The sequence below is a fragment of the Streptosporangium sp. NPDC049644 genome, assembly GCF_040675205.1.
Taxonomy (GTDB): domain Bacteria; phylum Actinomycetota; class Actinomycetes; order Streptosporangiales; family Streptosporangiaceae; genus Streptosporangium; species Streptosporangium fukuiense.
The window spans coordinates 1-54,381 of record NZ_JBFAOJ010000068.1 but is presented as its reverse complement, the minus strand read 5'-3'; the positions used below and the strand labels follow the sequence as shown (position 1 = coordinate 54,381).

Genomic DNA, 54,381 nt, shown 5'->3' with positions numbered 1-54,381 from the left:
CGAGGACACCAGCCGGAACAACGCCGTCTCCACCGCGAACAACGCCGGCTGCGCCCACCCGGTCTGGTCCAGCGCCTCCGCCTCCGCCGTGCCCGGCTCGGCGAACAGCACCTCCCGCAACGACCCATCCAGCAACGGGTCAAACTCGCCGATCACCTCATCCAACGCCCGCGCGAACACCGGGAACCGGTCATACAACTCCCGGCCCATCCCCGCCCGCTGGCTCCCCTGACCGGTGAACAGGAACGCGACCTTGCCCCGCCGCCCGCTCTGCCCCAGCGAGACGCCCGCGTCCGGCCGCTCCTCGGCCACGGCGCGTAACCCGGCCACGGCATCCTCACGATCACCGGCCAGCACGGCCGCCCGGTGCTCGAAGGCCGAGCGGGTCGTGACGAGGGAGAAGGCCAGGTCGGCCAGATCCAGACCGGGCTCCTGGTCGATGCGCGAGGCCAGCCGCTCGGCCTGCGCCCGCAACGCCTGCGCCGTACGGCCGGAGACCAGTACCGGCGTGACACCCGCGGCCGATGGGCCCGGAGCCTCGGCCGGTGCGCTCTGCGGCGCCTGCTCCAGGATCACGTGCGCGTTGGTGCCGCTGAGCCCGAACGAGGACACCCCCGCCCGCCACGGCCGCTCCACCCCAGGCCACGCCCTAGCCTCGGTCAGCAGCTCCACCGCACCCGCCGACCAGTCCACATGCGACGACGGCGCATCCACATGCAACGTCATGGGCAGCAGCTCATGCCGCATCGCCATGACCATCTTGATCACACCCGCGACGCCGGCGGCGGCCTGGGTGTGACCGATGTTCGACTTGATCGACCCCAGCAGCAGCGGCCGATCCTCCGGCCGGTCCTGGCCATAGGTCGCCAGCAGCGCCTGCGCCTCGATCGGGTCGCCCAGCGTCGTCCCCGTACCGTGACCCTCCACCACGTCGACGTCGGCGGGGGTCAGCCCGGCGCTGCCCAGGGCCTGGCGGATCACCCGCTGCTGCGACGGGCCGTTCGGCGCGGTGAAGCCGTTCGACGCGCCGTCCTGATTCACCGCGGACCCGCGCAGAACCGCGAGGACCCGATGGCCGTTGCGCTGTGCGTCCGACAGCCGCTCCAGCACCAGCATGCCGACGCCCTCGGACCAGCCCGTGCCGTCGGCGCCGTCGGCGAACGCCTTGCACCGCCCGTCGGCGGCCAGTCCACCCTGGCGGGAGAACTCCACGAACGCGCCGGGGGTGGACATCACCGTCACCCCGCCCGCCAGCGCCAGCGAGCAGTCACCACCGCGCAGCGCCTGCGCGGCCAGATGCAACGCGACCAGCGACGAGGAGCAGGCCGTGTCGACCGTAACCGCCGGGCCCTCCAGGCCAAGGGTGTACGAAAGCCGGCCGGAGGCCGCGCCCGCGCCCACGCCGGTGCCGATGTTGCCCTGGAGGTCGGCCAGCGAGTTGACCAGCAGGTAGGAGTAGTCCTGGCCACTCAGCCCGACGAAGACCCCGGTACGGCTGCCGCGCAACTGGGCGGCGTCGATTCCGGCCCGCTCGACGGCCTCCCACGAGACTTCCAGCAGCAGCCGCTGCTGCGGATCCATCGCCAAAGCCTCACGCGGCGAGATCCCGAAGAATCCGGGGTCGAAGTCCGCGACATCGCGGAGAAAACCGCCCGCGCGAGCGTCGCTTCGGGCCCCGCCATCCGCGTCACCGCTGGACAGCATGTCGAGATCCCAGTCGCGGTCGGACGGGAAACCCGAGATGGCGTCCCCGCCTTCGGCGACGAGCCGCCACAGGTCCTCGGGTGAGGACACTCCACCGGGGAATCGGCAGCTCATCGCCACGATGGCGATCGGCTCGGTGGTGACCGCGACCAGTTTCTGGTACTGACGGCGTAGCCTTTCGGCCTCCTTCATGGAGGTTCGGAGCGCCTGTACGACCTGCTCACTGGGCGTATCCATCACAGCCTCCGTACATTGGGCGAGGTCGGCAGACCTACGGCCGGCGTCACTACCAGGACACCCGCCGCCGCCACGTCGATCGCGTCAGTCACCACGGCCCTCTCCACACACACCGGCACCCGTGCGCTCCCGCATTGCGGGGCGTCCCCGCAGGCCAGGAGAGGCGGTAGCAGGGGTCTCCGCATGGTGAAGAGGATGACCGTCCATCGGTGAAGTTAGGCCGATGGTCACTCGGCAAACGCCTAGTCTTTGCACGGCCCGGCGAGCCCGGTCGCGCCCATGGGCGGGGCTCCGGGAAGACTAGTGATCCCCCTAAGGTCGCTGCGGTACCGTGCGGGCACGCCGACGTCAGGACAGACGAAGACGTCACGGCGATGACGGATCCGCACCGGAGCAGACGCCCGCGCGTCACTGCCGTTCGGCAGTCCGGCTCCCGATGGAGGTGTCTGATGGGCGAGAGCCGCAAGCTTCTACTGTTCGTGAGCAATCCGGGGGAGGGTGTCTTCAATTCTCTGCGCGTGATCGCCGCCGAACTGGCCCGGCGTGGCACGCAGGATCTGTGGTTCGCGTCGGACGAAGCCCGCAGGGCCGACATCGAGAAGATCGATGAGGGAAGCGGTGTGCGGTTCGCCTCGCTCGGTGAGACCGATCCGAATTCCTCCCCCGCCGACTGGGACGATGAGATGTACCGGCTGGCCACGCAGCGGTCCCGTTGGAAGGCGCACCACGCGGTGGTGCGACGCGGGTTCGACCCGAAGGGGGGCGGGGACAAGTATCTGGCACTCGACGCCCTGGTCGAAGAGCTCGAACCAGCCCTCATGATCTTTGACAGCGTGAACCCGGTCGCGCTCCTGGTGGCACTCAACAGGAGGATCCCGTTCGTCCTCAGCTCGCCCTTCCTGCCGAGCAATCTGTACATCGCCAAGACGCCGCGCGGGTTTCCCATGCTGCACACCGGTCTGCCGTTGAACATGTCGTTCCCGCAGCGGGTCAGCAACATCATGTTCAAGGTGCGGGCCGGGCTGATGTTCCTGCACCCGAAGATGCTGAAGCCCGCTCTTGAGGGCCTGTCGTACATGAGGCAGCTCCAGCTCCCACGGGAGTTCCTCAGTCCATCGGCGAAGATCGACCGCGCCGATCTCGTACTGTGCTACACGGTCTTCGGGCTGGAGTACCCCTTTCCCGTTCCGGACAAGTTCCACCTGCTCGGTGCGATCATCCCGCCGTTGCCGGAGGCGCCGGACGACGACGACCTGTCCCGTTGGCTCGACGCCAACCCCTCCGTGGTCTACATCGGGCTCGGCACCATCAGCCGGCTGACCGGCCATGAGGTGCACGCGGTGGTGGAGGTCGCCCGCCGGTTGGAGGGCAGGCATGCCGTGCTGTGGAAGCTGCCGTCCGGGCAGCAACACCTGCTGCCCCCCAGGGACGAGCTGCCGGCGAACCTCAGGATCGAAAGCTGGGTCCCCTCCCAGCTCGACGTGCTGGCCCATCCCAGCATCAAGGTCTTCTTCAGCCACGGCGGCGCCAACGCCTTCCACGAGGGCCTGTACTTCGGCAAGCCTCAGGTCATCCGGCCGCTCTGGGTCGACTGCTATGACCAGGCGATACGCGGCGTGGACAGCGGGGTCAGCCTCACCGTGGACGACCCGCAGACCATCGACGTCGAGGACGTGCTCGACAAGATCACCCAAGTGCTGAACACCCCCTCCTTCCGGGAACGCGCCGAACATTTCGCCCGTGTGCAGCGAGAGGCGGGGGGCGTCCGGGCGGCCGCCGATCTGATCCTGGCCAACCTGGCGCTGAAATGATCTGTCAGGACTGCTGAAGGACGAGGCGACCGTATGCCGATCAACGATCCGATCTCCATCCAGTTCCCGAGGCGGGGGCGCGGGCAACTCTCTCCCCCGGACGAGTACGCCACTCTCCGGGAGCGGCCGGGCCTGGTCAGGTCGGCGCTGCCCAATGGCAGCACCGTGTGGCTGGTCGCGCGGCACGAAGATGTGCGCACCGTGCTCACCGACCCTCGCATCAGCGCCAGTCCGCTGCATCCGGGGTTCCCGACGATCGGGCGCAACGGGACGGTGCCGCCGCCCGACCAGATCCCCGGGTGGTTCGTCGCCTACGACCCGCCGGAGCACACGCGGTTCCGCAAGGCCCTGATCCCGGAGTTCACCGTACGGCGGGTCGCCGAGCTGCGCCCGGCCATCCAGCGGATCGTCGACTCCTGCATCGACGCCATGCTCGCCGGCGGCACCACCGCCGACCTGGTGTCCGCGTACGCGCTGCCGGTGCCGTCGCTGGTCATCTGCGAGCTGCTGGGGGTGCCGCGTTCGGACCGGGAGCTGTTCGAGTCCAGGACGCGCGTCCTGGTGACCTTCACATCGAGCGACGACGAGCGCGAGGCCGCGACCAAGGACCTGCTCCTCTACATCGCCAAGCTGATCGCGATGAAGCAGCGCTTCCCCGGCAGGGATCTGATCAGCCGGCTGCTGAAGGCCGGGGTGCTGACCCCCAAGGAGATCTCCGGCGTCGCGCTGCTGCTGCTGATCGCCGGGCACGAGACGACGGCGAACAACATCGCGCTCGGCGCGGTCATGCTGCTGCTGAACCGGCAGTGGATCCACACGCCGGGAGTGGTCGAGGAGGTGCTGCGCTACCTGTCGGTCGCCGACCGGGTGGCCCTGCGCGTGGCCCTGGAGGACGTCGAGATCGGCGGGCAGCTCATCAGGGCAGGCGAGGGGATCGTGCCGCTCGGCGCGGCGGCGAACCATGACGAGGGTACCTTCGATCGGGCCTGCGAGTTCGATCCGAGCCGTTCGGCCCGCCACCATGTCGCGTTCGGATACGGCGTGCATCAGTGTCTCGGCCAGAACCTGGTCAGGATCGAGATGGAGACCGTCTTCGAGTGCCTGTTCCGGCGGATTCCGACCCTTGAGCTCGATACGGCGGTGGAGGACCTGCCGTTCAAGTACGACGGCGTGCTGTTCGGGCTGCACGCGCTGCCGGTCCGTTGGTGAATGAGGAATGCCATGCATGTCAATGTGAACGCCGAGAGCTGCATCGGCGCCGGTCAGTGCGTGCTCATCGCGCCGGAGGTCTTCGACCAGAGCGACGACGGTACCGTCGTGGTCCTGGTCGAATCCCTGGACGACCCGGCTCAGGCGGCGGTGCGGGAGGTCGTCCGCGCCTGCCCGTCCAGGTCGATCTCACTGACCGAAAGCCGAAGCGGCTGACCGCCGTCTGAGCCTCGCGAATCCGACCCGGCCGGGAGCACCCGGCCGGGTCGGCCGCTTATTGGGCCCCGCTCTCGAGGGCCGCGCGGACCAGCTCGTCGAGCCCCATCGAGTCGATCGCGTCGCCGGCCTCGCCATCGCCATCGCCATCGGTGGCCGCCGCCCCGTCACCGGCCAGGTGCAGCAGCGCGTCCAGCACGCCGATCTCCCGCAGCCGGGCCATGGACAGCGACGCGAACAGCGCCCTGACCCGCGCCTCCTCCTCATCGACGCCCGAGGCCCCGCCCGCCTCCGGGAGGAGTTCGGCGATCAGGTGACCGGCGAGGGCCTCCGGGGTCGGATAGTCGAACACGAGCGTGGACGGCAGCTTCAGCGCCGTCGCCGCCATGAGCCGGTTGCGCAGCTCGATCGCGCTGAGCGAGTCGAACCCGAGGTCCCGGAACGCCTGGTCGGGGCCGATCGCCTCTCGGGAGGAATGCCCGAGGACCATCGCGATCTGGTCGCGCAGCATGTCGAGCAGCGCGCCATGCCGTTCGCCGCCGGGGAGGCCGGCCAGCGTGTCCCGCAGTGCGGACACCGGCTGCGCGCCCTCGTCCATCGAGCCGTTCAGCTCGACCAGCTCCCGGTAGCCCGGCAGCTCACGCAGCAACCGGCTGGGCCGGCCCGCGGTGTAGGACCGGACGAACCTCTCGTGGTCGATGTCGGCGACTACCCCGACCGGTTCGCCGCCCGCGACGAGACCGCTCAGGGCGGAGACGGCCAGCGCGGGGTCCATCGGCCGCACGCCCATGCGCCGGGACGCCTCCTGCGCCGCGGCCACGTCCGCCATGCCGCCGCCGGCCCAGGCTCCCCACGCCACCGAGGTGGCCGCGAGCCCGCGCTCGCGCCGCCGCTCGGCCAGCGCGTCAAGCACCGCGTTGGCGGCGGCGTAGTTGCCTTGGCCCAGACTGCCAAGCGTTCCGGCGGCGGACGAGAACAGTACGAACACCGGCAGATCCAGATCCTGTGTCAGCTCGTCCAGCACGACCGCCGAGGTCACCTTGGCGCGGAACACCGTCTCGAACCGCTCGTGGGTCAGACCGTCCACCACGCCGTCGTCGAGCACGCCCGCGGCGTGCACCACCGCGGTGAGCGGGAACTCCGCCGGAATGCCGTCCAGCACGGCGGCCAGCGCGCCCCGGTCGGCCGCGTCGCATGCGGCCACGGTCACCTGAGCTCCCAGCCCTGCCAGTTCGTCCCGCAACTCGGCGGCGCCGTCGGCGTCCATCCCCCGCCGGCTGACCAGCAGCAGGTGCTCGGCACCGTTCCCGGCCAGCCAGCGGGCCAGGTGCCCGCCGAGCGCGCCGGTGCCACCGGTGATCAGTACGGTCCCACGAGGCTCCCACTCACCGGTCCGACCGGGAAGAGCCTGCACAAGCCGCCGGACGTAGGCGCCAGAGGGCCGGATGGCGACCTGATCCTCACCGGCCACCCCGGACAGCACGCTCGCCAGCCGTCGCGCCGTGTCCCGATCGACGCTGTCGGGCAGGTCGATCAGGCCGCCCCACCGCTGCGGCTGCTCCAGCGCGGCGACCCGGCCGAGGCCCCAGACGGCGGCCTGCGCCGGACTGCGCAGACCATCGTCCGGGGCGGCCGCGACCGCGCCTTGGGTGAGGCACCACAGCGGCGCGTCGACACCGGCGTCGCCCAGTGCCTGGATCAGCAGCGTGGTCAGCACGAGCCCATCGGGAACTCCGGCCTCCAAGGACTCCCATGACTCCTGGGAGTCCTGTGACTCCCGCAGGGCCAGCAGCGACACGACTCCGGCGTACGGTCGGGCTCCGGCGGGTACGCTCAGCCGCTCGGCCAGCACGGCCCGGTCCTGGGACGTGGCGGTGAGGTCGGCCACCTCCAGGCGTACGACCTCCGCGCCCAGGGCTCCGATCGCGTCGATCACCGCGCTCGTCCAGGCGTCCGCCGTCGGCTTCTCGGGAAGCGCGACCAGCCAGGGGCCGGTCGCCGCGGTCCGGCCCGGCGCCTCCGCGCCGTCGCCGGCGAGCGGATTCCACGCGATTCGGTACCGCCAGGCGTCCATGGTGGACCTGCGGCGCCGCTCCCGGCGCCATGACGACAGCGCCGGCAACACCTTGGCCAGCGCGTCGCCGTCCACATCGAGCCGCGAGGCCAGCGCCTCGGCGCCCTCTTCCTCGACGGCGGCCCAGAATTCCGCGTCCACCGGGTCCGTGGCACCGGTCACGGCCGCCTGCCCCGTCTCGGGCCAGAATCGTTCGTGCTGGAACGCGTACGTCGGCAGGTCCACCGGCCGGGCGCCGGTACCGGTGAAGATCGAGGTCCAGTCGGGGCTCATCCCGTGCACGTGCAGCCGGGCGAGCGCGGTGACGAGGGCCCGGTGCTCGTCGCGGTCCCTGCGCAGCAGGGGGACCAGCTCCACCTCGGCCTCCGCGGGGATGGTGTCACGGGCCATCGCGGTCAGGGTCCCGTCCGGGCCGATCTCGACGTAGCGGGTCACCCCCGCCTCGTGCGCCGCCCGGATCCCGTCGGCGAACCGTACGGCGCTCCGTACGTGCGCCACCCAGTGGTCCGGGGAGCACAGCTCGGACGTGACGACGTCGCCGGTCACGTTCGAGATCACCGGGATTCGCGGCGCGGAGTAGGAGACGCCTTCGGCGACCGCCCGGAAGTCCGCCAGCATCGGCTCCATCAGCGGCGAGTGGAACGCGTGCGAGACCCGCAGCCGCCTCGTCCGGCGCCCGCTCTCCGCCAGCGCGCCCGCCACGTCGAGCACCGCCCGCTCCGCCCCGGCTATCACCACGGCCTTTGGGCCGTTGACCGCGGCGACGGAGACCTGGTGCTCGTGCCCGGCCAGCGCCCGCAGCACCTCCTCCTCACCGGCCTGGACGGCGACCATCGCGCCGCCGGCCGGAAGCCGCTGCATGAGCGCGCCTCTGGCCGCCACCAGCGCGCAGGCGTCCTCCAGTGACAGCACGCCCGCGACGTGCGCCGCGGCCAGCTCGCCGACCGAGTGTCCGATCAGCAGGTCAGGGGTGAGATCCCAGGACTCCAGCAGGCGGAACAGGGCGACCTCGACCGCGAACAGCGCCGGCTGGGTCCACCCGGTCCCGTCGAGCAACTCGGCCTCGGGGGTGCCCGCCGGGGCGAACAGGATCTTCCTCAGCGGGCGGTCCAGCCTGGTGTCCAGGTGCGCCAGCACGGCGTCGAGCGCATCGGCGAAGACCGGGAACCGGTCGTAGAGCTCGCGGCCCATCTCCGCCCGCTGGCTGCCCTGGCCGGTGAACAGGAACGCCGTCTTGCCCGCTCGCCCGATCCGGCCGTCGAGCACGTGGGGAGCCGGGTTTCCGTCCGCCGCCGCGGTCAGGCCGTCCACCAGCTCCGCACGGCTGCCGGCCAGGACGACGAGCCGCTGCCGGAAGCTCGACCGGGTGGTGGCCAGGGAGTAGGCGAGATCGGCCAGGTCGAGTTCGGGGTGCTCGGCGAGGTGGTCGAGCAGGCGTAGCGCCTGTGCCCGCACCGCGGCCGGGCTCTTGGCCGACAGCGGCACCGGCAGAAGGGTCCCGTGGAGCCCGGTGGCGACCTGTGCCGGCTCGGTGTGGTCGGCGGGCGGTGCCTCCTCGATGATCACGTGTGAGTTCGTGCCGGTGGCTCCGAAGGACGAGATCCCGGCCCGGCGCGGGCGTCCGGCGTCGGGCCACGGCCTGGACTCGGTCAGCAGTTCCACCGCGCCCGCCGACCAGTCCACATGCGACGACGGCGCGTCCAGGTGCAACGTCCTCGGCGCCACCCCGTGCCGCATCGCCATGACCATCTTGATCAGTCCGGCGACTCCGGCCGCCGCCTGGGTGTGCCCGATGTTGGACTTGATCGACCCGAGCAGCACCGGTCGCTCCCGATGCTGACCGTAGGTCTCCAGCAGGGCCTGGGCCTCGATCGGGTCGCCCAGCCTGGTGCCCGTGCCGTGCGCCTCCACCACGTCCACGTCGGACGGGGTCAGCCCGGCGGCGACCAGGGCGCGGTTGATCACCTTCCGCTGGGACGGGCCGCTCGGCGCGGTGAACCCGTTGGACGCGCCGTCCTGGTTGACGGCCGAACCGCGCAGCACCGCCAGCACGCGATGGCCGTTGCGCCGGGCGTCCGACAGCCGTTCGACGACGAGCATGCCGACGCCCTCCGCCCAGCCCGTGCCGTCGGCGGCGTCGGAGAACGCCTTGCACCGGCCGTCCGGGGACAGCGCCCCCATCTCGCCGAACTCGACGAAGCCCACCGGGGTGGACATCACGGTGACCCCACCGGCGAGAGCCAGCGAGCACTCCCCGGACCGCAGCGCCTGCGCGGCCAGGTGCAACGCCACCAGGGACGAGGAGCAGGCGGTGTCCGCGGTCACCGCGGGCCCGGTCAGGCCGAAGGTGTAGGACAGCCGGCCGGAGATCACGCTGGCCGCCTGGGCCGTCTGCGCGTGGCCGTGATGATCGCGAGGTGGCCGGTAGTCACCACCGGTGGCGCCGACGTAGACGCCCACATCGCCGCCCCGCAGGCCGGCGGGGTCGATGCCCGCCCGTTCGAACGCCTCCCAGGCGGCTTCGAGCACCAGTCGCTGCTGCGGGTCCATCACCATCGCCTCACGGGGCGAGATGCCGAAGAAACCCGGGTCGAAGTCGGCGACGTCGTAGAGGAAACCGCCTCCGGCCGCCGTGCTGCGGCCACGCCCGCCGGCGTCCCCACCGGACAGCACGTCCAGGTCCCAGCCCCGGTCGGCGGGGAACACGCCGACCGCGTCCACCTCGCCGGTGACCAGCCGCCACAGGTCCTCCGGCGAGCGGACGCCGCCCGGATACCGGCAGCTCATGCCGACGATGACGACCGGGTCGTCCGAGAGCGCGGCCGATACGGGCGCCCGGCTCTCCTCGCCGAGGCTCTCCTCGCCGAGCACCCGGGCCGCCAGGTGTTCGGCGAGTTCCACCGGTGTCGGGTGGTCGAAGACGAGCGTGGCCGGCAGGGTCAGCCCGGTCGCGGCGTTGAGCTGGTTACGCAGGTCGACCGCGGTGAGGGAGTCGAACCCGAAGTCCCGGAAGGCCCGGTCGGCCTCGATCGAGGTGCCGTCCGCGTGTCCGAGGACCGAGGCGGCCCTGGCCACCACCAGTTCGAGGACGAGGCCCGGACGCTCGGCCGCCGGCAGCCCGCGAAGACGGTCCCGGAGCGCGGCCGCCGCGGTGGGCTCGCCGTCGTGGGCGCCGTCCACCGCCTCGATCGCCCGCCGGGCCTGGGGCAGCTCGTCCAGCAGCGAGGTCGGCCGCACCGCGAGGAAGGCCGGGGCGAACCGGTCCCACGCCACGTCGGCGACCGTCACCGCGCTCTCGCCGTTCGCGACGACCCGGCCCAGCGCGCCGAGCGCGAGCTCCGGCGCCAGCGCGGGCAGCCCGTTCGCCCGCAGGTGCAGGTCCATCCCCCTGTCCGCGGCCAGACCGCTGTCCGCCCATGCCGACCAGGAGACGGCGGTCCCCACCGCGCCTCGGGCGCGGCGCGCTTCGATCAGTGCGTCCCGGACCGCCTCCGCGGCGGCGGCGGCACCTCGGCCGGCGACGCCCCAGACGCCGGAAAGCGAACAGAACACGACGAACGCATCCAGCTCCCGCTCTTCCAGCAGGAAGTCCAGGTGGATCGCCCCGGCGGCGTGGGCCGCGGCGGTCTCGGCCAGGTCCGCCGGCTCGGTCTCTGCCAGCGGGGCGGCCTCGGCCGGTTCCTCGGCGTAGATGACCGCGTCCGGCGGGAACTCCGCCAGCAGGGCGGCCACGGCCTCCCGATCCGCCAGGTCGCAGTGCCTGTTCGTCACCCGGGGATCCACCTCGGCGGGCTCCGGCGCGGTGAACCACCCGGCCAGCACGACCCGGTCGGCCCCCGCGTCGGCCAGCCGGCGGGCGATGCGCTCGCCGGAGACTCCGGTGTCCCCGGCGACCAGTACCGTGCCACGAGGTCGCCACGACCGGTCGGCGTCCCCGGCCGGTGCCGGGACGAGCCGGCGGCCGAACACTCCGGAGGCGCGTACGGCGACCTCGCCCTCGCCGTCCGGGCCGCCGGCCAGCACGCCGGCGAACCGGGCGACGGCCCGCCGGTCGAGCAGTTCGGGCAGGTCGATCATGCCGCCCCAGCGCCGGGGGTGCTCCAGCGCCGCCACCCGGCCGAGGCCCCAGATCGCGGCCTGACCCGGGTTCGGTGGTGCGTCGGATCTGCCCGCGGACACCGCGCCTCGGGTGACGCACCACAGCGGCGCGTCGACACCCGCGTCGCCCAGCGCCCGCACCAGCGCGGCCGTCAACGCCACCTCGGGCAGACCGTCACCGCCCGTCCCGGCGAGCGCCAGCAGGGAGATCACCCCCGTCGGCGCCCGGCCGTCGGCGCCCGGGCCGCCGAACTGTTCGGCGAGCTGTGCGGCCAGCCTCGCGTGGTCGGTGTGCGTGACGTCGAGACGCGTCAGGGCATCGGGGCCGGCCAGGGCGGCGCCCACGGCATCGAGCACCTCCGCCCACTCCGCCTCGGGCCCACCGGCCGGGACGGCCACCAGCCATCTCCCGGACGGCGGGGCGGACGGCACGGCGGCCAGGGGCTTCCACGCCACCCGGTAGCTCCAGGAGTCCACCAGGGTGCGCTCGCGGCGCGAGCGGCGCCAGGACGACAGCGCGGGCAGCACCGTCGACAGCGAGTCCGCCTCCAGATCCAGCGTGGCCGCCACGGCCGTCAGGTCCGCACGCTCGATCGCGGCCCAGAACTCGGCGTCCACCGGGTCCCCCATCGAACCGCCCGCTGAGCCGCCCGCCGGGGCGACGGCCTCGGGCCAGTACCTCCGGCGCTGGAAGGCGTAGGTGGGCAGGTCGACGCGGCGCGCGCCGCATCCGGCGAACAGGGACCGCCAGTCCACCGGCAGCCCGTGGACGTGCAGCCGGGCCAGCGCGTCCACGGCCGACGCCTCCTCGCCGCGGTCCTTACGCAGCATCGGCACGACCAGGGCGCCCGCCTCGGTGCCGTCGGCCGCCAGGCAGTGCTGGGTCAGCGCGGACAGCACGCCGTCCGGGCCGAGCTCGACGAACGTGCTCACGCCGGAACCGCGCAGGGTGCGTACGCAGTCGGCGAAGCGGACCGCCTGCCGGGCGTGGTCGACCCAGTAGCCGGGTGAGCAGAGCCGCTCGACGGCGATCGGCTCGCCGGTCAGGCCGGAGACGAGCGGGATGGCCGGCGGGGAGAACCCGAGCCCTCGTACGGACCGGCGGAACTCCTCCAGCATGGGCTCCATCAACGGCGAGTGGAACGCGTGGCTGACGGCCAGCCGGGTGGTCTTGCGGCCCTCGGCCGCGAGGTGGGCGGCGATCTCGGTGACCGGCCCCTCCACCCCGGCGACCACCACCGCCGACGGTCCGTTGACCGCGGCGATCGACACCTCGTGCTCGCGCCCGGCGAGCAGCGGGAGAACCTCCTCCTCGGTGGCCTGCACCGAGACCATCGCGCCCCCGGCCGGTAGCGTCTGCATCAGGCGCCCCCTGGCGGCGACCAGGGTGCAGGCGTCCGCCAGCGTCAGCACACCGGCGACGTGCGCCGCGGCGATCTCGCCGATCGAGTGCCCGGCCACCAGGTCCGGGCGCAGCCCCCACGACTCCGCCAGGCGGAACAGGGCCACCTCGACCGCGAACAGCGCGGGCTGCGTCCACCGGGTCTGGTCAAGCCGCTCGGCCTCGGGCGACCCCGCCTCGGCGAACAGGATGGTCCGCAGCGGCTGGTCCAGCTCGACGTCGAACTGCGCGAGCACCGCGTCCAGTGCCTGCGCGAACACCGGGAACCTGGCGTACAGCTCCCGGCCCATGCCGGGGCGCTGGGAGCCCTGTCCGGCGAACAGCATCGCCGACCTGCCCGCGACGGTGGCGGCCTCGCCACGCGCGACCTCCGACACGCCGTCGGCGGTGGCCAGCAGCACCGCGCGGTGCCGGAACATCGACCGGCTCGCCAGCGAGTAGCCGACATCCACCGGATCGAGGCCGCGGTCGGCGGCCGGTACCTGGTCGAGCTGGGCCCGCAGCGCCTCCCGGGTCCGGCCGGAGACGACCCACGGCACGACCGCGGGAACCCTCCGCTCGCCTTGCTCGCCGGGGGGCCGCTCGTCCAGGGGCGCCTGCTCCAGGATCACGTGGGCGTTGGTGCCGCTGATCCCGAAGGCGGAGACGCCGGCCCGCAGCGGTCGTCCCTTCCCCGTCCACCGCCGGGGCTCGGTCAGCAGCTCGACGGCCCCGGACGACCAGTCCACGTGCGACGCCGGTACCTCGACGTGCAACGTCTTGGGCAGCATGCCGTGCCGCATGGCCAGCACCATCTTGATCACACCGGCGACACCCGCCGCCGCCTGCGTGTGGCCGAGATTGGACTTGATCGATCCCAGCAGGAGCGGGTGATCCCGCTCCTGGCCGTACGTCGCCAGCAGGGCCTGCGCCTCGATCGGGTCGCCCAGCGCCGTGCCGGTGCCGTGCGCCTCGGCCGCGTCGACCTCGGCCGGGGACAGCCCCGCCGCGGCCAGTGCCTGCCGGATCACCCGCTGCTGCGACGGGCCGTTCGGCGCCGTCAGCCCGTTCGACGCGCCGTCCTGGTTCACCGCCGACCCGCGCACGACGGCGAGGACCGGATGACCGTCTCGCCGCGCGTCCGACAGGCGTTTCAGTACGAGCACACCGACGCCTTCCGACCAGCCGGTGCCGTCGGCCGCGTCGGAGAACGCCTTGCACCGCCCGTCGGGGGCCAGGCCGCCCTGGGCGCTGAACTCGACGAACGAGTCCGGGCTCGACATCACCGAGACGCCGCCCACCAGCGCCAGCGAGCACTCGCCGGCCCGCAGGGCCTGCGCGGCCCAGTGCAGGGCGACCAGGGAGGACGAGCACGCGGTGTCGACGGTGATCGCGGGCCCCTCCAGCCCCAGCGTGTAGGACAGCCGCCCCGACATGACGCTCGCCGTGGTGCCGGTGGCCACGTGCCCCTGCACGTCCGCGCCGGAACCCTTGAGCAGGCCGACGTAGTCCTGGCCGTTGGTGCCCACGAAGACGCCGCCGTCGCTGCCCCGGAGGTCGAGGGGATCGATGCCGGCCCGCTCCAGCGCCTCCCAGGACGCCTCCAGCACCAAGCGCTGCTGCGGGTCCATCGCCAGCGCCTCACGCGGCGAGATGCCGAAGAACTCGGCGTCGAACTCGGTGGCGTCCCGCAGGAAGCCGCCGACGCTCGTGGCCGACATCCCCCCGGCGAGCGCGTCCAGGTCCCATCCCCGATCGTCGGGGAACGAGGAGACGCCCTCTCCCCCGTCCACCAGCAGCCGCCACAGATCCTCGGGGGAGCTCACCCCGCCGGGGAACCGGCAGCTCATACCGACGATCACGATGGGATCGTCATCGGCGGCGTGTGCCGTCACGGCCCGCGACCCGGGCCGTGACTCCTCGTGCGGCATCGAGCCGAGCAGTTCGGCCAGCAGGAAGTCCGCCAGCGCGCTCGGGGTGGGATAGTCGAACACCAGCGTCGCCGGCAGGGTCAGCCCCGTCGTCGCGACCAGCGCGTTGCGCAGCTCGACGGTGGTCAGCGAATCGAAGCCCAGCTCCTTGAACGGGCGGTCCGGTGCGATGCCGTCGGCGTCGGCATGGCCGAGCACGGCGGCCACGCGGCCGCGCAGCAGGTCCAGGACGGCCCGGCCCTGCTCGGTGGCGGGCAGATCGGCCAGCCGTCGCCGGAACGGCGGCTCGGCCGTGGCGGCCTCGTCCCCGCCGGCGCCCGCGGCCCCGGCGCCCGTCGCCGCGGCGACCTCGGGCAGGTCGCTCACCAGCGGGTTGCGCCGGATCGCGGCGAAGGCGCCGACGAATCGGGACCAGTCGACGTCGGCGACGGTCAGCGTCGTGTCGTCGTGCTCGATCGCCTGCCGCAGCGCGAGGATCGCCAGGTCCGGAGGCATCATCTCCAGACCGGCCCGGCGCATCCGGTTCTCCACGCCGGCGGCGTCCACCGCCATGCCCGACCCGGCCCACGGACCCCAGGCGATGGACGTCGCCGCGAGCCCCCGCGCACGCCGGTGCTCCGCCAGCGCGTCGAGCACGGCGTTCGCGGCCGCGTAGTTGGCCTGCCCCGGCGAGCCGAAGGTGGCGGACGTGGAGGAGAACAGCACGAACGCCGGTAGGTCCATGTGCTCGGTCAGCTCGTGCAGGTTGAGCGCGGCGACCGCCTTCGACCGCAGGACCGAGGAGAGGCGTTCCGTCGTCAATCCGTCGAGCACCCCGTCGTCGACCACGCCCGCCGCGTGGAAGACCGCGGTCAGCGGCTGCTCCTCCGGGATTCCGGCCAGCACGGCGGCCACGGCGTCGCGATCGGCGACGTCGCAGGCCACGACGCTGACCTGGGCGCCGAGGCCGGCCAGCTCGTCCCGCAGCTCGGCCGCGCCCGGGGCGTCCGGCCCGCGGCGGCCGACCAGCAGGAGGTGCGCGGCACCCGCACCGGCCACCCAGCGGGCGACCCGCGCCCCGAGCGCACCGGTGCCTCCCGTGATCAGTACGGTGCCTGCGCCGGTCGGGGTGGTGCCCGGCGGGACGAGCTCCCGCGTGACGGGATTCTCGCCGATCGGAGCGTGCGCCAGGCGGCGGCCGAAGACCCCCGGAGGGCGTACCGCGAGCTGGTCCTCATCCTTGAGGCCGGACTCCTGGATGCCGGACAGCACGTCGATCAGGCGGGAGATCGTGATGGAGTCGAGGTTCTCCGGTAGGTCGACCAGCCCACCCCACAGATGCGGCTGCTCCAGCGCCACGGACCGGCCCAGACCCCACACGGCGGCCTGCACCGGCCGGGACACCTGTTCCGAGCGCCCCACCGACACCGCGCCGCGGGTCACGCACCACAGGGGTGCCTCGGCCCCGGCGTCGCCGAGGGCCTGCGCCAGTGCGACCGTCAGCGCCAGACCGGCGGGAACCCCCGGACAGCCGGCGACGTCCCGCTCGTCCAGGGCCAGCAGCGACACGATCCCGATGGGCCGAGGTCCGGCGGAGCACAACTCCCGTATCCGCACGGCCAGCGCCGCCCGGTCGGGTTCGCCGACCTCGATCCGGTCGGCCTCCGCGCCCAGCGCGCCCGCGAGCGAGGTCGTCCACTCCTCACCCGCGTGCCCCGCCGGGATCACCACGAGCAACCGGGCTCGTACGTCCGGAGAGAGTTCCGGAGAGAGCGCGGTGAGTGGCGACCAGGGCAGCGGCTTCCAGACGGATCGGTACCGCCAGCCGTCCACGGCGGAGCGCTCCCGCCGGTCGCGGCGCCACGAGGACAGCGCCGGGAGCAGAGCCTCCAGCGCGTCGCCGCCGACCGCCAGCCCCGCTGACAGCGCCGCCACGTCACCGCGTTCCACCGCGTCCCAGAAGTCCGTGTCCGCCGCACCGGAGGACGCGGGTGCGGCGGCCGCCCCGGCGTCCGGCCAGAACCTCCGGCGCTGGAAGGTGTAGGTCGGCAGGTCGACCGTCTCGGCGCCGGTGCCGGCGAAGAACCCTCTCCAGTCCACGGCGACGCCCCGGAGATGCAGCCGGGCCACCGCGGCCGTGAGGGCCTGCTCCTCGTCTCGGTCCCGGCGCGCCACGGGGACCGTCCGGGCGCCTGGGTGGTCGGCGAGACAGTCGGCGGCGATGGCCGTGAGCACGGCGTCGGGGCCGAGTTCGAGGAACGTGACGACGCCCTGCTCCGCCAGCCGGCGCACGCCGTCGCCGAAGCGAACCGGTCGCCGGATGTGCTCCACCCAGTAGTCAGGCGAGCAGAGCTGCTCCGCGGTCGCCGGCTCGCCGGTCACGTTCGACATGACCGGGATCTCCGGAGGCGCGTACGACAGACCGCGCGCGACCCGGCCGAAGTCGTCGAGCACGGCGTCCATCAGCGGTGAGTGGAACGCGTGGGAGACCTGGAGCCGCCTGGTCCTGCGCCCCCCGGCGGCGAGCCGCGCCGCGATCTCCAGGACGGCGTCCTCCTCGCCGGCGACGACCAGCGAGGCCGGGCCGTTGACCGCCGCGATCGACACCTGGTCCTCGCGCCCGGCCAGCAGCGGGAGCACCTCCTCCTCGCGGGCCTCAAGGGCGGCCATCGCCCCACCGGCGGGCAGCGCCTGCATCAGGCGGGCGCGGGCCGCCACCAGGGTGCACGCGTCCGGCAGCGACAGCACACCGGCGACGTGCGCCGCGGCGATCTCCCCGACCGAGTGGCCCGTGAGGTGGTCGGGCCTGATGCCCCACGATTCGAGCAGCCGGAACAGGGCCACCTCGAAGGCGAACAACGCCGGCTGGGTGTAGCCGGTCTCATCCAGCAGGGCGGCCTCCGCCGTACCCGCGGGGGCGAACAGCACCTCGCGCAGCGGGCGGTCCAGGTCCGCGTCCAGGTGGGACAGCACCTCGTCGAGCGCGTCCGCGAACGCCGGGAAGCGACCGTACAGCTCGCGGCCCATTTCCGCGCGCTGGCCGCCCTGGCCGGTGAACATGAAGGCCAGCGAACCGCGGACGGCGGTGCCGCGCGTGACGCCCCCCGGAACGGCGGCGCCGTCCAGCGGCTCCTCGGCCAGCGCCCGCAACCCGTCGACGATCTCCTGGCGCTCCCGCCCGACCAGTGCCGCGCGCTGGTCGAGGTGCGACCGCGAGGTCGCCAGGGAGAAGGCGACGTCTGTGGGGTGGAGACCGGGCGACTCCTCCAGCAGGGACAGCAGCCGCCCCGCCTGGTGGCGCAGGGCCTGCTCGTTCTTGCCCGACACCAGCACGGGAACGACGACGGGCTCGGCCGTCGCCGCACGTGCGGGGACGGGCGGCGCCTCCTCCAGCACCATGTGGGCGTTGGTGCCGCTGAGGCCGAACGACGACACCGCGGCCCGGCGCGGATGCCCGGCGCGTACCCATTCCCTCGGCTCGCTGAGCAGTTCGATGGCGCCCGCGGTCCAGTCCACGTGCGACGACGGGGTGTCCGCGTACAGGGTCCTGGGCAGCAGGCCGTGCCGCATCGCCATGACCATCTTGATCACGCCGGCGACGCCGGAGGCCATCTGGGAGTGCCCGATGTTGGACTTGACCGACCCCAGCAGCAGCGGGCGGTCCGGGTCCCGGTCCTGTCCGTAGGTCGCGAGCAGCGCCTGTACCTCGATCGGGTCGCCCAGCGCCGTACCGGTCCCGTGGCCCTCCACGGCGTCGACGTCCACCGCCGAGAGCCCGGCGCTGGCCAGCGCCTGCCTGATCACCCGCTGCTGCGACGGGCCGTTCGGCGCGGTCAGCCCATTGGACGCGCCGTCCTGGTTGATCGCCGACCCGCGGATGACCGCGAGGATCGGGTGCCCGTTGCGCTCGGCGTCGGACAGCCGCTCCACCAGCAGCAGCCCGACCCCCTCGGCCAGGCTCATCCCGTCCGCCGAATCGGAGTACGCCTTGCACCGGCCGTCGGGGGCCATGGCCCGCTGCCGGCTGAACCCGATGAAGGCATCGGGGGTGGACATCACGGTCACCCCACCGGCCAGCGCCAGCGAGCTCTCACCGTCGCGCAGCGACTGACAGGCCAGGTGCAGCGCCACCAGTGACGACGAGCACGCCGTGTCCAGCGTGACGGCCGGGCCCTCCAGCCCGAACAGGTACGACACCCGGCCGGACAGCACGCTTGAGATGGTGCCGGTGATCAGATGGCCTTCCAGGCCCTCTCTCCCCCCGGCCATCGCCAAGCCGTAGTCCTGATAGCTGGACCCGATGAAGGTGCCGGTCAGGCTGCCGCGCAGCGACGAGGGGGCGATCCCGGCCCGCTCAACGGCCTCCCAGGCCGTCTCCAGCAACAGCCGCTGCTGCGGATCCATCGCCAGCGCCTCCCGGGGCGAGATCCCGAAGAAGTCGGCGTCGAACTCCGCCGCGTCGTGGAGGAAGCCGCCCCACGTGGAGTACGTCTTGCCGGACCGGCCCGGGTCGGGGTCGTAGAGCCCCTCCGCGTCCCAGCCGCGGTCGGCGGGGAACCCGGAGATCGCGTCGACCCCGTCGACCACGAGCTGCCACAGCCGCTCCGGTGAGCGGACCCCGCCCGGGTAGCGGCAGGCCATCCCGATGATCGCGATCGGCTCGTCCGAGGCGGCCCGCGCCGGGCCTGCCACGGCCGCCGGCCCGGCCTGCGTTCCGGCGATCTCGGCGCGCAGGAACTCCGCCAGCGCCTCCAGGTTCGGGTGGTCGAACACCAGCGTGCTGGGCAGCGCCAGGCCCGTCGCACCGGCCAGCCGGTTGCGCAGATCGACCGCGGTCACCGAGTCGAAGCCCATGTCGCGGAACGCCTGCCGCTCGGCGACGGCGTCGGCCGAGGCGTGCCCCAGCACGGTCGCCGCCTGGGTACGCACCAGCTCCAGCAGCCGGCGGTCCCGCTCGGACGCCGGCAGCCCGCGCAGCCGGGTGACGAATTCCCCGTCGCTCGCGGCGACGGCCGGCCGCTCGGCGGTTTCGGCCAGCCGGCGTACCGCGGGCACCTCGCTGAACAGCCGGCTCGGCCGCGCCGAGGTGAAGACCGGGAGGTACCGCTCCCAGTCGATGTCGGCGATGGCCAGCACGGTCTCCTCGCCGGCCAGCGCCTGCCGGAACCCTTCGAGCGCCAGGTCCGGCTCCATGAACACGAGCCCGCTGCGCCGGATCTGCTCGGGATCGACCCGCCCGAGATCGCGGTCGTCCGACCAGATGCCCCAGGAGATCGACGTGGCCGGCAGCCCCCGGGCACGCCGGTTCTCCGCCAGCGCGCCGAGGAAGGCGTTGCCCGCCACGTACGCCGCGTGCCGCCCGCTGCCCCACATCCCCGCCGTCGAGGAGAACAGCACGAAGGCGTCGAGCTCGTCCGCGTCCAGCAGCTCGTCCAGGTGCCAAGCGCCGACGACCTTGGCCCGCACCACCTCGGCGAACGCCTCCATGGTGGTGTCCTGCAGGGTGTGCAGCTCGATGGAGGCGGCGGTGTGCACCACCGTACGGACGACGTGGCCCTCCGCCCGCAGCCGCGCGAGCAGACCGGCGACGGAGTCGCGGTCGGACACGTCACACGCCACCGCCGTGGCGGTCGTACCGAGTTCGGCCAGCTCGGCCAGCAGCTCGGCCGCGCCGGGGGCGTCCATGCCACGGCGGCTGGTCAGCACCACGTGCTCGGCCCCCTCGGCCGCGAGCCGGCGGGCCAGGTGCGGGGCGAGCGTTCCGGTACCGCCGGTCACCAGGGTGGTCCCGCGCAGCGCCCAGCCGCGCGCCGGCTCCCGATCCGCCGCCGATACCGGCGCCGGCACCACCCGTCGGGCGAACAGGCCGGAGGGCCGGATCGCGAGCTGGTCCTCGCCGCCGCCGCCCGCGAGGACGCTCGCCAGCCGCCGCGCCGCGCGCTGGTCGAGCGTCCCGGGCAGGTCGACCAGGCCGCCCCACCGTCGCGGGTGCTCCAGCGCGGCCGTCCAGCCCACGCCGTGGACCTGAGCCTGGACGGGGTTGGTCACCGGATCCGACCGGCCGGTGGAGACCGCACCACGGGTGAGGCACCACAGCGGCGCGTCGATGTCCGCGTCGCCCAGGGCCTGCACGAGCGCGACGGTCAACGCCAGACCGGTGGCCAGCTCCGGGTATCGATCGGTGGGCTGTTCGGCCAGGGCCAGCAGGGACACCACGCCGGAGACGTGCTCCTCCTCGCCCGGCACGCCGGTCAGCACTCGTGCCAGCACGACGCGGTCCGTGCACGACTCGTCGAGCACGACCCTGCGGACCCGCGCGCCGTGCGCGGTCAGCGTGTCGGCGACGTCGGCGACGTCGGCGCCCGCGAGACCCTCCGTGGTGACGAGCAGCCACGTGCCCGGCAGGGCGGCGGGGGCGAGGCCGGTCACCGGCCGCCACGCGACGCGGTAGCGCCAGGAGTCCACGGTGGACCTGGCCCGTTGCCTGCGGCGCCAAGAGGACAGCGCGGGTACCACCGCGGCCAGTGTCCCCGTGCCCACGTCCAGTCCCGAGGCCAGCGAGTCGAGGTCCTCCCGCTCCACCGCCGCCCAGAACCGCTCGTCCGCCGGGTCCGCCGTGCCGGTCGTCCGCGCCTCGGCGCGCCGTATCCAGAACCGCTCCCGCTGGAAGGCGTACGTCGGCAGCTCCACCCGGCGGGCGCCCGTGCCGTCGAAGGCCGCCCGCCAGTCGACCGGCACGCCGCGCACGAACACCTCCGCCAGGGAGGTCAGGAAGCGCTCCGCGCCGCCCTGGTCGCGGCGCAGAGTCCCGGCGACCACCGTGCCCGCCGCGGTCCCGGCTGCCTCCTCGGCTGTTTCCTGAATCGCGCCGCTCAGCACCGGGTGCGGGCTGACCTCGATGAACGCCCGGTGCCCGGCGGCCAGCAGGCATCGCACAGCGGGTTCGAACCGGACGGCCCGCCGCAGGTTGCGGTACCAGTAGTCCGCGTCCAGCTCCGTGCCGTCCAGCCACTCCCCGGTCACCGTGGACAGGAACGGCACCTCGGCCCGCTCCGGCCGGATCCCCGACAGGGCCTGTGGCAGTTCCTCCCGGAGCCGCTCGACATGGACCGAGTGCGACGCGTAGTCGACCGCGACCCGCCGAGCCCGCACGCCCTCCTCGGTCAACCGCCGCGACAGCTCGTCGAGCGCGTCGGGATCGCCGCACACCACGACCGAACGCGGCCCGTTGACCGCCGCGATGGAGATCCGCTCGCCCCAGGGGCGCAGCCTCTCCTCGATGTCCGGCACCGGAAGCGAGACCGACATCATCCCTCCGGCGCCGGCCAGCCGCCGTCCGATGGCCTGGCTGCGCACCGCCACCACCCGCGTGGCGTCCTCCAGGGACAGCGCGCCCGCCACACAGGCGGCGGCGATCTCCCCCTGGGAGTGCCCGATCACCGCGTCGGGCTCCACCCCGTGAGCACGCCACATCGCCGCCAGCGAGACCATCACCGCGAACGACACCGGCTGCACGACGTCCACCCGGTCCAGCGGCGGCGCGCCCTCCACCTGGCGCAGCACGTCGATCAGCGACCAGTCGACATACCGGCTCAGGGCGAGGGCGCACTCGGCGACACGTTCGGCGAACACCGGGGACTGTTCGAGCAACCGGGCGCCCATACCGGCCCACTGCGCGCCCTGGCCGGGGAACACGAAGACCGTCTTGCCCTCGGCGTCCGCCACGCCCTGGATCACACCCGGCGCGGGCTCGCCCGCGGCCACCGCGCCCATCGCGGCGGAGAGCGACTCGCGGTCACCGCCCACCACGACCGCGCGGTGCTCGAACGCCGACCTCGACGTCACCAGCGAGAAGCCCACCGCGGCCGGATCGGGCTCGTCGAGGTCGGCCACGTGCGCGGCCAGCCGCCGCGCCTGTGCGCGCAGCGCCTCCGCCGTCCTGCCCGAGACCACCCACGGCACCGCGCCGGCACTGGAATCCGGATGGGCGCCGGGGGCGGCGGGCTCCTCCGCGTCCGGCGCCTGTTCGAGGATCGCGTGGGCGTTCGTGCCACTGATCCCGAAGGAGGACACGGCGGCCCGGCGCGGCCGTCCGGTCTCCGGCCACGGCGTGGCCTCGGTCAGCGGCTCGACCGCACCCGCCGCCCAGTCCACGTGGGTCGACGGCGTGCCCACGTGCAACGTCTTGGGCAGCACCCCGTTCCGCATCGCCATGACCATCTTGATCACGCTGGCCACGCCCGCCGCGGACTGGGTGTGGCCGATGTTCGACTTGACCGACCCGAGCAGGAGCGGCCGCTCCCTGTCCTGCCCGTACGTGGCGAGGAGCGCTTGGACCTCGATGGGGTCGCCCAGGCCGGTACCCGTGCCGTGCGCGTCGATCGCGTCGACCTCGGCCGGGGACAGCCGCGCGCCTGCCAGGGCTTTCCGGATCACCCGCTGCTGGGAGGGACCGTTGGGCGCGGTCAGCCCGTTGGACGCGCCGTCCTGGTTCACCGCCGAACCGCGCACCACCGCCAGGATCGGGTGGCCGTTGCGCCGCGCGTCGGACAGCCGCTCCACCAGGAGCAGGCCGACCCCTTCCGCCAGGCTCATCCCGTCGGCCGCGTCGGAGAACGCCTTGCACCGGCCGTCGGCGGCCAGGGCCCGCTGGCGGCTGAACGCCACGAAGGCGGCCGGGGTGGTCATCACCGTCACGCCGCCCGCCAGGGCGAGCGAGCTCTCGCCGTTGCGCAGTGACTGACAGGCCAGGTGCAGCGCCACCAGCGACGACGAGCACGCCGTGTCGACCGTGACCGCGGGCCCTTCCAGGCCGAGTACGTACGACACCCGGCCGGACAGCACGCTCGGGATGGTGCCGGTGACCTGGTGCCCCTCGGCGTCGGCGGCGTCCGAGCCGTACTCCTGGTAGCTGGAGCCGATGAACGTGCCGGTCGGGTGGCCGCGCAGCGCGAGGGGATCGATCCCGGCCCGCTCGACGGCCTCCCACGCGGTCTCCAGCAGCAGCCGCTGCTGCGGGTCCATGGTCAGCGCCTCGCGCGGTGAGATCCCGAAGAACCCGGGGTCGAAGTCGCCGGCGTCGTGCAGGAACCCCCCTTCGACCGAGTACGTCGTGCCGGAGTGGTCCGGGTCGGGGTCGTAGAGCCCTTCCGCGTCCCAGCCCCGGTCGGCGGGGAATCCGGAGATCGCGTCGCCCCCGTCGGTCACCAGTTCCCACAGCTGTTCCGGAGAGCCGACGCCGCCGGGGAACCGGCAGGCCATCCCGATGATCGCGATCGGTTCGTCGGTGTGGGCGGCGACCGGGGCTCCGGCGGCGTCGGCGTCCGCCGTGCCCGCCGGGCCCGCGATCTGTGAGCGCAGGAACTCCACCAGCGCTGCCGGGTTCGGGTGATCGAACACCAGAGTGCTCGGCAACGCCAGGCCGGTCACCGCGACCAGCCGTTTTCTCAGCTCCACCGCGGTCAGCGAGTCGAACCCCAGCTCGCGGAAGGCGCGCCGCTCGGAGACCACCTCGGCCGAGGCGTGCCGCAGCACGGCCGCCACCTCGGTGCGCACCAGATCCAGCAGCCCGCGCCGCTGCTCCTTCTCCGTCAGGTGCCGCAGCCGCGCGACGAATTCGGGGGCGCCGGAGGCGCCGGCCCCGTCCTCGGTCTCGTGCTGTGCCCTGACCTCCGCGAGCTCGCCGAACAGGTGGCTGGGCCGGGTCGAGGTGAAGATCGGATGGAACCGGTCCCAGTCGACGTCGGCGACCGTCACCACCGCGTCCCGGCCGCCGACGGCCCGGCTCAGCTCGCCGATCGCGAGGTCGGGCGGCAGCGCGGCCAGCCCGCGCCTGAGCAGGTAGTCGGTCATGCCCTCGGTCGTGGCCATGCCGGCTTCGGCCCACGCGCCCCAGGCCACCGACGTCGTGGCGAGACCCCGCGCACGCCGGTGCTCGGCCAGCGCGTCGAGATAGGCGTTGGCCGCCGCGTAGCCGCCCTGCCCCGCGCTGCCCCACACCCCGGCGATCGAGGAGAACAGTACGAAGAAGTCGAGCTCACGATCTCCGAGCAGGCCGTCCAGGTTGGCGGCGCCGGCCGCCTTCGCCGTCATCACCTCGGCGAGTCCGGCGGCATCCGCCTGCCCGAGCGGCGCGGCGACCTGACCCACCCCGGCCGCGTGGACCACCCCGGTGAGCGGGTGCTCGGCCGGGATGGTGGCCAGCACGGCGGCCAGCGCGTCGCGATCGGCCACGTCACAGGCGACCACGCTCACCTCGGCCCCCAGCGCGAGCAGTTCGTCGCGCAGCTCCGGCGCCCCGGGGGCGTCCACGCCGCGCCGGCTGGTCAGCACCAGGTGCGTGACGCCGCCGCGTACCAGCCACCGCGCGGTGGCCGCGCCCAGGGCGCCGGTCCCACCGGTGATCAGCACCGTCCCGCCGGAACCCGGCGCGGTGCCGCCGGAGGAGCCGGCCGGATCGGGCGCGGCCGGATGACGCCGCAGCCGCCGGCCGAACACGCCCGACGCCCGCACCGCCACCTGGTCCTCGCCGTCCAGGCCCGCCAGCACGCTCGCCAGCCCCTGGGCGGCACGCCCGTCGACGACCTCGGGCAGGTCGACCAGGCCGCCCCACCGTTCCGGATGCTCCAGGGCCGCGACCCGGCCCATACCCCATACCTGCGCCTGGACCGGGCAGGTCACTCGATCGCCGGGAGCCGCGGACACGGCGCCCCGGGTGACGCACCACAGCGGCGCGCCGATCTCCGCGTCGCCGAGCGCCCTCAGGAGCGCGACCGTGCGCACGAGACCGCTCGACACCGCCTCGCCGTCCGCGGCGGGCGCCTCCGCCAGCGCGAGCGTCGACAGCACCCCGGAGATCTCGCCCGTCTCCCGGAGCCGGGCCGCGAGCGACGCAGGGTCGGTGTCCGTCCCGTCCAGCACGAGCCGCTCCACTCGCGCCCCGTGACCGTCCAGCGCGGCGACCACGTCGCCGTCCGCGATCCCGCCGGCGGTCACCACCAGCCAGGTGCCCTCCAGCACGGCGAGAGGGGGCGTACGCCGGGGCTTCCACTCCACCCGGTAGCGCCAGGAGTCGAGCGTCGACGCCTCGCTCCGGCTCCGCCGCCACGACGACAGGGCCGGGAGCAGGGTGTCCAGTGAGGAGGAGTGCTCGTCGCGCAGGCCGAGGATCGCGGCCACGTCCCCGGCGTCGCCACGCCCGACCGCGTCCCAGAGCCGCGCGTCCGCCGGATCGGCGGCCGCTTCGTTCACCGCCGGCGGCGGCTCCGGCCAGAACGACTCATGCTGGAACGCGTACGTCGGCAGGTCCACCCGGCGGGCCCTGCGGAGCAGGGCCGGCCAGTCGACGCGCACGCCGTTCACATGCAGCTCGGCCAGCGCGGTCATGAGGGCGGTGCTCTCGTCGCGGTCGCCGCGCAGCACGGGCAGCAGCAGCGCGTCCGCCTCCACAGGAAGGGCGTCCTGGGCCATCGCGGTCAGCACGCCGTCCGGCCCGATCTCCAGGAACGCGGTCACGCCCGCCCGGTGCAGCTCCCGCACGCCGTCGCGGAACCGGACCGTCTCCCGCACGTGCCGCACCCAGTAGGCCGCTGAGCACAGTTCGTCCGTGGCGAACCCGCCGGTCACGTTGGAGATCACCGGGATTCGCGGGGGCGCGTACGACACCGTCTCGGCGACCGCCCGGAACTCCGCGAGCATCGGCTCCATCAGCGGAGAGTGGAACGCGTGCGACACCCGCAGCCGCTTGGTCCCGCGCTCCCTGGCGGCCCACCCGGCGGCGACCTCCAGCACCGCGGCCTCGGCCCCGGCGATCACCACCGATGCCGGGCCGTTGACCGCCGCGACGGACACCTCGCCCTCGCGCCCGGCCAGCGACTGGCGGATCTCCTCCTCGCCGGCCTGGATCGCCACCATCGCGCCGCCGGCCGGGAGCGCCTGCATCAACCGGCCCCGCGCGGCCACCAGCGCGCAGGCGTCCTCCAGCGTCAGCACCCCGGCGACGTGCGCCGCGGCGAGCTCCCCGATCGAGTGCCCCGCCAGCGCGGCCGGGCGCACGCCCCACGACTCCACCAGCCGGTACAGCGCGACCTCCAGGGCGAACAGCGCAGGCTGCGTGTACGCCGTGCGGTCGAGCAGCTCGGCGTCGAAGAACAGTGCCTCCCGCAGCGGACGGTCCAGGTAGGGAGCCATCCGGGGGGCCAGCGCCGCGAGCACGCCTTCAAGGGCCTCGGCGAACACCGGGAACCGCTCGTAGGTCTCCAGGCCCATGCCCACTCGCTGAGCACCCTGGCCGGTGAACAGGAACGCCGGCTTCTGGTCGTACTCGGCCTGGCCGCGTGCGACTCCCGGCGCGGCCCGGCCGCCGGCCAGCGCGCGCAACCCGGCCAGCGCTCCGGCATGGTCCTCGGCCAGCACGGCGGCCCGGTGCTCGAAGGGGGAACGGGTGGTCGCCAGCGAGAACGCCACGTCGGCCAGCGGCACCTCGGGACGGCCTTCCAGATGGGACAGCAGCCGCGCGGCCTGCTCCCGCACCGCCTGCTCCGTCCTGCCCGAGACCGGCAGCGGCACCGGCAGGCCCGCCATCGGCGGCTCGACGGCCGAGGGTGCCGCCCCCTCGGCCGACGGAGCCCGCTCGGCGGTGTCCTGCTCGATGATGAGATGAGCGTTGGTGCCGCTGAAGCCGAACGACGACACCGCGGCCCGGCGCGGGTGGTCCGTCTCCGGCCACTCTCGCGCCTCGGTCAGCAGCTCCACTGCGCCCGCGGTCCAGTCCACGTGCGAGGACGGCGCGTCGACGTGCAACGTCCTGGGCACGATGCCGTGCCGCATGCCCATGATCATCTTGATCACGCCCGCGACACCCGCGGCCGCCTGGGTGTGGCCGATGTTCGACTTGATCGACCCGAGGAGCAGCGGGCGGTCCCCGGGCCGGTCCTGACCGTAGGTGGCCAGCAGCGCCTGCGCCTCGATCGGATCACCCAGGGTGGTCCCGGTCCCGTGCCCCTCCACCACGTCCACGTCGGCCGGGGACAGCCGCGCTCCGGCCAGGGCCTGGCGGATCACCCTCCGCTGGGAGGGGCCGTTCGGCGCGGTCAGCCCGTTGGACGCGCCGTCCTGGTTGATCGCCGAGCCTCGCAGCACCGCCAGCACGTGGTGACCGTTGCGCCGGGCGTCCGACAGGCGCTCCAGCACCAGCACCCCGACGCCCTCGGCCCAGCTGACGCCGTCCGCGCCGTCCGCGAACGACTTGCACCGCCCGTCCGCGGACAGCCCCCGCTGCCGGGAGAACTCCACGAACGGTCCGGGGGTGGCCATCACGGTCACCCCCCCGGCCAGCGCGAGCGTGCACTCACCCGAGAGCAGCGCCTGCGCCGCCAGATGCACCGCGACCAGCGAGGACGAGCAGGCCGTGTCGACCGTCACGGCCGGGCCCTCCAGGCCCAGCGTGTAGGACACCCGGCCGGAGACGACGCTCGCGGCGGTCCCGGTGCCCCGGTAGCCCTCGAACTCGCCCGCGCCCAGCATCCCGCTGTAGTCGGTGTACATCACCCCGGCGAACACGCCCGTCCGGCTGCCCCGGAGCGTGACCGGATCGATTCCGGTCCGCTCGACGGCTTCCCACGAGGTCTCCAGCAGGAGTCGCTGCTGGGTGTCCGTCGCCAGGGCCTCCCGCGGGCTCATCCCGAAGAAGTCCGCGTCGAACTCCGCCGCGTCGTGCAGGAAACCGCCCTGTCTGGTGTACGAGCTGCCCGCGTGGTCGGCGTCCGGATGGTAGAGCGCGTCCAGGTCCCAGCCGCGATTGACCGGAAATCCCGTGATCGCGTCCCGGCCCTCGGCCACCAGCCGCCACAGGTCCTCCGGTGAGGTGACGCCCCCCGGGTAGCGGCAGCTCATCCCGACGATCGCGATCGGGTCGTCGGCGACCGGCGCGACCGTGGCCGGAACGGCCACGTCCTGTTCGCCCAGCACCTCGTCCAGCAGGAACTCCGCCAGAACGGCGGGCGTGGGGTGGTCGAACACCAGCGTGGCCGGCAGGCGCAACCCCGTCACCGCGTTCAGCCGGTTGCGCAACTCCACCGCGGTGAGGCTGTCGAAACCCAGCTCGCGGAACTCCCGCCGGACGTCCACGGTCTTCGGTGAGGCGTGCCCCAGCACCAGCGCCACCTCGGCCCGCACCAGGTCCGCCAAGACCCGGACACGATCGGCGCGCTCCAGGCCGGCCAGCCGCCGGACCAGGGTGCCGTCACCGGCCGCGGTCATCGACGCCGCCGACCTGCGCGGGTCCCGCACCAGCCCGCGCAGCAGATGCGGCACCTCGCCATGCGCCCGCAGCGCCGCCAGGTCGAGCCGGACCGGGGCCACGACCGGCTCACCCGAGCCGACGGCCGCGTCGAACAGCGCGACCCCCTGCTCCGGGGCGAGCGCCGGCATCCCGGCCCGCGCCATCCGCCGCAGATCGGCCTCATCCAGCCCGCCGGTCATCCCGGCCTCCTGCGCCCACGGACCCCACGCCAGCGACAGCGCCGCCAGCCCCTCGGCCCGCCGAAACTCCGCCAGCGCGTCCAGGAACGCGTTCGCCGCCGCGTAGTTACCCTGCCCGGAAGCCCCGATCGTCCCCGCCACCGACGAGAACACCACGAACGCCGCGAGATCCATATCCAGGGTCAGCTCGTGCAGATACCAGGCCGCGTCCGCCTTCGGCCGCAACACCGCGTCCAGCCGCTCAGCCGTCAGCGACGGAATCGTCCCGTCGTCCAGCACACCCGCGGTATGGATCACCGCGGTCAACGGATGATCGGCATCCACCTGCGCCAGCAGCGCCGCCACCTGGTCACGGTCGGCCACATCACACGCCACGACCTCCACCTCGACCCCGTGCGCGACCAACTCCGCCCGCAACTCCACCGCACCCGGAGCATCCAGACCCCGCCGACCGGCCAGCAACAGACGCCGCACACCCCGCTCGGCCACCACATGCCGCGCGAACAACGCCCCCAGACCACCCGTCCCACCAGTGATCAACACCGTCCCCTCCGGATCCCAGGCACGATCCTCACCCGGACCGGGACCGGACGCCACCCGCGCCAGGCGCGGCACCCGCATCTCCCCCCCGCGCACCGCCACCTGCGGCTCACCCGAGGCCAACACCCCCGGCAACACCGATTCCTCATCCACATCCACCAGCACGAACCGGCCCGGATTCTCCGACTGCGCGCTGCGCACCAGGCCCCACACCGCCGCCGCCGCGAGATCAGCCACCACCTCGCCGTCACCCGCCGCCACCGCGCCCCTGGTCACCAGCACCAGACGCGAATCGGCGAACCGGTCATCGGCCAGCCATGCCTGCAGCAGGCCCAGCACCCGAGCGGCCGACTCGTGAACCGACTCCGTCATCTCCCCGGCCGGGCCCGCGACCACCCGCGTCAGTACCACCCCGGGTACCGGTCCCGCCTCCACCAGCGACGGCAGGTCCACATGAACCGGAACCGGATCCCCACCCGGCCGCCACGCGGCGACGACATCCGCCGCTTCCGAACCCAGCGCCGCCACCGGCACCTCACCGGCCACGGCCCGGTCCGGCAGCGCCGTCCACTCCACGCGGAACAGCGCGTCCCGCCCGAGCCCCCGGCCGCCGGCGGCCGGCAGGTCATCGGCCGAGAACGGACGCAGCGCCAGCGAGCGCGCCGACAGCACCGGCTCCCCCGCACCGTCCACCGCGATCACCGAGACCGCGTCGCCACCGGTCCTGGCCAGCCGCACCCGCAGCACCGACGCGCCACCGGCGTGCAGACACACCTCTTCCCAGGAGAACGGCAACCGGCCGCCCCCGGCATCCTCCAGTCCGGCGAAGCTCACCGCGTGCAACGCCGCGTCCAGCAACGCCGGATGCACCCCGAACAACCCCGCGTCAGCCACCTGTCCGGGCAAGGCGACCTCCGCGAACACCTCACCGTCCGCACCCCGCCACGCCGCCCGCAATCCCTGGAACACCGGTCCGTAGCCCAGCCCGTCCTGGGCCAGCCGGTCGTACAACCCGTCCAGCTCGACCAGCGACGCGCCCCGCGGCGGCCACACCGTCGTATCGAACACCGTCGCGTCGAAACGCGTACCGGCCACATCGCTCAGCCCAGCGGTGTGATCACTGCTCGCCAGCACACCGCCGGCGTGCCGTACCCACTCATCGTGATCTTCGGCCTCCACCGGCCGGGTGTGAACGCTCAGCTCCCGGCGGCCGACCCCGTCCGCAGGTCCCACCCGCACCTGCACCGTGACGGCGTCGTCCTCGCCCAGCACCAGCGGCGCGGTCAGGGTCAGTTCCTCCAGCACGCCACAGCCGACCTGATCACCCGCCCGCACGGCCAGCTCGACGAACCCGGTGCCGGGGAACACCACCATCCCGCCCACCCGGTGATCGGCCAGCCACGGGTGCGACCTCGGTGACAACCTCCCGATCAGCAGCGCCTCATCGGAGTCGGCCAACCCCACGGCGGCGCCCAGCAGCGGGTGCCGGGCAGCCGTCAGGCCCGCCGCCGTCAGGTCTTTCACCCGCGATCCCGCGCCGTCCGGCCAGAACCGCTCGCGCTGGAAGGCGTAGGCGGGCAACTCCACCCGGCGGGCGCCGGGGAAAACCGCGTGCCAGTCCACCGGCACCCCGCGCCCGTGCAGGGCGGCCAGCGCCGACATCACCGCGCGCTGCTCGTCCCGGTCCCCGCGCAGCGCCGGCACCAGCACCTCGTCCGGCTCCCACCCGGAGTTCTGGGCGCGTAGCCGCGAATCCGGCGTCGAGCCGGTGTCGCGCGGGTTCGCTTCGGCGGCCAGGGTGTCGGCCGCCATCGCGGTCAAAACCCCGTCCGGGCCCAGCTCCAGATACGCCCGCACGCCCTGGGCGCGCAGGGTGCGCACCCCGTCGGCGAAGCGGACCGCGCCGCGCACCTGCTCCACCCAGTAGTCCGGCGAGCACAACTGCTCGACCGTGGCCGTCTCCCCGGTCACGTTCGACACCACCGGAATCCGCGGCGGGCCGTAGGTCAGCGTCCGGGCCAGGGCCCGGAAGTCCTCCAGCATCGGCTCCATCAACGGCGAATGGAACGCGTGCGACACCCGCAACCGCCGCGTCCTGACCCCCCGCTCCTCCAGGACGGCGGCGACATCGAGAACCGGCCCCTCCACCCCGGAAAGCACCACCGAGGCCGGGCCGTTCACCGCCGCGACCGACACCTCGCCTTCGTGCCCGGCCAGCAACGGCTCGATGTCCTCCTCCGAGGCCTGCACCGACACCATCGCCCCACCGGACGGCAACGCCTGCATCAACCGCGCCCGGCCCGCCACCAGCGCACACGCGTCACTCAGGGACAACACCCCGGCGACATGGGCCGCGGTGATCTCCCCGATCGAGTGCCCGGCCAGCACCTCCGGCCGCACCCCCCACGAGGACACCAACCGGAACAACGCCGTCTCCACCGCGAACAACGCCGGCTGCGCCCACCCCGTCCGATCCAGCGCCTCCGCCCCGGCCGACCCCGGCTCGGCGAACAACACCTCCCGCAGCGACCCCTCCAGCATCGGGTCCAGCTCCGCGAGCACCTCGTCCAACGCCGCCGCGAACACCGGGAAACGGTCGTACAGCTCCCGGCCCATCCCGGCCCGCTGACTGCCCTGACCGGTGAACAACACCGCCAGCTTGGCCTGCCTGCCGCGGCCCTTGATCACTCCGGCGGCGGCGGCGCCGTCCGCCAGCACCGTCAATCCCGCGCGCAGCTCGGCGCGATCGGCGGCGAGAACCCCCGCCCGGTGCTCGAACGCCGACCTCGTCGTGGCCAGCGAGAACGCCACGTCGACCACGGCCGTCTCGGGCGCAGCGTCCAGGTGCGCGAGAAGACGCGCCGCCTGGGCACGCAGCGCCTCCTCCGTCCGGCCCGACAGCGGCACCGGCAGCACGCCCGCGTCCGAGGGCGCCCGATCCGCCGCGGGCGCGTCCTCCTCGGCCCGCGGCGCCTCCTCCAGCACCACGTGGGCGTTGGTGCCGCTGACCCCGAACGACGACACCCCCGCCCGGCGCGGCCGCCCGGTCTCCGGCCAGGACCGCTGCTCGGTCAGCAGCTCCAGCACGCCCGCGGACCAGTCCACCCGCGACGACGGCGTATCCACGTGCAACGTCTTCGGCAGCACCCCGTGCCGCATCGCCATGACCATCTTGATCACACCGGCCATGCCCGCCGCCGCCTGTGTGTGACCGATGTTCGACTTCACCGAACCCAGCAGCAAGGGCCGATCCCGGTCCTCGCCGAACGTGGAGACCAACGCCTCGATCTCGATCGGGTCGCCCAGCGTCGTCCCTGTCCCGTGCCCCTCCACCACGTCGATGTCCGCCGTCGACAGCCGCGCGCCGGCCAGGGCCTCACGGATCACCCGCCGCTGCGACGGACCGTTCGGCGCGGTCAGACCGTTCGACGCCCCGTCCTGGTTCACCGCCGAACCCCGGATGACCGCCAGCACCTGGTGCCCGTTACGCCGCGCGTCCGACAGGCGCTCCAGCACCAGCACGCCCACGCCCTCCGACCAGCCCGTGCCGTCGGCACCGTCGGCGTACGCCTTGCATCGCCCATCGGGCGACAGGCCGCCCTGGCGGTTGAACTCGATGAAGGTGCTGGGCGTCGACATGACCGTCACGCCGCCCGCGAGCGCCAGGGTGCACTCGGCCATGCGCAGCGAGTGGGCGGCCCAGTGCAGCGCGACCAGGGACGACGAGCAGGCCGTGTCCACCGTCACCGCCGGGCCGACCAGGCCGAGCGTGTACGACAGCCGGCCGGACAGCACGCTGTTCGCCGTGCCCGTGAGCCCGAAGGCGTCGATGTCGTGCGGCAGGTTGTCGCGGTAGTCCGGCGACATCGCGCCGACGAACACCCCGGTCTGGCTGCCCCGTAGCGCGGCCGGGTCGATGCCCGCCCGCTCGACGGCCTCCCAGGAGGCTTCGAGCAGCAGCCGCTGCTGCGGATCCATGCCCAGCGCCTCCCGGGGGGAGATGCCGAAGAAACCGGCATCGAAGTCCGCCGCGTCACGCAGGAACCCGCCGGACAACGACCGCGGGACGGCACCGCCGTACTCGTCCCGAAGCCGGTCAAGGTCCCAGCCACGGTCGGCGGGCGGCTCGGATATCGGATCACCGCCCTCTGCGAGCAGGTGCCACAGGTCCTCCGGCGAGGACACGCCGCCCGGGTACCGGCAGGTCATCCCGACGATCGCGATCGGCTCCAGGTGCTGTTCTTCAAGGTCGTGGACGCGTTGCCGGGTGCGCCGCAGATCCGCGGTCGCCCGCTTGAGGTATTCCCGGAGTTTCGCTTCGTTGTCCATATCAGCTCAACCCTTTTCGACGACCGGCACGAACTCATCAACTCGGGCGATCACAACGCCGCCATGTGCGCTTCGCCGGCGGGAACACACGGATCCGTGCCTGGCAGGAAGGTACGGGGGCGAGGGGTCAGGGGTTTGGCGCCTTCACCGACACCGCGCGCCACACCATCCGGCCTCATATCGCCGCGTCGAGTTCACAGGCTCCATCCACATCGGCCCAGTCTCAGCCCGGCGCTCCCTGAAAATCATTAGTAACCGCGGCACCGTCCCGGCCGGTCACCTTCCTGACATCGGCCCTGTGATCCGGCGGGTGCGCGGGCCGTAAGCCCAGGTGGTCCGTGACTCTGGGGAAATGACCAGCGCGCGGGACCTTACGCTCGCGCAATGGCCGGTCAGCTTCAGATCACATCAGAGTTGTCAGACTACGTTCACGAGATGTCGTCGCGGGAGGACGAGATCCTCCGCTCCCTCCGGGAGGAGACCGCGGCCCTGCCCGCGGGCAGGGCGATGCAGGTCATGGCCGAGGAGGGGCAACTGCTGGGACTGCTGGCCCGGCTCACCTCCGCGCGGACCGTGCTGGAGGTCGGCACCTTCACCGGCTACAGCACGCTCTGCCTGGCCCGCGCGGTCGCTCCCGGAGGCCGCGTCATCACCTGCGACATCACCGAGCGGTGGCCCCGCTTCGGAGTGCCCTACTGGAGACGAGCCGGCGTGTTCGACCGGGTCGACCTGCGGATCGGCGACGCGTCGGACACCCTCGCCGCACTGCTGGTCGACGAGGGGCCGGGGTCGGTCGACCTGGTGTTCATCGACGCCGACAAACCGAACTATCCGAAGTACTACGAGGCCGGCCTCGCGCTGCTCAAGGACAACGGGCTCATCGTGGTGGACAACACCCTGTTCTTCGGCAAGGTCGCCGACCCGGCGGCACAGGACGCGGACACCGACGCCATCCGCGGGTTCAACGCCCTCCTCCGGGAGGACCGCCGGGTGGACATCTCACTGCTGCCGATGGCGGACGGCATCACCCTGGTACGCAAGAAAGGCCCGGCGGAACCACCCTGCTAGGCGACGGGCGAAGGACTGAGGACATCTGAGAACCGGATCTCAGGCGAGGACCCGAGATCCGGTGCGATGAGGTCCATCGTGGCGGGCGGGTCCTGCGGCGTCGGGACGAGGTGAAGCCGTTCCAGGCCGCCGACGTCGGAGACGGGCAGCCTCTCCAGACACGGACAGGTCTCGCCGCCGAACCCGCTGAACCGGTAGGCGATCTCCATCATCCGGTTGCGGTCGGTCCGGCGGAAGTCGGCCACCAGGTGCGCGCCGGCGCGCGCGGCCTGGTCGACCAGCCAGCGCAGGATCACCGCGCCCGCGCCGAAGGACACCACCCGGCACGACGTGGCGAGCAGCTTCAGGTGCCACACATCCGTGCCCAGTTCCAGCAGGATGACCCCGACCGCGCCGTGCGGCCCGAAACGGTCGCTCAACGAGGTGACCAGGACGTGGTGCCGGGGGTCGTCGAGCAGCCGGACCAGCGTCTCCTGTGAGTAGTGCACGCCGGTGGCGTTCATCTGGCTGGTGCGCAGGGTCAGCTCCTCGACGCGGGCGAGGTGCTCCACGGTCGCGTGCTCGATGCGCATCACCAGGTCGAGCGAGCGGATGAACTTCTCGTCCGGACCGGTGAAGCCGGACTTCGCGGCCTGCCGCCGGAAACCGGCCTGGTACATCTCCCGCCGGCACCTGGCGTCCTCGGTCACCGTCTCCGGGCTGAACTCCGGCAGTCCGGCCAGCTCCGCGACCTGATCGGCCGAGTAGCACCGTACGTCGGGAAGATGGAACGCCACCTCGGCCCGCTCCGCGGCCTGGTCGTCCACGAACGCCACCGCGCCGTGGGCGAAGTTCAGCTCCTCCGCGATGCGCCGGATCGAGCCGGACTTGGGCGACCAGCTGATGTGGGGCAGCACGAAGTATTCCGCGATGCCCAGCTCCTCAAGCTTCGCCCAGGCATGGTCATGATCGTTCTTGCTCGCGACGGACTGCAGGACGCCCCGGGAGTCGAGCACCCGGATGAGTTCACGGACGGACTCCGGCAGCCTGATCTCGTCGTCCTCCAGCAAGGTCCCCTGCCACAGCGTGTTGTCCAGATCCCACACCAGGCATTTCACCATCGCGGTCTTGTCGGGCACCTGTCCTCCTCGTCTCGGTCAGCGCGACTGCGCGACGGCGTGCTGGGCGAGAATGAGCTGGCAGATCTCAGTGCTGCCCTCGATGAGTTCCATGAGCTTCGCGTCCCGGTAGGCCCGTGCCACCACGTGGCCGTCCTGTGCCCCCGCCGACGCCAGCACCTGTACGGCCGCCGCCGCGCCGCGCGCGGCCTCGGTCGAGCCGACGTACTTGGCCAGGACCGTGGCGATCACCATCTCCGGCGACCCCGCGTCCCAGCAACGGCTCGCGTGCTCGCAGACCCGGGTCGCCGCCTGCTCGGCCGCCATGAGTTCGGCGAGGTGCCGGGCCACGAGTTGGTGCTCCGCCAGCGGCCGGCCGAACTGCCGGCGGGTCCTCGCGTGCGAGCCCGCCGCCGAAAGGCAGGCACGCAGGATTCCGACGCAGCCCCAGGCCACCGATATCCGGCCGTAGGCCAGCGCCGTGGTGACCAGCAACTGGAGCTGCTGTCCGCCGCCGCCGAGCACGGCGCTCGCGGGCAGCCGGACGGCGTCGAGGCTGACGTCGGCGTGCCCGGCGGCCCGGCAGCCGCTCGGGTTGGGCACCGGCCGTATGGTGACTCCCGGAGCGTCGGCGGGCACGACGACGGCGGCGCCGGCGTCCCCGTACCGTCCGAATACGACGATCGAATCGGCGTAGCGGGCCACGGTGGTCCACGCCTTCCGCCCGTCGACCACCACCGTGTCGCCGTCGGCGCGTATCTCGGTGGCCATCGCCGTCACGTCGCTGCCGGCGTCACGTTCGCTGAAGGCGACGGCGGCCAGCTCCCCACCGGTCAGCCTGGGCAGGTACTCCTGCCGCTGGCGGGCGTCACCGAGCCGCCTGATCGTCCATGCCGCCATTCCCTGTGACGTCATCACACTGCGCAGGGAACTGCACAGGCTGCCCACGTGTGCGGTGAAGGCGCCGTTGTCCGAGCTGTCCGCGCCGATGCCGCCGTATTCGACCGGCACCTCGGCGCACAGCAGGCCCTGCTTGCCGAGGGCCCGGAGCGTCTCGGTGGGGAGGACGCCGGCGAGGTCCCAGGCCGGGGCCTGGTCCCCGACCAGCTGGGTGACCCCTTCGCACGCGTCGGCGCGCCACTCAGCCACGGTCCGCCACCGGTGTGTCGAGCAGCCGCAGCACGAGGGACGTCATCTGCTCGACGGTGCGGAAGTTGTCGAGCTTCAGGTCCTCCCCGACGATGGCGATGCCGTACGCCTGTTCCAGGTAGACGACCAGTTCCATGGCGAACATCGAGTTGACGAGCCCGGAGGCGAACAGATCCTTGTCGACGGCGACGTCCGTCTTGATCCGCTCTTCGAGGAACCCCCGGATCCGCCGATGGACACTGTCGAGGGTCGGCTGGACCATCTCTTCTGATTCCGTGTTCACGAGAGCACCTTCTCGTAGTCGTAGAAGCCCTTACCGGACTTGCGTCCGAGATGTCCTGCGGCCACCTTTTCCAGTAGCAGCTCACAGGGCTGAAAACTCGCGTTGCCGGTGCGCTCCCACAGCATTCGCAGCGCGTCGGCCAGGTTGTCCAGTCCGATCAGGTCGGCCGTGCGCAGGGGTCCGGTGGGATGCCCGAGGCAGCCTCGCATCAGGTCGTCGACCGACTCGGCGGTGGCCACGCCGGCCGCGACGATCCGCGCCGCCTCGTTGATCATGGGGTGGAGGAGCCTGCTCGTGACGAACCCCGGGGCGTCCCGGACGACGATCCCGCGGCGCCCCATCCGCGCCAGCAGCCCGGTGACCGCGGTCATGGTCTCGTCGCTCGTCCGGTCGCCTCTGATCACCTCCACCATCGTGATCAGGTAGGCCGGGTTCATGAAATGGATGCCGACCAGCTCGTCCGAGCGGTCGACGAATCTCTCCAGCTCCCCTATCGGGATGCCCGAGGTGTTGGAGACCAGCGGCGTGCCGGTCTTGACCAGCCTCGACACCTCGCCCAGCACTTTCGCCTTGATCTCGGCGTCCTCGGTGACCGCCTCGATGACCGCGGTGGCGCCGGCGACGGCCTCAAGCTCCGTGGCCGTCGTCAGAGCGGCCACCGGCCCCTCCGCCGGCACCACGCCCATGAGCCGCGCGTGCCGGAGCTGGGTGTCGACACGGCGCCGGGCGTCGGCGAGCCTGTCCTCCGACACGTCGACGAGCACGACCGGGATACCGTGGCCGATCGCCACGACGGCGATCCCGGTGCCCATCACCCCGGCCCCCAGAACCCCCAGACGAGCATCTTCCACTTCACTCATCCCTGAGCCTCACATAACGGTTGGAGTTTGCCGGTACCTGTGTTTCATGGATCGTTTCTCCTCATACGCCCTGACACAGGGACGGCCGGACGGTCGTATGAGAGCTCCGGTGAGCTCACCAGCTCGATGCGAGGATGAGGTCTCCGAACTCCCGCTCGCGCGAGGCGTTCTGGAGATCGGACTCCACCATCATGTGCATGAGTTGCTCGAAACCGACGGTCGGCTCCCAGCCGAGTTCGGCCCTGGCGCGACTCGGATCGGCGCAGAGGGTCTCCACCTCGGCGGGACGCACCAGCCCCGGGTCGATGACGACGTGGTCCTGCCAATTCAGTCCGACGTACTCGAAGGCCATTCGTACGGCGTCGTGCACCGAGTGCATGCAGCCGGTGCCCACGACGTAGTCGGTGGGTTCGTCCCGCTGCAGCATGAGATGCATCGCGCGGACGTAATCGCCGGCGAACCCCCAGTCGCGGACCGCGTCGAGATTTCCCAGATACAGCTTGTCCTGCAGGCCGAGTTTGATCTGGGCGACACCGAGGGAAATCTTTCGCGTCACGAATTCCGCGCCCCGGCGCGGCGACTCGTGGTTGAACAGGATGCCGGAGACGCCGTACATGTTGAACGACTCGCGATAGTTCCGGGTGATGAAATGGCCGTAGGTCTTCGCCACCCCGTAGGGGCTGCGCGGATGGAAGATCGTCGTCTCGTGTTGCGGACTCTCCACGACCTTGCCGAACATCTCCGAGGACGACGCCTGGTAGAAGCGGATCTGACCACTGCTGTCGTTACGGGACTTGTCCAGCCCGCACACCAGGCGGATCGCCTCCAGTGTCCGGAGCACGCCCATGCCGTTGACCTCGGCGGTCAGCTCGGCCTGCTGCCAGGACATCGGGACGAAGGAGATGGCGGCGAGGTTGTACACCTCGTCGGGCTGCACCTTGTCCACCGCCGTGACCAGACTCCCCTGGTCGAGCAGGTCTCCGTTGACGAACGACAGGTCGCTGACAAGGCGGCTGATGCGGGACTTGCGGGGATTGGCCTGCCCTCTGATCAGTCCCCAGACCTGGTATCCCAGGGACAGCAGATGCTCAGCCAGATAGGAGCCGTCTTGACCGGTGATACCGGTGATCAGCGCGCGCCTGGACATGCACTTTCCTTTCAGGACCGCGGACGAGTAATCCGATCGGACACCATCGCGACCGCGAGGACGCTGACGGTGCGCCCACGGCGGGAATCGAGCCTCCCTGGGGCCGACGGCCCGCGAACGCTACTCATCGACCCAGCCGTGTGTCCGGGCGAGGTCGACGAGGCATCTGCGAACGCTCAGGATCTGCTCCGCCGTCATCGTCGGCACGGCCGCGAGCACGGCTTCCGTGACCTCCCGCGTCAGGTCCTTGGCGGACAGCACGTCACAGAAGCCGGTGTCGTTGCCCTGACGATCGGGTGCGGGGGTGGCCGGTTCCCGTGACGCCGTCGCGATCGACGCGGGCGTCGGTGTGGACTTCGGCATGGGGGACAGGGGGAGACTCGGTCCGCCGGGCCGGTCGAGCATGCGGACCCGGGATGCCTTCAGCCCCTTGCCGCCGTTCTCGACCAGGAATTCGACCCGCGTGTCGATCGAGATGAGACGCTTGTCGCCATCAAAGTCGTTGACATGCATGAAAACATCTTCGCCGCCCGGGTCCGGAGCGATGAAACCGAACCCGCGAAATTCGTCGAAGCTGATGACCTTACCCGTTACCATGACCACACCTCACCAGAACCACGCTCCTCGAAATGAGGAGTCCTGCCAGCGGAACCACCTGTCACGACCATCTGGGATTCGCTCGCGGATCACCCGGGAGTCGAACCTCCGACGACACGGCACATAGGCTCCCGCTCGTTTCGGGAACCGGCCGGATAAAGCTATTCGGCTATCTTGGTGCGTTCGGACCATTGGAATACCGGGAGATTCTCTCCCTCGATCACCAGAAATTCGCCGTTGTGCACGAAGTGCTCATATCCCGCACCGAGGAGAATCTTCACCTTCTCCTGCGGATTTACCGGCTGTTGGGCGCGACCACAAGCGAACAAGCGCTCCGGTCCACCGGTGAGTACAATTTTTGCACTGGTCACGATGACACCTCCCTTACCATGGCGGTCCTCTGTGGAACGCGATCGGGAACGGCGGCGATTTTCCAGCGAAACCGGCCGGTACTATCCGGTCGAGATCGCTTCGGAATCGCTACGGCAGAACAAGATAAACATCGTGGAGCAGTCGGGCCGAAGGCTCTCCACACCGGCACCGCCGGTTGCTCCGAACACTGCTCTCCGGCCGCTTGACTACGCGGTCAGCCAGATCACCGCGTTACCGCCGGCCGCTTGCATGGACTTATTTCACGAATTCCGGCAGGACCCGGGGCGGCCAGGAGCCGAGCCGGAAGATGCCCATGGAGTATGCCTTGGAGACCAGGGCCGGGCGGTTGCTGGCCTTCAGCTTCCGCAGCAGCGTCGTCACGTGGTATTCCACACCGCCACGGCTGAGGTACAGCATCGACGCGAGCTGCACGGTCGACACTCCCGCCGCGACCCCTTCGATGACGCGCGCTTCCATGCTGCTCAGCAACCGCTTCCGCCCGGTCAGCAGGTCGTCGCGTTGCTCCCGGTCGGACCGCACCAGCACCATGATGCTCTCGACGTGGCCGGCCTCGTCGTGAAGCGCGATCCCGGTCAGCTCGCCGCCGAGCACGGTGTGGTCCGGCCGTACGGCGATCATGCGCTCTTCGAAACGAGCACGCTGTTGGTCCGTCAGACGGGCGAACTGCTGCCCCATCTTGTCGCGGACGCTCGGGTGTAACAGCTCACAGAACGCCCGCCCACGAATGTCGGCCAGGGAACGTCCGAACTGCCGAGTAAATTCGAGATTCGCCTCGATTACCCTGGTCGCGTGGTCGAGATTCGCCACACAAATCCCTGACTGATCAAAAAAAGAACGGTATTGATCTATGCTGTCAGTGGGTTGACCGACCAGGAAAAAACCTTCTTCCTCATCGACCAGGGCGGCTCCGGCACCAATGCTCATCTGATGACCATCCCTCTCCTCCGGTAGACCAGGCGATGCTCCGGTAAATTTGGAGTAACGGCTGAATCCACTTATTACTATGATATTAACCAAGCGGAAAGCGAGTCAACATGGGCCCGGCACCGGCGGTGAAAGACTGTGGTGTGCAAGGCGGTTGGTTCGGAGCTTGCGGTGCGGCCTCCCGATCGCGTTCGGTACCGAACTCCGCGTGCTTCATAAGATGGTTCGCGCCCCGTTCCGGGAACGTTCCACGAATCGGGATACACGGTTTCACGTGGATAGATGGCAGCACGGCGGGTATCCAGAAATGATGTGTCGCGATCCGGATCGCGCCGGGCCGGCGAACGACGACGCCCGCCGCCGCGGGGCGGTTCCTTTATGACCGGGCCGTCAGCTGAAATATATTCGTACGGCCTTTGTGTGGCTTATTCGCCCGTGTTGCGCGCGCTCAACTCTTCGACGAGCGCCGCCCGGCCGTTCACCCCGAGCTTGCGATAGGTGCTCGTCAGACTTTTTTCGACGGCGCGGCGGGTCACACCAAGGGAATCGGCGATCTGCTGGTTCGTCCAGCCCTGCAGCACGAAGGCGACGACCGTCTCCTCGGCCTTGGTCAGTTCAACGCGCTCCGGCGCGGCCAGCCGCAGCGCCGGGCCGTTCAGTTCCGAGTCCTCATCGTCCTCGCCCCATGAGACACCGCGTTCCCGGGCGGACCGCCTGCCCTCGGAGATGAAGTACTCCGCGTCGTCGGAGCCCTTTTCGGCAAGCCTTCTGCCGAGAATCGTGAGCGTCCGGGACAGCTCGATCCGATCCTCCGAACAGCGAAGCGCGTCGACGGCCTGCCGGAGGAGGTCGACGCCCTCCTCACCTGGGGTGATCGTGCCACGCAGCCGCAACGCGCGGCCGTATGCCGCGGGTGCGCCCCATGCCAGCGCGAAGGCGTGCTCCTCGTCGGCCAGCTCGGCCGCCACCTGCGCGCGCCCGAGCCGGTGGTTCATCGCCGCGGCCCACACACGCCAGGGGTACAGCGCCGTGTTCGTCCATCCGCGGCGCGACAACTGCTTGCCGCTGTCGAGGAACCTGTCCAGCGCGGCAGCCAGATCGCCACGCACCGCGTCCAGCATCCCCCGCACCATGCGATGCGCGACGACCACGCGGAGGTCGCCGCTCTCCGGACTCGTACGGATCACTCGCTCACCCAGCTCGACGTCCCGCGTCTCGAGCGCGACCATGGCGAGCGTCCAGATGGACAGCGTCGTCGCCTCCGGCCAGGCCGGGTCGGCGTTGTCGACCACGTTCAGCGCGGTGCTCCTGGCCTGGGCCAGATGCCCGGACGCGCGGAGGATCGCGCTCCGCTCCGCGTTGACCAGCGCGGTGACCCCGTCGAGCTCCTGGCGCTGAGCCTGGTCCCGCACCGCGTCCAGCCACTGGGCCATCGGTGCCGCCGCGTCGGCGAGGACAAGGGCCGGAACCAGCAGCGGGAGCGCGGTGTAGGCGTGCCCGGCGCGCTGCGGCTCTCGTTCCAGGACCCGGGTGGCCAGGGAGGAGATCTCACCGGCCGTGACGCCGCCGGTGACGGCCGCCGCGTACGCGAGCACGGCCAGCAGCTCGCGCCCGGCACCGCTGGAGAGCGGCACATCCGTACCGAACCCCCGCAGCCGGTCGACCGCCGCGCCGAGATGCGCGGCGTCCTGGATGCGGAGATAGCGGGTACGGGCTTCCAGCCGCAGGCCGAGATCCCCCCGGGCGTACGCCGATCCAAGATCGTGGAACCGGTACGCCACGTCCTGGACGAGCGTGCCCAACGACGGGCTGACCGCGCCGAGCGCGGGCGGGATCCACAGTGCCGCCGCCGCGCGTTCCGTCTCCGAGGTGAGCATCGGCACGGCCTGCGCGATGTGAGTGACCGAGGACGCGAGGTCGAACCCCCGCTCGGCGGCGGCCAGGTCGACCAGGCGCCGGCCCCGAGCCTCGCTGTCGGGCGGGCAGTGCAGCAGCGCGTGCCGGAGGTAACGAACCGCCTCCCTCGCGGAACCGCGTTCGAGTGCGGCGCCGGCGGCCGCGCGCAGGGCGTCGATCTCCCATGGCTCGTACCCGGAGGTGACCAGCAGGAGCTGGTCGGCGACGTGCTCGGCGGGGTGCCCGGCATTGTGCAGCAGCGTCGCCGCCCGGCGGTGCATCACCGCTCGCGTGTTGACGCTCATCTCCGATTCGATGCCGTACCGCACGCTCTGGTGAACGAATCGCGGGAACTCTCCGCCGGCGAGCAGGCCGAGGCGGTCCAGGGTCTGCACCGCGGACTTGTAGTCGATGCTGTCCAGGCCGGCGAGTTCGCTGATGAGCTCTGGCTCCGCCAGGTCTCCGAGCACGACCATCGCCCGTGCGAGATCCCGGACGATCGCGGGCTGGATGCCGAGGCAGAACATGCGCCGGTCGCGCAGGAACGGCTGGCTCGCGGCGCGAACCTCACCGGCCCGTGGCGAGACGGGCTGGAAGCCGGCCGTGTGCAGTCCGCGAAGCATCGCGGCCAGTGAGGCGGGATTCCCACCGGACACCTCATGACAGGCCTGGGCGAAGTCGGGATCACACGCCTCCCCGAACTGCTCGCCGATCAACTGGCGCACGCCCTCCGTTGACAACGGCATCGGATACAGCGTGCGAGCCGCCGAGGCGGCGATCTCCCTGAGCAGCGTGTGGTCGGAGGCCTCGCATTCCTCCGAGAAGGCTCCGGCGACCAGAACTCGCGCGCCGTCCAGACGCTTGGCCAGGTACGCCAGCCAGCGCAGGGACGGCGCGTCCACCCACTGGAGGTCGTCGACCATGATCAGCAAGGTTCTGTCCTTGCTCAGATTGACGATCAGCGAGTTCAGCCCCTGCAGGATCGCCTCCTGCCCGAACGACCGGTACGGGCCGATGGACCACGCCCCGCCGAGGAACATCCCCCGCACCACGCTCGCCGCACCCCGGAAACAGGCCGCCCAGTGGGCCTCCGGCACTTCGGCCACGAGCGGCTCCAACAACTGCTGGGCGATGCCGAACGTGAAGTCCTGTTCGAGCAGCGTGCCGCTGGCGCGCAGGACCCGCGCGTGCGGGGTGGCCGCGTCGGCGAGGGAGCGCAGCAGGGCCGACTTGCCGACACCGGGCGAACCTATGACCGCCATCATGGATCCGGCGCCCGCCTCGGCCGCGCGGACCGCCTGCTCCGCCCTGGCCAGCTCCTTTGCGCGTTCCAGCAGCATGGAATCAGTCACCCACGTTCCGCGGCGCCGGGATCGGGGCCAGGAGCGAGGCGAGCTCGTTGCGGCTGGTGACGGCGAGCTTGCGGTAGACCCCGGTCAGCCTCAGCTCCACGGTTCGGACGCTCACCGACAGGACGCTCGCGATGTAGGCGTTCGAGCGGCCCGCGGCGGCCAGCCCGGCGATTCGTTCCTCCTGGGCGGTCAGCAGATGCCTCGTTTCGTTCGGCGTCGACGCTCTTTCCTCGACGGCTCTCTCGGTGGCTCCACCGGAAGGTGCGGGGACCCTCCTCGTGCTCTCCCCAGGCGGGCTCGGCGCCCCGGGACGCTCCCCCGACACCGCGGTCAGCTCGGCCGACGCCCTCGCGTAGCAGCCGCGCGACACCGAGTCCCGCAGGACCCGAACGGCGCGTTCGAGTTCGCCCATGGCCTCGGCACCGCCCAGCACGCGCGACGCGTACAGATGCGCCAGCCCCAGCGTGCTGGGGGCGCCCCACTCCCGCGCTCGCTCCACCGCCTCCATCGCCAGTCGCCTGGCGGCCTCGGTGTTCCCGCAGGCGTTGTGCGCCACCGCGGCCACCGATCGCCAGGACAGCATCGCGGGATTCGTCCACCCCCTGGCCAGCAGGAGACGCCCGCACTCGTTGATGTCCCGCAGCGCGGTCTCCGGATCGGCCAGTTCCATGCGCACCTTGGCACGCGCGTACAACAGCATCGCCCAGGCCGCGCCCTGGTCCGCCCCCGAGGGCAACCTCTGGGCCAGCACCCGCTCCGCTTCCTCCACGGACCGGTCGGCGAGGTGCAGGCACGCCTCCATCGCGACGAAGTAGGGGACCGCTCGCGGGTGCCACGAGGTGAGCGGCAGCTCCGCCCGTGCCGCCTCGAAGTCACACACCGCCTGCCCGAGGTTGCCCCGCCGCATCTCGCATCGGCTGCGCTGGATCAGCGCCAGCGCGGCCGGCGCCCGTGCGCCGCAGCGTCGGGCGTCGGCCAGGACCTCGTCCAGCCCGACCACCGCCTCGGCCACCTCGTCGGCGAAGAACAGCGCCCTGGCGGCGTAGATCCTCGGGCCGAACGGCTGCTCCTCGCCCTTGACCTGGAAGGCCGTCCTGGCCAGCTCCCGCGTCCGGGACATGCGCTCGCCGCGGGCGGCCAGCATCCAGGCCGCGATGCCCGCCTGGACAGGATCCTCCGACCGGTCAGGCGGGTCCGGGAACGACGGCACGGGCAGCACCGGGTCGGTCGTGCAGTCGTTCTCCGCCAGCCAGCCGATCGCCGCCAGCGACCCGAGATCCGCTCCCCTCTCCTCTCGCCGCGCGTAGGCCGTCGCGACGGCGCGATAGGTGGCGGACGCGTCGCCCCTGGAGTTGAGCAGGTCGGCCGCCCGTACGAGTGCCGCGACCGGCACCTCGGGGCCGCTGTCCAGCAGCACCTGCTGGAATCGCCGGTCGCTCGTCGCCGGGCTGCGCTCCACCTCCGTCATCGCGAGCTCGATGAGCAGCCGCTGCCGCTGCTCGCCCGCCGCAGGCTCCCGCAGCGCGCGGCCGAGCAGGGCGGCGGCACCCTCGTGATCGCCGTCGAGACGACGCCGCCTGGCCACTCGGCGCAGCAGGTTCACCACCCACTCGGCGCCGACCGGCCGGGCGTTGAGCAGCAACCGGGCCAGCCGGTCCTCCGGAATCGCCGCCCGGTACCCGAGCTCGACGGAGCGCGTCGCCAGCGCCTGCCGCTCCCCGACGTCCATCCCGGCCAGCGCCATGTCGGCGATGAGGGGGCTGACCGGCCGCGGATCCTCCCCACCGGTCACCAGCCCCAGCCGCACCAGGACGGACAACACCTGCTCAGGAAACATCGTCCTCGGCGATGCCAGGGACGTGAGCAGGTCGAAACCGAGGCCGTTCTCGCAAACCGCCATCGCGCGGAGCAGCGCGAGGGCGTCCGCGGGCAGGCGGGACAGGGACCCGGCCACCCGGTCGCCGCTCACCTCGGCGGCCCGCTCCAGCAGGACCGGGACGTGGCGCGCGGCGGGCGGCAGGGAGGCGTGCGCGAAATGGTCGAGTACCGCGAGCAGGGCCGCCGGGCTACCCCCCGTGGCCTCGGTGGCGGCGGTCACGAACGCTCCGTCGACAGGCCCGGCGTACCGGGAGGCGATCACCTGCCGGACCCCGCGCTCCCTCAGCGGCGGCACCTGGATCACGCTGTGCGGCACCGGTCCGGGCTCGGTGGCCGATCCGGCGGCACCGCCTTCGCCGAGGGCCCTGGCCTGAACCAGGAGCATCGGAACGCCTCGCAGCCGGTGTGGCATGGCGGCCAGCCACGCCTTCGATTCCTCGTCCGCCCACTGGGCATCGTCCAGGGCGATCAGCAGCGGATGCTCCCGGGCGAGCGCCACGAACTCCCCGCACAGTGCCGGGATCAAGGCCGCGGCCGGCTGGTCTTCCACCCACAGCCGCCGTGCGAAGGCCGGATATCCGGCGCCGGCCAGCCCGGAGGTGATCTGCGAGACGACGCCGTAGCGGAGATCGGCCTCGGCGGGCGAGCAACGGGCGAGGACGGCCAGCAATCCGGCCTCCCTGGCGCGCGCGACGGCCACCCTGAGCAGGGCGCTCCTTCCCGTACCCGGCTCTCCGAGCACGGTCGTCATGCCCGGCCTTCCGAACTGAAGCTCGGCCACCTGCCTGCCCAGCCGGCGTATCTGCCCCTCCCGCTCGGCCAGGAACTCCGGTGCGGCGTCCCTCCAGCGGGCGCCCGGGTCCGTGACGCTCACCGGCCGTCCGGGGGCCGGCCGCCATGTGCTCGACACCGGCTCGCCCGCGGTCGACGAGGCCGCTTCGGAACCTCCGCCGGAGTCCGCCGTGACACGGGAACGGGCCGAAGGCCGCCGGTGGTCAACGCCGCCACCAGGATTGGGGAGCTCGGTCACGATCGCATCGGCACCACGGGCGGGCAGAAGGATCGTGCTCCTCGGTCCGGCCGGTCCGGCCGTGACCCCGGTTCCGACTCTGTGTCCAGTTCCGCTGGGCATTCGCACCTCAAATCGACGATGCATGCGCCTGAGCTCAAGCACCCCAATCGCCTATTGAGCAGACCCTAGTCATCTCCATGTTTGTTTGCAAGCGTTTGGCGTTGGTTTGCCTGTGATTACCTTTATTTGTCTGCGATCCCTCCCCTGACCGTTTCCGACGCCGTGACAGCGGCTGCGACATGAAGCCGATGATCCGTTGGACGGCCGCTCACAAGCCGGTACGCCCCCTGTTCGGCCACCGCCCGATACCGCGACCTCGCCCGGAAATCAGGTGCGGGACCGGATCGCGGAGGCACGCGAGGGCGCCGACGGCCCGCTCACAACGGGATGTTGGTGTGGCGGCCTCGACGTATCGGAGCGGCGGCCAGCGCCTCGCCGAGCCGCAGCCGGGTCCACGCCGGGTCGATCACCTCGTCGACGACGCCGATGCCCACCGCCCTGGCCACGCCCCCCGCGATCCTTTCGTGCTCCGCGGCCAGGCGGGACAGCAGCGCCTCGCGCTCGTGCTGCGCCACGGCCGCGAGCTTCTTGCGGTGCAGGATCTCCACCGCCGCCTTCGCCCCCATGATCGCCACCTCGGCCTCCGGCCACGCGAGTACGGCGGTGGCGCCGAGAGACCGGGAGTTCATCGCGATGTAGGCGCCACCGTAGGACTTGCGCGTGACCAACGTGACCCGCGGAACGCTGGCCTCGGCGAACGCGTGCAGCAGCTTCGCGCCTCGGCGGACCACGCCCTCCCACTCCTGCCCGACGCCGGGCAGATAGCCGGGGACGTCGACCAGCACGAGCAAGGGCACGCCGAACGAGTCGCACATCCGGACGAATCTGGACGCTTTATCCGAAGACAGCGAGTCGAGGCAACCGCCCTTGCGCAGCGGATTGTTCGCGATCACTCCTACCGTCCGCCCGGCGAGCCTGCCGAACCCGATCACCATGTTCGGCGCCCATTTGGGCTGTAACTCAATGAAACCGGATGCTCCGTCCTCCTCATCCAGAATCGCCTTGACCAGCGGGCGCACGTCGTACGCGCGCCTGGGCGAGTCGGGGAGCAGGGCACGCAGTGGCTTTTCCTCCCGTACCGAATCCAGGTCGACGAACCCCGGCTTCGCCAGCAGCGTGACGATCTGGCGGGCGCGGGCGAAGGCGGCCTCCTCGGACTCCGTGCCGATGTGGGCCACTCCTGACTTCCGGCCGTGCGCGTCCGGGCCGCCCAGGCTCTCCATGTCGATCTGCTCACCGGTGACCGACCGAACGACGTCCGGGCCGGTGACGAAGACGCGGGCGGCATCAGACATGATCACGATGTCGGTCAGCGCCGGACCGTAGGCCGCGCCGCCCGCCGCGGGGCCGAGCACAACGGACAGTTGCGGGATCTCACCCGAGGCACGGACCATCGCGGCGAACATCTCCCCGATCCCGTGCATCGCCGACACGCCTTCATTGAGCTTCGCGCCACCGGAATGCCACACGCCGATCACCGGACAGCGTTCGCGCACCGCGAGATCAATGGCATTGACGATCGGCGGGCACTCGTCGACCCCGATCGCGCCACCCTTCAGCGTGGCGTCGGTGCAGTAGACCACCACTCTCGTGCCGTTGATCCGCCCGTAGGCGACCGCCACCCCTACGCCTTCGCGCCGGTAGACGATCTCAAGTGAGCCGGCGTCCAGCAGTTGTGACATCCGAACCATCGGGTCACGCCGGTCAAGGCTCGGCTCGTCTCGGTCCACCACGGCCAATGTAGGAAATGTCATCACTCACCCCTGCGAATCGCCCGTTGTCCGAGCCGCAAGTGAACCAGGAGCGGTATCGAGAAAACCCTAGTCTTGGCCCGCCCGCCCCGGAACGACCGGCGCCCGCACCCCCTCCGCGCGTGCGCCGCGACACCCGATCGGCCCGGGAGGTCCCCGCGTCAGGGCAGCCGGCGCAGCCCTTCGTGCACACGCATGATCACCTCAACCGACGGCCGGCCGTCGACCTCCGCGGGAGGGTGCGCCCTGAGCAGGTTCCAGCCGATCGAGTCGCTGATCAGAACGAGGACCACCCCGATCGGCAACCTGAGGCGACCGGCGATCTCGATCACGGCCATGGGCTCCCGGCACATGCCGAAGATCCAGCGATATTCCTGAGGCAGCGCGGGACTGTCGGCTCGCAGGGTGCCCTCGGGCGTCACCGAGATCAGCGAGTCGATGCGCAGCAGGTCATCACCGCGGGTACGCCCCCCGGTGAGAACGTACGGCCGCGCTTTGACCGGCAGCGACTCCTGCGGTTGCTCCGCGAGGTACTGCCTCGGCGGGCCCTGGTCCGCCGCCGGCACGGGGCCCGTATCCGGGGAGGCACCGGCACCGTGGTGATCGCCGTCGTCGGCCCGCGGCTCCGGTGGATCGCCGAGCGCTCCTTCCCGCGTGACGTCGACGGCGGTGGCGTCGTCCTCCAGCGCGTCGTCGTCCGCCCCGTCCTCGATGGGCTTGGGCAGGAACTGGTTCTCGGCCCAGGTCTTGTAGTCACCCCAGCCGCCGAAGGCGAGAGGGTGGTACTTCGGTCCGTCGGCCTCTCGCCGTTGTCGCCTCCTGCGGGACATCGCGGGGATCTCACCTGCTCTCGAAAGATCGCGCGATGGCCGGCGGTGAGCATGTCTCCGAGCTCACCGCCATCCCCTACCCCCGCGATTTCGTCGCGCGGTCGTTGCCACCGCGAAGGTCTGCTGATTGTCTCCGTCGATTCCTAGGCATTTGCGCAGTGTTCAGCGAATCCGGTGGCGAGAAGGAACGCTTCGCGCACCGGCGGGCCGTGCGCGACGGCACTGCCGGTCAGTTCCTGGTCGTGCGTCGATCGAGCCGGCCCGGCCTGCGATGTCACCCGGCCGCCGGCGTGTTCCGGCCCGCCTTGCCGAGCGCGTCCAGTGCCCACCCCAGGTCCGTTCGGCCGCTCACGTCCAGCTTGCGGAAGATGCTGGTCAGATGGATCTCGACAGTGCGCACCGCGATGCGCAGGGTTCGGGCGATCTCCCGGTTGGTGGCACCGGTCGCCGCGAGTTCCGCGACACGCCGCTCTCCCATGGTCAGCACGTCCTTGACCCCGCCGGCCCCCTGGTACATCCAGCCGCCCGCCGCGACAAGCCGGTCGCGCGCCTTCGCGGCCGGCGCGCGAAACCCGCACCGCACCGACAGATACACGGCCCGGCGGAAGTGCCCACGGGCCCTTTCGCGGTCGTCCATCCGCAGCAGCGCCTCACCGAGCAGGCCTTCGGCCCGAACCAGGTACCAGCGCGCCTGGGTGTTCGCCAGCGTCTCCACCGCCTCGGTGAGCATCTCCACCCCCTCGCTCCCTTCGGTGATCGCCCCCCTGGCCAGTAGGGCGAATCCCCGAGCGGACGCGTTCCCCCAGGTCTCGGCGAGTTGCTCACCGTGCTCGACGAACCCCTCCGCCTCGCTCCGGCGGCCCAGGTCGGCGAGCAGACAGGCCGCGTCCAGCCACCACGGCGCGAATATCGGATTCCTGACACCGGCCTCGGCGAGCAGCGCGCCACAGGCGGTCAGCGACGACAGCGCGCCTTCGTGGTCGCCTCGCGACACCGCCAGATGCGACCTCGTCATCAGCATCCGTGGACAGTCGAGAAGGGACTCCGCCACGTCCCGCGAGGTCATCTGGCCGAGCACGAAGGCTGCCTGGCCGATGTCGCCTCGCCGGGCGAGCACCGCCGCCAGAGCCGTCCGCGGCGCCGTGACGCCTTTCGACCACGACCACTCGTCCGCCAGCTCGACGGCCCTGGTCGCGTCCATCAGGGCTCCGTCCAGGTCGCCCGACTCGGCCAGGATCCACGACCGCGTGGACAAGGCCGTCGCCCGGCCCCAGGCGTCCCCGTGCTCCGTGCCGCGCGCGATCATCCGGTCCATGGCCTGAACCGCTTCCTCAACCTCGTCGGCGAGCGAGAGTACGTACGCGGCGGCGCCGAACGCCCAGCTGCAGGGAGTCTCGTCCGCACCGCTCAGCGCCTGGCGGGCCGGCACAAGGCAGGCTTGGGACGAGAGACCGGACATCGCGGAGATCATCGATCGCACGGCGAGCAGCTCGCGCTCGCCCACGGTGTGCGCCTCCGGTATCGGCGTCGCCATCACCCGCTCGGAGATCATCCTGTTGGTGGACCGGCGGTTCCATCCGATCAGCGACAGCGCCGACTCGACCATCGTCCGCAGCCCATGGTCGCCGGCGCCCACGCCGTCGAGTTCCGCCAGGATGCCGTTCAGTATCGAGATCGCCTCCGGCTCCCTGCCGAGGGGCGGCGCGACCTTGGCCAGCTGGACCGCGAGGCGCGCCCTCCCCCGTACGTCACAGGTCTCCTCGATCCCACCACGGAGCATCGCGTACGCTCCCGACGGATCGTCATGTCCGATCAGCCGCGCGAAGTCGGCCTGCGCGTCGATGTCGGCGGGATCGGCCACCACCACACGGCCCAGGTAGCGCGCCGCCATCCCCAGTGCCCCGTCCCGCTCGGCACGACGCGCCGCCTCACGAAGCACATCCCGCATCCAGGGCTCGGAAAGCCTGGGCAGCAGCACCAACTGCGCGCTGATCTCCTCGGCCGGTCGGCCACCGTCGTTGAGCAGCCGGGCGGCCAGCTCCCGCCACCGGTCGAGCGTGGCGACCGGCATGCCGCTCAACACCATGGTGCGTACATGATCATCACTCAGCTCCGCCAGGTCGGCCTCGATGATCTCCTCGTCGCGCAAAATGTCGATCACGGCGGCTACCAGCGGCTCCGACACCCCGGACAGCATGCCCAGCAGTTCCGCGTCGGCCTGCCCCAGCACGGCGCGGGCCTCCACGACCTTGCGCACGTACTCGGGCTGCCGGTCGAGCGTCGCCAGCAGTCGCCCGGCGAAGAGCTCGGCGCCGAGTTCACCGGCCCGGAGCGCACCCCGGACATCAGGCGACACCCCCTCCTCACTCAGGTGTGCGAACAGTCTCGCGAGAAGTGCTGGATTGCCCCGGCAGACGCTGTTGCACGCGCGGATGAACGGCTCCTCCGGCACGGCGTCCCACCACCGCCGGGCCATCTCTCCCGCGTCCTCCTCGAACAGCGGCCCGAGGTCGACGGTGCGGTGCTCGCGCGCGGCGAAACCGGGAGTCGCCCCTCGCCGGTTCGGCGGGCCAGAACGGCGCTGGGCGAGCAGGACGAGCAGCGGAAGGTAGTACCCGCGGTTCATCAGGAAGTCCAGCCATACCAACGACTCTTCGTCACACCACTGCGTGTCGTCGAGCATGACGACCACCGGTCCTGACGCGGCCGCCTCCATGACGCGCCGGAGCAACCGGTGTGACAGCGGCGCGGTGGCGTGCTCGTCATGGAGCGACGCCCCGCCGAACAGGCTTTCCGCAGCGTGCCAGGGCAGACCGGCCCCGGCGGGCGAGCAGGAGCCGCGCAGAATCGTCACCCCGGCGCACCGGGCGTACCGCTCCAGGGCGTCCAGCAGGGCGGTCTTGCCGGACCCCGCGGGTCCCCGCATCAGGATCATGCGTGCCGGCCCCTGTCCGGCCTTGTCCAGCCCGGACACCAGCGTGCCCAACTCCGCTTCCCGGCCCACCAGCCTGGTCTCGCCTTGGAAGATCCATCCTGACATGGTCACCATCCCGCTTCACGAGTAGCCGCGTTCCGCATCGGTCAGGCCCGGAAACATGCTTCGTTTCGGCCAGCCCGAAACCCGAACACGGAGACCGGCTCCGCACGACACTCACCCGAGCCGGTCCGGGAATCGATCGCGCGTACCGTTCCGATCGAGCGTCGGCCCCGCTCAACGGGCCTTCCGCACCGCCCTTCGCGCTTCGTCGGGGTCACAGGTCGTGCGTTGTGCGGCATCGGGCCGTGGAGTGGCGGCGGGAGCGTACCGTACGGCGGGGACGCTACGGGCGCGAGATCCTCAGCCGTCAGGATGAAGTGGCGGTCCGAAGAAGGGACGCCCGGCGCCGGAAGGCCGCGGACGGCCGCGACGCGCGGTCCGCGGTGTCGTCGAGATCGCTCGCGCGTTCCGCGAAGTGGTCGCCCGCGGACAGGAGCACCTGGCGATGGTGGGCGCACCCGATGTCGAAGGCGTGCGCGGCGTCCGCCCCCGCTCCGACGTGCCGCTCGACCGGCTCGCGCGGCACGGGTCGGACACGATCACGCCTCAGGGACGTCGCGTGCCGCCGGATCGGCCGTTCTCGCCGCCCGTACGGCCGGCCCCTCTGCGGCCGTGTCCGAGACCGCGACCGGGGCGGGGCCCGGCAGCCGTGCGGGGCCCGCCCCCGGTGCACCCGGCCCGCGGCGCGGCCTGGGCTGACGCCGAAGGCCGCGCAGCGTCTCGGACAGCGTCACGGTCACCTCACGGCGGGCATGCCGTGGGCGGCGACCGGCTCGCCGCCGCCGACACGGATGCGCACGGGTACGCCCTGCCGGATCACCGCCTCGGCGAAGACCTCGGCGAGGCGCGCCCGCAGGCCCCGCGCGGCGACGGCCGCCCCCTCCGGCATCTGTGGCCTCCTTTCAGGGTTCGATGGTGACCTTGATGGCCTCGCCCCTGCTGACGATGTCGATCCCCTCCAGAACCTCCGCGAGCGGCAACCGGTGCGTGATCAGAT

21 protein-coding genes are annotated in these 54,381 nt (G+C 72.0%); 4 read left to right on the top strand and 17 right to left on the bottom strand.

Annotated features, from left to right (window positions below; genetic code table 11):
• Positions 1 to 1,941: type I polyketide synthase (locus AB0J58_RS30650; RefSeq protein WP_364222220.1), on the bottom strand; the 1,941-nt coding region annotated here is incomplete at its 3' end.
• A gap of 449 nt (positions 1,942 to 2,390) precedes the next feature.
• Here AB0J58_RS30650 and AB0J58_RS30645 point away from each other — a divergent pair.
• Genes AB0J58_RS30645 through AB0J58_RS30635 form a run of 3 tightly spaced genes read left to right on the top strand, consistent with a single transcriptional unit; the run spans position 2,391 to position 5,177 of the window.
• Positions 2,391 to 3,752, top strand: a complete 1,362-nt coding sequence (locus AB0J58_RS30645) for a glycosyltransferase (protein WP_364222218.1) — start codon at positions 2,391 to 2,393, stop codon at positions 3,750 to 3,752.
• 33 nt (positions 3,753 to 3,785) lie between these two features.
• Complete coding sequence (locus AB0J58_RS30640; protein ID WP_364222216.1) at positions 3,786 to 4,961, top strand: cytochrome P450; 1,176 nt, start codon at positions 3,786 to 3,788, stop codon at positions 4,959 to 4,961.
• 12 nt (positions 4,962 to 4,973) lie between these two features.
• Positions 4,974 to 5,177 (top strand): ferredoxin, encoded by a 204-nt coding sequence (locus AB0J58_RS30635; RefSeq protein WP_364222213.1) that lies wholly within the window; start codon positions 4,974 to 4,976, stop codon positions 5,175 to 5,177.
• Positions 5,178 to 5,235: 58 nt separating this feature from the next.
• On the opposite strand, the gene AB0J58_RS30630 is transcribed toward AB0J58_RS30635, so the two are convergent.
• Complete coding sequence (locus tag AB0J58_RS30630) at positions 5,236 to 33,990, bottom strand: type I polyketide synthase (protein ID WP_364222210.1); 28,755 nt, start codon at positions 33,988 to 33,990, stop codon at positions 5,236 to 5,238.
• A gap of 435 nt (positions 33,991 to 34,425) precedes the next feature.
• Here AB0J58_RS30630 and AB0J58_RS30625 point away from each other — a divergent pair, with 435 nt between their 5' ends.
• The gene (locus AB0J58_RS30625) at positions 34,426 to 35,058 is read left to right on the top strand and encodes a class I SAM-dependent methyltransferase (RefSeq protein WP_364222207.1); all 633 of its coding nucleotides are present in this window, start codon (positions 34,426 to 34,428) and stop codon (positions 35,056 to 35,058) included.
• Here the strand turns inward: AB0J58_RS30625 and AB0J58_RS30620 are convergent.
• The 15 genes from AB0J58_RS30620 to AB0J58_RS30550 all read right to left on the bottom strand — a co-directional run bounded on the left by AB0J58_RS30620 (position 35,055) and on the right by AB0J58_RS30550 (position 54,273).
• Complete coding sequence (locus AB0J58_RS30620) at positions 35,055 to 36,176, bottom strand: HAD-IIIC family phosphatase (RefSeq protein ID WP_364222204.1); 1,122 nt, start codon at positions 36,174 to 36,176, stop codon at positions 35,055 to 35,057. The genes AB0J58_RS30625 and AB0J58_RS30620 overlap by 4 nt on opposite strands.
• Positions 36,177 to 36,194: 18 nt before the next feature.
• The gene (locus tag AB0J58_RS30615) at positions 36,195 to 37,304 is read right to left on the bottom strand and encodes an acyl-CoA dehydrogenase family protein (RefSeq protein WP_364222201.1); all 1,110 of its coding nucleotides are present in this window, start codon (positions 37,302 to 37,304) and stop codon (positions 36,195 to 36,197) included.
• Positions 37,297 to 37,587 (bottom strand): acyl carrier protein, encoded by a 291-nt coding sequence (locus AB0J58_RS30610; RefSeq protein ID WP_364158047.1) that lies wholly within the window; start codon positions 37,585 to 37,587, stop codon positions 37,297 to 37,299. The genes AB0J58_RS30615 and AB0J58_RS30610 overlap by 8 nt, the downstream gene beginning before the upstream one ends.
• Positions 37,584 to 38,438, bottom strand: coding sequence for a 3-hydroxyacyl-CoA dehydrogenase family protein (locus AB0J58_RS30605; RefSeq protein ID WP_364222198.1), 855 nt, complete (start codon positions 38,436 to 38,438; stop codon positions 37,584 to 37,586). The genes AB0J58_RS30610 and AB0J58_RS30605 overlap by 4 nt, the downstream gene beginning before the upstream one ends.
• 124 nt (positions 38,439 to 38,562) lie before the next feature.
• Complete coding sequence (locus tag AB0J58_RS30600) at positions 38,563 to 39,594, bottom strand: GDP-mannose 4,6-dehydratase (RefSeq protein ID WP_355563510.1); 1,032 nt, start codon at positions 39,592 to 39,594, stop codon at positions 38,563 to 38,565.
• Between the two features lie 120 nt (positions 39,595 to 39,714).
• Complete coding sequence (locus AB0J58_RS30595; RefSeq protein WP_364222226.1) at positions 39,715 to 40,191, bottom strand: cold shock domain-containing protein; 477 nt, start codon at positions 40,189 to 40,191, stop codon at positions 39,715 to 39,717.
• Positions 40,192 to 40,352: 161 nt separating this feature from the next.
• Complete coding sequence (locus AB0J58_RS30590) at positions 40,353 to 40,562, bottom strand: DUF5988 family protein (RefSeq protein ID WP_364222194.1); 210 nt, start codon at positions 40,560 to 40,562, stop codon at positions 40,353 to 40,355.
• A 256-nt stretch (positions 40,563 to 40,818) separates the two neighbouring features.
• On the bottom strand, positions 40,819 to 41,508 hold the full coding sequence (locus AB0J58_RS30585) for a PAS domain-containing protein (protein ID WP_364222191.1): 690 nt from the start codon (positions 41,506 to 41,508) through the stop codon (positions 40,819 to 40,821).
• Between the two features lie 425 nt (positions 41,509 to 41,933).
• Positions 41,934 to 44,756: an AAA family ATPase gene (locus AB0J58_RS30580; protein ID WP_364222188.1), complete on the bottom strand. Its 2,823-nt coding sequence runs from the start codon at positions 44,754 to 44,756 to the stop codon at positions 41,934 to 41,936.
• On the bottom strand, positions 44,749 to 47,508 hold the full coding sequence (locus tag AB0J58_RS30575) for a LuxR family transcriptional regulator (RefSeq protein WP_364222185.1): 2,760 nt from the start codon (positions 47,506 to 47,508) through the stop codon (positions 44,749 to 44,751). Before AB0J58_RS30575 ends, AB0J58_RS30580 begins: the two co-directional genes overlap by 8 nt.
• A gap of 575 nt (positions 47,509 to 48,083) precedes the next feature.
• Positions 48,084 to 49,457: a carboxyl transferase domain-containing protein gene (locus AB0J58_RS30570; RefSeq protein ID WP_364222223.1), complete on the bottom strand. Its 1,374-nt coding sequence runs from the start codon at positions 49,455 to 49,457 to the stop codon at positions 48,084 to 48,086.
• 221 nt (positions 49,458 to 49,678) lie between these two features.
• Positions 49,679 to 50,347 (bottom strand): DUF742 domain-containing protein, encoded by a 669-nt coding sequence (locus tag AB0J58_RS30565; RefSeq protein WP_364222182.1) that lies wholly within the window; start codon positions 50,345 to 50,347, stop codon positions 49,679 to 49,681.
• Positions 50,348 to 50,621: 274 nt separating this feature from the next.
• On the bottom strand, positions 50,622 to 53,387 hold the full coding sequence (locus tag AB0J58_RS30560; RefSeq protein ID WP_364222179.1) for an AAA family ATPase: 2,766 nt from the start codon (positions 53,385 to 53,387) through the stop codon (positions 50,622 to 50,624).
• Positions 53,388 to 53,691: 304 nt separating this feature from the next.
• Positions 53,692 to 53,910: a hypothetical protein gene (locus tag AB0J58_RS30555; RefSeq protein ID WP_364222176.1), complete on the bottom strand. Its 219-nt coding sequence runs from the start codon at positions 53,908 to 53,910 to the stop codon at positions 53,692 to 53,694.
• Positions 53,911 to 54,120: 210 nt separating this feature from the next.
• On the bottom strand, positions 54,121 to 54,273 hold the full coding sequence (locus AB0J58_RS30550; RefSeq protein ID WP_364222173.1) for a hypothetical protein: 153 nt from the start codon (positions 54,271 to 54,273) through the stop codon (positions 54,121 to 54,123).
• Between the last annotated feature and the right edge of the window lie 108 nt (positions 54,274 to 54,381).

Bases quoted from the DNA above. Each gene is read 5' to 3' on its own strand.
- AB0J58_RS30645 (WP_364222218.1), top strand. From the start codon at position 2,391: ATGGGCGAGAGCCGCAAGCTTCTACTGTTCGTGAGCAATCCGGGGGAG.
- AB0J58_RS30640 (WP_364222216.1), top strand. From the start codon at position 3,786: ATGCCGATCAACGATCCGATCTCCATCCAGTTCCCGAGGCGGGGGCGC.
- AB0J58_RS30635 (WP_364222213.1), top strand. From the start codon at position 4,974: ATGCATGTCAATGTGAACGCCGAGAGCTGCATCGGCGCCGGTCAGTGC.
- AB0J58_RS30630 (WP_364222210.1), bottom strand. From the start codon at position 33,990: ATGGACAACGAAGCGAAACTCCGGGAATACCTCAAGCGGGCGACCGCG.
- AB0J58_RS30625 (WP_364222207.1), top strand. From the start codon at position 34,426: ATGTCGTCGCGGGAGGACGAGATCCTCCGCTCCCTCCGGGAGGAGACC.
- AB0J58_RS30600 (WP_355563510.1), bottom strand. From the start codon at position 39,594: ATGTCCAGGCGCGCGCTGATCACCGGTATCACCGGTCAAGACGGCTCC.
- AB0J58_RS30595 (WP_364222226.1), bottom strand. From the start codon at position 40,191: ATGGTAACGGGTAAGGTCATCAGCTTCGACGAATTTCGCGGGTTCGGT.
- AB0J58_RS30585 (WP_364222191.1), bottom strand. From the start codon at position 41,508: ATGAGCATTGGTGCCGGAGCCGCCCTGGTCGATGAGGAAGAAGGTTTT.
- AB0J58_RS30570 (WP_364222223.1), bottom strand. From the start codon at position 49,457: ATGGTTCGGATGTCACAACTGCTGGACGCCGGCTCACTTGAGATCGTC.
- AB0J58_RS30565 (WP_364222182.1), bottom strand. From the start codon at position 50,347: ATGTCCCGCAGGAGGCGACAACGGCGAGAGGCCGACGGACCGAAGTAC.
- AB0J58_RS30560 (WP_364222179.1), bottom strand. From the start codon at position 53,387: ATGTCAGGATGGATCTTCCAAGGCGAGACCAGGCTGGTGGGCCGGGAA.
- AB0J58_RS30550 (WP_364222173.1), bottom strand. From the start codon at position 54,273: ATGCCGGAGGGGGCGGCCGTCGCCGCGCGGGGCCTGCGGGCGCGCCTC.